Here is a 40,953-nt window from a genome sequence, read left to right as displayed (position 1 = left end):
CGTCAATTACTTGTGCGTCTAAATTTACGTGGCGAGTTGGGCGTCTTCGTATCTCTGGCGAATCTAAGCGCTTGAAACTAATTGAGAATTGAGGTTGGATTTGCGGGTAATTTGGGGAATATTTTATGAAATTTATTATGGTGGATGTTGAAACAGCTAATTCTAATCAAGGTTCAATATGCCAAATTGGCATGGTGAAAGTTGAAAATTGGGAGATTGTTTCGAAGGGTAGCATGCTGATTGACCCCAAGGCCGATTTTGATGCGGTGAATATTGGTGTACACGGTATTCGGCCTGAGCAGGTTGTTGGAAAGCCAACATTTGTTCACGCACATGCGCCAGTCAAAGGCTTCTTTGATGAGCAGGTTGTTTTTTCTCATTCAACATTTGACCAGATCGCTTTTGATAAGGCGTGTGATCAAAATGACTTGCCGCGTTTTGACTGTCATTGGATGGATAGTACGCGTGTGGTGCGCAAAACATGGGCGCAATTCAGCCAGCGTGGCTATGGGTTGAGGTCGCTGGCCGACCACATTGGATTTGAGTTTGGACACCATGACGCATTGGAGGACGCATTGGCTGCAACGGCGGTTTTGCTGGCTGCACTAAAAGACAAGGGGTGGACGCTTGATCAATGGAAAGAGGAAATTGGCCACCCCATCAAAGTGGATGGTTCGGTTAGTGGTGCGCCTGCGTCAAATAGTGTGAAGGGCAAGTTTGAGCCAAATCCAGATGGTTCGTTTTTCAAGCAAGGGATATGCTTCACGGGCGCGGTGCCGGGCATGTCGCGCAACCAAGCGCGTGATGCGGCGGCTAAACTAGGGTTTACCATCGTCACGACTGTCAGCAAGAAATGCAATGTGCTGGTGGCTGGGGAGTTGGACCCTAGTGTTCTGGCCGAAGGTGCCAGTAAGTCTAGCAAATTGTTGAAGGCTGAAGAGCGCCTGGCTAACGGTGAAGATATACGGATTTTGAGTCCAATAGAGTTTGCTGAGCTTTTTGTAGAGGGCGGCTAAACTGTCCAGCCTTACAAAATTACATCCCAAATAGGTCGCCGGTTTGGAGTACTTTGTGGATTTTGATGCCTTCTGAGTTTTTGAATTTTACCGTAGCTGGTGGATTGTATTGCTCTGTTTCAATCCATTCGGCGGTGCGGCGGGTGAGGCGTTTAATAAAAGCCATTGTTTTTTCGTGGCCATTTTGCTCATGCACAACAACAATGTCGCCAATGCGGGGTGGCAAGTGTGGGTGGATAAACACCAAATCACCAGCATCGTATTTAGGCGACATGCTGTCGCCCTCCACGTAAAGCGCATACACACCCTTGGCTGTTTCAAGTGCAGGTGGTCGGCGCACATAGTCGATTGGGTCCGTCATAACCATAAACCCATTGTCTTTTAGCGCAGATCCGGCAGCTGTGCCCAACACGGGAATGTCGCGTTTCATCTGGTCCATAAATGGTGGTTTTACGTTGGCGGGTGAGGCGTTGGATCTTGGCGCATCATCTGTGCCATGCATTAGCCATGTAGATGAACAGCCAAGGACTTGAGCGATTTTTTCAAGCGTATCTAAGCGAGGGCTCTTTGTTCGTCCGTCCAGTATGTGGCGAATTGTACTATCAGCGCCTGTAGCCTTTATGGATGCCGCTCTGGGCGACATACCAATCTCATCTAGGCGTTGTTGAATCCTTGTGGCGACCGTTTCCATTTAGTCCTCGAATTTATTGCTGTTTCATTATAGCGCAATCGGTTCGCGTAATACGCGCTTAGAAAAAGACTTGACTGTGCGTCTAATTGTACGCATATGTTGATTTATGAAAGCACGCGAAGCACTAATTGAGATCACGGGTAGATATTGCGCAGCTAAGAAGCTGAGCCGGTCTCGTGTTTCAACAATCTTGTTTGGAAGTGGCAAACGACTGGACGCAATTGTGTCCGGTGCGGATTTGAACACCAAGACATATGAAGCAGCTTTGACCAAAATGGATGCTGAGTGGCCCAGCGATGCTGTTTGGCCTGAAAACATTATGCGTCCGCCCAATTTCGTTGGCACAGAGGTGTCGGCATGAATGTTTCACTTTTTCCTCCCTGTAGGCGAAAACTGTCCTCCTACAGTAACTCGGGCGCGTTGAGCCGTGGTTTGGCGCGTCTGCTTTTTATTCTGGACCGTTGTGAGCGCGACGATTGTGAGTGCCACGATTGTGAGTGCCACGATTGTGGGCGCCACGATTGTGGGCGGCATTGGCACAAGAGCAAGGCGAGGGGCGTTTACCCTTTCGCGCATTTCAACCCTGCCTTGTTCTTGTTTCATCTTGTTGCGCAGTTTGCGCTTCGCGTGGCGAAATTCGCGGATGGATTGTTCCAGCTTTGGGTTTGTAAGTGTGTTCATGCCACGCAAATTGGCATGGCGATGTTGAATGCGTCACGGTGTGGCGGTTTGGCTTTTTACGCCCGTCGCAAAATGGGGGTATTGTGATGCGGCAATTGCCCGGTGGTTCTTATCGTCATTTGAAAGCGTCTACCCATGCGTTGTTTGACCAATTTGGTGGCCAAGACAGCGCTTCGCTTTTTACCCGTGTGAGCCAGCAAACCCTTTCCAAATATGCCTGTTTTGGCGACGACAATTTAGAGCGGTTTGCGCCGATCGATATTGTTGCGGATATCGAACTTAAGCTAGGCAACCCGATTGTTACCCGTGCCCTTGCTGGGCTGTCTGACCATTTGTTGATTAAGCGGCCAATTGCCGTTTCCACCAAGGGCGACAATGCGCGTGAATTGGGCGTTGTGGCTAAAGAATGCGGCGAGGTGGTGAGCACTTTTGCTGAGGTCGTGGCCGATGATCATATCAGTTTGAACGAAGCAACGCGTGTGCGCAAAGAGGCGATGGAAACCATGGCCGTTATGGCGGCGCTTGTGGAGCATATGGACCAGATTATTCAGGGGGCTGAATGATGGGCAAAATGGGTGAGCTTGCTATGTCGCAAGGCCTACACATTTCGCGCAAGGGGCGGCGGCATAGGCCACAGCCGCTTGAGGTGCCGCGCGGAAATGGCGTGAATGCGCGTGTTCACCTTTTGCCCAACCAAAGCCATTACATGAGTTTTTGCCTTGGTGGAGATAGGCGGGATATCTGCCTTGACCAAAACCAAATGGCGCAAATGCTTGAGCTGATCAATGAAGCGCAGCGCTTTATCAATGTGGATGACAGCCGAACAGACCGGCAATTTCCGACTTCTGAGGCTTTGGGCGCAGGAGGGCGGTTATGAGTGTTGTTGTTCTTACTGGTGATGTTTTGGCCATGTTGGCCACTTTGCCTGATGACCACTTTGATTGCGTCGTGACCAGCCCACCATATTGGGGGCTTCGCGATTATGGGGTTGAGGGCCAATTGGGATTGGAGCCGACGCTTGGTGAGCATCTTGAAGCCATGGTGCGGGTGTTTGCTGAAATCAAACGGGTGCTGAAACCAACAGGCACATGCTGGATGAACTACGGCGACTGTTATGCGACTTCACCGGCAGGGAACAAGGTGCGTGATGATGGGCGGATAAAGTCCGACAATGATGATCGCACATTCACGCAAAAGCCATTTTCGACCATCCAAGGCGTTTTGAAGGCCAAGGATTTGTGCATGGTGCCGAACCGTTTGGCCATCGCGCTGCAAGAGGATGGTTGGTGGATTAGGTCGGAAATTATTTGGGCTAAGCCAAACCCAATGCCGGAAAGCGTGACAGACAGACCTGCGAATTCGCATGAGAAGATTTTCATGCTGACCAAAGCGCCGCGATATGAATATGACGCGCCAGCGGTGCGGCAAAATGCTGCGGAATCTTCTATACAGCGTTGGGCACAAAACATTGATGCACAAGCTGGTAGTACAAGAGCTAACGGCGGTGCAAAAACCAACGGAAATATGAAGGCGGTTGGCGGAAAGAAACGGGGTGCAGCACGTCCGCATGCTGGTTTCAATGACAATTGGGACCAGATGACCAAGGCTGAGCAACAGGCTAATGGACGGAATTTGCGCAATTATGAACCTGCTCCAGTTGATGTTTGGAAGATAGCGACTCGTCCATTCACCGGAGCGCATTTCGCGACGTTCCCACCAGAATTGGTCGCGCGATGCCTTACCGCAGGGTGTCCAAAAGGTGGGCGTGTGTTGGACCCGTTTGGCGGTGCTGGCACAACTGGCTTGGTGGCGGATCGCATGCAGCTCGATTGCACCTTGATCGAACTCAACCCCGAATATGTCGACATCATCCAGGAACGTTTAGCGGCGGACCAAAATCCACTTGAGCAATTCTTGGCCGAGGTGGCGCCATGAACATCAATTGGCATGCCATGTATCTGCGCGAGAAAGCCCTGCGGGAAGAAGCTGACGAACGGCTTGTTCAATTGCGCAAAGCTTTGGCCAAGCCGTTATTGATCCCCGCTGATTGGAATTTGACCGTTGGTGAGGGGCGTGTTTTGCGTGGCTTTATGCGGTCTGAAATGTTGAGCGAAGCGCAATTGCGCGGCCTGTTTGCGGTTGGCTCCAAGGGCGGGTTGGTCAGCGAAGGCGTGGTGAAAACCTACATTCACCGACTGCGCAAAAAGCTTGCTGCAATCGAAAACCAGCCGATCCAAATCAATTGCAAATTTGGCTTTGGCTATTGGATGCCCAGTGCATCCCGAGACTTTATCAAAAAAGCTGTGGGAGCGTATTGAGTGGGGTTTTCACCATTGGATTTTCGGTCGGGCAAACCGGCAATTGCCGCCAAGCGCACCGACATGAACACGGTTGCAACGCGGCGGCGGATGGCCAGCAAAAAAAAGGAAGCGGCAAAGCTCAATTCGCGCGAAGGCGTTCACCTGTTGGCGGCCAAATCCAGTGCCACTGCATTGCGCAACAGCGCAGCGTTTGACCCTAGCCACGCGCCGGATGGTGCGTTGTTTTTGCCGCTGGGTGAGCTCGGTGAATGTGACTGCAGATGGCCGCTCTATCGGGATGGGGAAATTCAATTGTTTTGTGGCCGCTACACGGTTCCCAGCAAGAGCTATTGCGAAGTGCATCACAAGGTTGCTTATCGGCCATATCGGAGGATGGTGCTGTGAAACACTGGACGCTCGATGATCGGATGACAGTTGTTTTGTTTGCAGGCATGGGCGGCGCTTGTGATGGGCTGGAACGGGCTGGCATACCGGTCAACTTGGCGGTCAATCATGAGCCAATTTCTGTCGCGGTACACAAAAAACGCCATCCGCACACCAAGCATTTGCGGTGTGATGTGTTTGAGGTTTGCCCATTAGAGGCCACCAAAGGGCGGCGGGTTCGCATGCTTTGGGCGTCGCCTGATTGCACGCATTTTAGCATTGCTAAGGGCGCGAAACCCGTTTCCAAGCGTCGCCGGTCGCTGGCGTGGGTTGTTTGCCGTTGGGCTGGCCAAGTACGGCCAGATACGATTGGGCTTGAGAACGTAAAAGAGATCCAAGGTTGGGGGCCATTGATCGCGAAGCGCGACAAGGCAACTGGCCGGGTTTTGAAACTGGATGGAACTGTCGCCGCAAAAGGCGAGCGCGTGCCGATCCAGAACCAACAGCTTGTGCCAGACCCGAAACGCAAGGGGAAATACTGGAAGGCTTGGATCAAACATTTGCGCGGTCTTGGCTATAGCTTTGAATGCCACGAATTGATCTGCGCTGATTTTGGCGTGCCGACAATTCGCAAGCGGTTGTTTGGTATTGCTAAGGCTGATGGCTCCAAACCTGTTTGGCCAAAGCGGACGCATGCACCCCGCCATGAACATAAAGCCCTTGGCCTAAAGGCATGGGTGGGCGCACACTCGATTATTGATTGGTCGCTTCCATCACAATCGATTTTTGAGCGCAAGAAACCGCTTGCTGAAGCAACTGAGCGCCGGACCGCAAAGGGGATCATGAAATATGTGGTGAACGATCCGCGACCTTTCTTGGTGCCGATCACCCACACGTCAAATTCCAATGTGCATGATACACTAGAGCCTTTGCGCACCATCACCACGGCCAAGGGCGGTGAGTTGACCGTGGCGGTGCCGAAATTTCAGCCGGCTAATTGCGAAAAGACCGATCGCGTGGCCGCATTCTTGGCGCAACACAATGGCGGACCACGCGCACCAATCGGTTCGCGATCTGCGCAAGATCCGGTTTCAACCGTAACCACCACAGGCGCACAACAGGGATTGGCCGCTGTGTCGCTGACTACCTTGCGTGGCTCGACAAAAGATGGGCGCGACGTGCGTGAGCCGGTTCCGGCCCTTATGGCAGGCGGCAACCATGTGGCGGCTGTGGCGGCGCTTGTTGAAACTTACTATTCGAGTGGCGGCAATGACCACACGGTGAAAGCGCCATTGAGCAGCTTAACCGGTCGCGCCAGACATGGTGTTGTGACCGTTGATATTTCTGGTGTGACCTATCAGATTTCAGACATTCATTTGCGCATGTTGCAGCCTGAAGAAGGCGCGGCGGCGCACGGATTTTTGCCAGGCGACTTGCCAGACACAATTGAGCTGGATGGCAAGCTCAAACGGCTAACGAAAACTCAAAAATATCACCTAGTCGGCAATTCAGTGCCGCCAGATTTGCCAAAGATTTTGGCCGAATTGAACGTTGATATGCCGATGCGAATGGAGGCTGTGTGATGTCGCTTGAGACAGTTATAGCGAAAACAATCAAAGAAAATAGCGAACGGCTTCCCGATGGCCGAACAGTTTGCGATTTAGAGCAGTTATATGCCGATCTTGCTGGCAGCTTTGATCTCTTCAAATGTGAAGTGGAAAGCAAGGTCATTTCTGGAGTTCTTTTGATGTCAGTTTCTCACTGCATCGACGATCCTGCTTGTGATCGCCTTTTAGAAAAAATAGCAAAACGTGCTGATGAGATTAATCAACGACGCAAGGAATTTGCACAATGTGGTCGTTAAAAGTCGCGTCGAAAATCGTAGGTGGCGCGTGTCTTTACATCAGCCGCTGTAACTACTGTGACTTTGCTTGGGCTAAGTTTGAAGGTCTTTCCGCCAATTTCGATTTCTCCACTGCACCCTTTGAACTCAATTTGCCAATCGTCTTTATTAAAGCGTATCGGATCAAACATCACATCAGTGAATGTGCAGTCCTGAAAATAGATCGTTTCTTCAAATATCGCGTTGTAGATTTTCATCCAACTGAATTCAATGCTTATGAAACGACATCTTGCTATGTAGCAAAGTACAAACTGAATTTTGTCAAAGGACAGCTCAAAAGTTGTGTTGTTCAGCACTGCCTTTGGAATGCGGTACTTAGAACCACTGAATTTGTTAGCTCCTGTGATCAGCTCGATGGCAAGTGCCATATGGCGGACAGTATCGGTTTTCTCAAGTTTTTGTTTTGTCAGCAGTTTTTCGGAATGCTCCTCGATATAATTTGCCGCGGCTTCTGTACACACTCCTCTAAGCTTAGGGCGAGTGATAAGGAGGCTACGCAGTTCGTAAAAGCCTACGGCTTGCATCGTCAGGCTTTCATTGCAAACCTTGTCAATTGCCTTTGCCGTGCGATCAAGGTCGAGTTCAACCCTTTTAGTCTTGTTCGCCTCTCGCAATTCGAATGTTCGAGCGTAGGCAAGATATGCGGCAAAAATAGCAGAGAGCCAAAACGCTGCTTGTGCAACCCAACCAGCATACGAAGAACCTTTGGGCCAAAAAGACCAAATCTCATCGGCCGGTATGCCAGCATAGCGTTGGCTAACATAGATATGGAAGCCGAGGGCTGCAATCATAATAATTGCGACCGCGTACACTCCAAAAAGCTTCAAAAATTCTACAGCCGCTTTGTTTTTCATCAAATACCCCAAAAATATCGTGGCACCATTTCAGCGCGCACCCATCAAGGTCAAGTCCAAAGTGGTGTGATGCGGGTGCTGGGTGCGCGGATCAGGCAAGTGGATGAGATTTTGGGGGAGGTGGCATGAAGCATCCGAGAAAAGCGAAACTTCAACTGCGCAACAATTATCAAGTCAAGCTGCGTTGGCAGCGACTTGAAGCGGAATTGTCAAAGTTTTTTGCTGACTGTATGGCGCCAGCAAAGTGCTTTTACTTGCAAGAACATCAGGTTCTTGACACCTATTTTGAGTGGGCCAAAGAAAATGTTGTGCCACCATTTCGCGAACAGGATGTGTTGATCTGGTTGGCCAAACAGGAGGGTGTTCTAACCCTTGTTGTAAACGGCGAATTTCAGTTCATGAACGTTGTGATCAAGCACCATTGGAAACTTGAGGGTGCGGAATGATGTCGTTGGCCGATGTTTCATCTCAATATTCAGCGCCGGAAATTTCCGTTGCCAATTTGGAAACAATTTCGTACTTTGTTGTCAGCGAGGGGGAAAGCTCCCCCAAGCTGTGCTTGATAAAAGCCCTTGAGCAAACCGGCAATTTCTGTCCAGGAAATCGGTTTTCTCAGGGCGTTTTTATTTCCACTTTATTTGTGGAAATTTTTGACAGTGTAATAACATATTACCGCTGTAAGAATGAATGTGCCGAGTATGGCGATTTCATTCAACTTGCATCTCCTTCTTGTTGTGACGATTCTGTTGATCGCCTGTTGATAATGGTGGCTTCATCAAAGAATGAGCCGGTGACAGTTGGCAGGGGTCAACTCGTTTCTGTTTCACAGAACGTTGTGAATTATAAAACAAATCAATCCCTTCATGCCGAATCTACTTTTGTTCTTATTGTGTACGCAAGCAAAAGTGGCATTTGCTTACAATTCTATTTGATTCGAGCAAGCCGTGCTGTGATTAGTGGGGATTATAGTAGGGATTATAACTTCCGTTTGCTTTTCATAAGCATCGCGACTCTGAAAAAATCGTCAACTGGCTTGTTCATCACCTCCCCAGTCAGTGTGTGTTCCCTTCTTGGGTCTACATTGGACGATCCATCACTACGCATCACCCTAATCCACTTAACCTCGACAATTATAGTTATCAAATCGCTTATCGCATTTTTTGGCTTTGTTTGGTTTCGAAAGTGCAAATCGCATTTCCTGAAAATTAACCTTAACAGCTCCGATTTGCGTCGCTGCGTTGAACGTTGTTTCGAAGATCACAAGTTAGTGCCTGATCTTCATAAGCCAATGGTCGAGATGGTGCCGCCGATCATAGCAAATACATCTGGAGGCATCAACAAAAGCATCCGATGTGACAACGATGGGATTGCGCCAAACGAAGTCGTTAAAACCAGCGATAAGGCGTCTTGTGTATTGAGTAATGTTTCTGCAAGTCGGCAAGTTGGGGTGCAAGAATGAGCCACGAGGCGACCAATTGGGCGTTTAAGCAATATCACCTATCAAGCGGCGAATGGCGTTTGCTGGCGATCCTAGCGGACTGTCACAATGATGAGCTTGGTTGCTTCCCTAGCCAAGAGCATTTGATTATGCGGTTTGGTGAAAGCCACACAAAAGGGAAGCCAAATTTGGCACGATCTACACTGAACAATTATCTAAATTCGCTCGAAGAGCAGGGTCTAATAAGGCGCGAAAAACGGTTCGATAAGAGCACGTTTCGACAAAAATCGACCCGCTATATATTGGCGTTTGAAGATGGATGGGCACAAGATGTAGATGTGCCGTGTCCAGAAAATGGACACGGAAACACGCAAAAAGCCGTGTCCAAAAAACCGCAAAAGCCGTGTCCAGAAAATGGCAAAAGCCGTGTCCAGATTTTGGACACTAACCCTGTAATAGAACTAAAAAATAAACCAAAAACGCGCGAGGACACGCACGAGGCGCAAAACCACCCACCGCAACCAGATCCCATTCCCGATGTTCGTGACCAGTTCGAGGAAAGCATTTGGCCGCATCATTGGCGGTCAGGTGATAACTCGGCCAAGGCATTCACCGAATTTGAAGCGCTGAGCGTTGAGGAACGGGCCGAATGCGTCCGGGTGATGGAAGTGGCAAAAGCCGACATCTGCAAGCAACAGTCAAATCCCGAGTATCGGGTTGGGTTGGCGAAGTGGATACAAGAAAAGCGCTTCAAAGGCTTGGTTGATGCTGCATTTGCTCTTGAAAAGAACAAGGCGAAAATGGCTGGGGCGTTGACACTAGATAGGTTTGCAGATGCCGAATTGTTCAAAGCTTGTGAGCAGATCAAGGGCAAGCCGGTGCCTGATGTGATGTCACGCTACATGTTCCCAAAATCCATAATTGACAAAGCGAGGGCCAGTTTGTGAGGGCGAAAACCAAGATTGATATTCATAAGCTGGTGCATTGGGCGTTGGTTCGTGAGCATGCCGAGCATGTGGCGCGGTTGCAGGCGCAAGCGTTTTCGCCGGGGCAATCGCAAGGCTATGCCACCAACAACTCAGTGTTGGAGCTTGGCACCCATGTGGACAGTTCAACCTTTGCTGCCAAGGTTGCTGGTGCGAAGTGTCATGATGATGCTTTGACGGTGTTGGATGCCATCCACCGGCTGCCAAGTGAGGCACAAATGGTGGTGATCAAGTGCGGTCGTGCGGATTGTCATCCGTACTTTGCGCCTGAAGGTGTGGGCAAAATGGTGCCTGTTTTGGACAGAAATGGACATCCGAAAAAAAAGTGGAGAAACCCAGAAACGAAAGCGGGTTTCTTGGGCGTGGAAATGGTGTGGGAAGGGCTTCTGCGTGAGGAAGTAAACTTCTACAGAAATGGTTACAAGATGTGGCGAGAGGCGTTGTGTGAGTTGCATGCTTCACTGCAAAAGGAGCTGATTTCGTACGCATTGACAAAAAAATTGCCGTCGACAACTCCTTGGAAAACAAGGGGAAAATCAATGTCATCCGACGGTGCGCTTAAGAAAGTATCATGAGCCTGTTGACGCCTCCGAAAATTTGGACAAGGCTTTCATGTATCAGAAGTGTGTTCTTGAAAAGCCAAAATCAACGTTTTCACTTTGAGGTTTACCCACATGATCAAGCCTATGCCGCAAATCGCTGGTTGCGATGTCCGTTTTGGTGCGCACAGTGAGGATGAGGACGCTGCGAACTGTATGCGCCATCTTTTGTCAGCAACTGCGGCAACAGGGTTTGTGATTGATGACAAGCTGGCGCTTGCATGGGGCGATCATAGCCACCACAGACGGTTGCGTGATTGTGGGTTGTTTGTTCGTAAGTCGCATCTTGCGGTGATGAATGAGCACTGGTTCTTATCGGAGCACTTTATCGACACAACGTGGTGTTTGAACTGGCAAGCGGCATTGGTGCAATTGCCAGGTGCGTTTCCAGATCAAAAGATCGAACGGTTCAATGTTCGAAAACGAACGGTGGTTATCCCAAGGGCGACCATTGAAGCAATTCAAAGTTAGAAGCGCACCGTCAAGATAGTCTTGGCGGTGTTGTTGTTTGGGGGATTGGATGGGCAAGTTAACAAACCTTCGTTCATCCTTGGCCGTGTTGGCACCGCGTATCAAAGCACCACCTAAGATCGCGGATGGTATCTACACCTCGCCACGTTGGCGCAAGTTCATTGCCGCCATCAAGCGGGAGCGTGGGCGATTCTGCCAGCGGTGTGGTGGAACTAACCGGGTGATCGGTGATCACATAGTCGAAATCAAAGACGGTGGCGCACCGTTTGAGCAGAGCAACATCGAGTTGCTTTGCCAGCCGTGCCACAACAGAAAAACAGCAATCATGAAAGCGCGTCGAGCGCGTGGCGACATAGCGGGGGGCGGGTCAAAAGTTTGAAAACTGGCCCATCCACCGCACCGCCCCCCCTTACACTCAGAGATTTTTTTTACCGATGTCAGAGAATTCACAGCCTTTGGACCTATTGGGCGACCCTATACCGGAGCCAATGGACCGTCGTGGTCGGCCTGGATATGACGTTACTGATGAAAGTCGTATTAAAGTCAAAGGGTTACGGGCGATGGGTCATCCGATTGAGTTTATTGCGATGGCTGTTGGTTGTTGTGAAAAGACACTGCGGAATTATTTTATTCTTGAGCTTGATGAGGGCGCGGCGATGCTCACCGGCGACGTTGTGTTTAAGCTTTATCAGCGCGGTGTTGTTGATGGAAATGTTAGTGCGCTTGGCAAGTTGGCCGGGATGCTGGCACCCAGCAATCCGAGCTTGCCAGATCCAACGCGCCCAGCAAACACGAAGCCAAAGCCTGAGAAATTGGGCAAGAAAGATCAAGCGTTGGTGGACGCTAAAAACGCTCACGAAAACACTGGTTGGTTCGAATTAGTCGAGCCGGAAAGTGATCATGGGCCAAATTAGTGAGCTAAAAGCGGAGTTCCAGTTTAGCTGTCCGGATTGGGTGGAACGTCTAAAGTCTGGCAAATCCCTCATTCCTGATCTGCCATTGAACAAGAAAGAAGCTAACCGTGCCGTTGGCATGTTCAACAAGCTTTGTTTGCCGGACGTGATTGGCACGCCAACAATGGAGGTCGCCGCTGGCGATTGGTTCCGCGATATTGTTGGGGCGGTGTTCGGTTCATGTGACAAAGACAATCGCCGCCACGTTGGTGAGGTATTTGCGCTTGTTCCCAAAAAGAACAGCAAAACCACCGGTGGTGCCGGGATCATGATTGTGGCGCTGTTGATGAACAAACGGCCAAGGGCTGAGTTCTTGTTGATCGGTCCGACACAGAAAATTGCTGACCTGGCATTTCAACAAGCGTCCGGCATGATCGCTGCCGATCCGGCTGGCTATCTGCAAAAGCGTTTTCAAGTACACGCCCACATTAAGGAAATTGTTGATCTAGACAATGGTGCGGTGCTGAAGGTTATGACCTTCGACATGAAAGTTCTTACCGGATCAAAAGCCACCGGCATTCTGATTGACGAAGTTCATATCTTGTCAAAGATCAGCTATGCCACAAACGTCATTGGCCAACTACGTGGCGGACTGTTGCCACGCCCAGATGGGTTTTTGATTTTCATCACGACGCAAAGTGATGACGCACCAGCGGGTGTGTTTTTAGCCGAGCTGAAGTTTGCACGCGCTGTTCGTGACGGGGCTATAACTGGACGCGCTGCGCGTGTCTTGCCAGTGCTTTATGAATTTTCGGAAGCGGTCCAAACAGATCCAAAAAAACCTTGGATGGACCCAGCGATATGGCCTTGGGTGCTGCCAAACCTTGGCCTTTCGATACAGATTGAAGATTTGCTTGCAGATTTTGAGCAATCCAAATTGAAGGGTGAGGAGGAGTTGCGCCGCTGGGCGTCGCAGCATCTGAATATCCAAATTGGTTTGGCGTTACACAACGATCGATGGCGCGGCGCTGACTATTGGTTGAATGCAGCAGACAAGTGTTTGACGCTTGAGGAGCTTATTGAGCGCAGTGAAGTCGCCACAGTCGGCATAGATGGCGGCGGGTTGGATGATCTGCTCGGCCTTTGTGTCATTGGGCGGTGCAAAGAAACCAAGCAATGGTTGTTCTGGTTTCATGCATGGGCGCAGCGCGACGTTCTTAAGCTGCGCAAAGAGATTGCGGAAAAGCTGTGCGACTTTGAGCGGGATGGTGACCTGACTTTCTGCGATGGCGGAACTGAAGACATTATGGGCGTGGCCGATATTGTAGATCAAATTTACGATGCTGGTTTGTTACCCGAAAAACATGCGGTTGGATTTGATCCGCAAGGTGTTGCTGCGATGGTCGATGAATTGGCCAATCGCGGAATTGAAGGCGACATGGTTGTAGGCATTGCGCAAGGGTTTCGCTTATCGAGTGCGGTTTGGGGCATGGAGCGCAAGCTCAAAGATGGCACCATGAAGCATGACGGTTCTGCGATGATGAATTGGTGTGTTGGCAATGCAAAACCAAATCAAGCTGGCAACGGTGTTCTGATTACAAAAGAAACTGCGGGCAAGTCGAAAATTGATCCGCTTTGTGCAGGTTTCGACGCTTTCAAACTGATGGAACGCAATCCGGTTGCTCACGGCAATAGCATTTACCGCGAGCGCGGCGCGCTCGTTCTTTAAAGGGAAATCATGGGCATTTTGAAAAGTTGGATTGGCAAGCTGGTGGGCGAGCCTCGCGCAGATGCGTCGATTGGTAACATGAATGACGTTCTTGAAGCCCTTCGTTCTGCTTTGGCGGGTGGCACTGGCAATGTTTCGCCGAACAAAGCGATGCAAGTCGCTGCTGTTTATGCGTGTGTGCGGCTCATTTCTGGTGCGGTGGCCACGTTGCCGCTGCACATAAAAGAGCGCAAAGGCGACAATGTTCGTGAAGATGCAAGCGACAGTTCACTTTGGAAAGTGCTTCGCCGCAAACCAAACCGTTGGCAGACGCCTTCGCAGTTTCGGCGAATGATGGAAGCCCATTTGCTGTTGCGCGGCAATGCCTATGCTCGAATTGTTCGCTCGATGGATAGAGTTGTTGAACTCATTCCATTGCATCCTGACCGGATGACCGTGAAACAATTGCCAACGGGCGAGTTGGCCTATGTCTATCAACGCAAAGAGGGTGGAAATGTGCCGCTTCGACAAGTTGATGTGATGCACTTAGTGGGCATGACGTTGGACGATGGATTTACAGGCGTTTCGCCAATTACATATGCGCGCCATACTATTGGGCTCTCATTGTCCATGGAGGAACATGGCCGGGACACGTTCAAAAATGGTGCGCGGTTTAGCAGCGTTCTGAAACATCCGCACCAAGTTGGCCCTGAAGCGCAAGCAACACTAAAGGCCGGTTTAGACGCCTACCGCAAGGGCGGCGAAAACGAGGGTAAAACCTTAGTCCTTGAAGAGGGTATGGATATCGCAAGTGTGTCCATGACGGCAGAGGATGTTCAGTGGATTGAAGGGCGTAAGTTCTCGCGTACTGACATCGCCATGTTCTTTGGTGTGCCGCCACACATGATTGGCGACACCGAAAAAAGCACCAGTTGGGGATCTGGCATTGAACAGCAAAGCATCGGTTTTGTTGCTTACACACTCGAAAACTCGCTGACCACTTGGGAAGAAAGCATCAATCGCGATTTGATTGAAGATGGTTCTAATCAGTATGCGCGTTTCAATCGTGCGGCACTTGTTAAAGGTGACATCAAAACCCGTTGGGGTTCTTACAAAGACGGATTGATGTGGGGTGTTTATTCGCCAAATGAAATCCGTGCTTTGGAAGACATGAATCCTCGTGAAGGCGGCGACATCTACTATCCACCACCAAATACGGCTGGCAACAGCGAAAAATCAGGAGAAACCAATGAGCCTGCGTAAACTGCCAGCAATCCAAGCATTTCGCCAAACAGACCAACTTGAATTTGGGCCGGATGTTGTTGCTGAAGAAAAATTTGTACCTACGCTTCGTGCTGCCAACGATGGTGACGAAAACACGATCTCAATATATGGGCAGATCGGATATTCATGGGACGATGGAATTCACAACAACGAAAAGCGGATATCTGCCGCATTGCGCAAAATTGGCAATCGCGACGTTGTTGTGAATATCAATTCGCCTGGTGGGGATTTGATTGCTGGTTTGGCAATCTACAATTTGCTTCGCATTCACCCGGCAAAAGTCACCATGAATGTAGTTGCCCTAGCGGGGTCTGCGGCATCTGTAATTGCAATGGCGGGTGATCAAATCAATGTAGCGGCTGGTTCCTTCATTATGGTGCATCGCGCATCTGTTTTGGCCGCTGGCAATACCTACGAAATGCAAAGTGTTGTTGAGCTATTGGGCGAGATGGATGCCGCAATGGCTTCAATTTATGCGTCTCGGACTGGTGCCAGCGAAGTCGAAGCACTTGCATGGATGGATAAATCGCAAGGGCGAGGTTCCATGTTCAACACGTCAACAGCAATCGAAAAGGGCTTGGCTGATGCTGAGTTGGCAGCGAAGGAAATCAAGGCACTTGCAGATGTGCCCAAACTTATTCCGCCAGAGCGCACGATCGAACAAGCCTTGATGGATCAGGGTAAAACGAGCGCTGAGGCGAAAACGATCATTTCTCAAATGAAATCCGGCACGCGAGATGCTGCCGTCCCTGTCACGCGCGATGCTGGCAAATTTGAAGCTGCAATGAAGCAACTTCAAACTGTTCTCAAATCGTAGGAAACTACAATGACACGACATATGAAAACAGCGCTGCTTGCGAGTGGCGCATTTGCTGTTCAAGCAAACAGTGACTCACAACTAACTGAGCTATTTACACAGCTGTCGACGGGCTTTGAAGAATTCAAAGCGACGATGGATGAAAAATCACTGGGCATTGAAAAGCGCTTTGATGATGTCATCACAGCAGAAAAGTTGGAACGCATAAACGCGGACCTTGGTAAGGCTCAGGAATTGCACGAGCAAGAGCTAGCGAAAATCAATGCTCAGCTCGCATCAATTGACCTAAATGGAACTGGTGGTGGTCAAAGCGAACAAGTCTCTGCTGAGATGCAGGAATTCAATGCTGCATTTGAAAACTTTGCGCGAACTGGCTCAAAAGATGCAGAAACAATTGTGAAGGCTGCAATGCGACCAGGCGGTGTAATGGCGGCAATGTCCGTTGGCTCTGATCCTGATGGTGGTGTAACGGCTCCAATTGAATGGGATCGAGAGATCACAGATCGGCTGGTTGTTGTTTCATCTATGCGCGCCTATGCCCATGTGCAGAGTGTGACGGGACAAGGTTTTAGACATGCATTTAACAAAAAGGGCATGGCTTCCGGCTGGGTTGCCGAAGGTGCTGCGCGACCTTACACAGACACTAGTCAGTTTGCGGAATACACTTTCAAGTTTGGTGAAATTTATGCATTTCCGGGCGTGTCTGATCGGTTGATGGATGACTCTGAAATCAATATTGGTTCCTTTGTTGCAGATGAAATTGAGGAAAGTTTTGCTGAAGCAGAAGGGATTGCGTTCGTAACCGGAAACGGCATCTAAAAACCGAAGGGCGTTATGCAGTTCACGCAAGCGGCAGAAGGTGCATTGGATGTGGAATTGCGCCATCCTCTCGGTGCCGTAACTGAGGTAAACTCAGGGGATGTTGCAAAACTGACAGCAGACGGTTTGATTGACCTAGTTTATGATGTGCCAGACGAACGTGTTTCAAACGAAAGTTCGTTTTACGCGAACAAGAAGACTCACGCAGAAATTCGAAAAATGCGTGATGGTGACGGCAACTTTCTTTGGCAACCACCTTTCCAAGCTGGTCAACCGGCATCAATTTTGGGTTCGGGTGCGCGCACATTGTCAGGAATGCCTGATATTGCCGCCAATTCGATGCCAGTTTTGTATGGCGACCTAAAGCGAGGTTACCGGATTTTCGACCGGAAAGGCATCGTTGTGAAACGCAACCCTTACATTAATCCGGGCTACGTTCATTTCTACACAACCAAGCGCGTTGGCGGCGGTCTTTGGAATCCGGAGTGGCTTCGCTACCACAAGATTGCAGCGTAACCGGCTGACAGCTTGAACTGAAACAAAGGGGTGACCAGTGGTCGCCCCTTTTTCTTTGGAGAATATCATGAAATTTACAAAATCCTTTAAGGGCGCGACGGGTGGCAATCCATATCCGCAAGACTTCGAAATCGGAGATGAATGTCCCGATGATTTGCTTGACGCAGCGGAAGCGCTTGGAGCATTGGACGAGGAAACCCCGGTTGATCCTAAAGACGTGGTCATCCCCGCCGATTGGGACAAACTCAAATCCGATGACATGAAAAAACTGGCCAAGGCACTCGGGGGCGAAGGCATCAAAACCAAAGCTGATGCTGAAGCGCAAATCCAGTTGATGATTGATGAGCGCAACTTTGATCCGTCTAAACAGATTATTGAACGCGAGGGAAAGTGGAGGTTTGCGATGCCAAAGCATCCCACCTTAGTCGGCAAAAGTTTTGAGACTAAAGAAGCCGCTGAAGCTGCGCTTGCCACATTGAACGCTGAGTAAATCACAATGATTAAACCTGCACTAATCCTTGCGCCGGTGGCAGACCCACTCACGCTTGCTGAGGTCAAACAGCACTTGCGCGTTGACTTTGACGACGATGATGCGTTGCTCACCGTTTTGATTGCGGCGGCGACAACTCATCTTGATGGTTATGGCGGTATTTTGGGCAAGTGCCTGATGCGTCAAACGTGGCGGGTTAGTGCAGACCGCTTCAATTGCCAAACCATTCGATTGCCATTTTCAGAGATCGTGTCGGTTGTGGTCAATTATCACAATAGCGCCATGCAGGAGATGCTGTTGGCGGACACTGAGTATGAGGTGCTTGAAGATAGTTTGGGCGCTTACGTTTATCTGTCGCCAGCATTTCCCAATGTAGATCTTGCCAACACGAAAAACCCAGCTTGGGTGGATCTGGTGTGCGGGACTGAGAATGCAAGTGATGTGCCTCAATCCCTCTTACTCGCCATGAAAATGATGATTGCACATTGGTACGAACATCGATCTGGCAACAACCCAAATCGCGGTTTGCCAGCCGGTGTTGAAACTTTGCTCGCACGGCACCGCAAATGGAGGATCTAATGCCTAAAGTAGAATTTGTAGAAGATTTTGATTTTTCGCCAGCGGCGTTGAATGGAACGTCGACGGTTGCTTACCGCAAGGGGCATATCGAGACTGTGACCGCCGAGTGTTGGCAGGCGGCTAAGAAGGTGAAAAAGGCCAAGCTTGCGCCTAAATCCAAGACTGGCTCAGACGATGAACAGTCAAACTAAACGCGCCGGAGCGCTCAATCATCGGGTGGCCTTTGAAAAGAAGTCTGCGCAATCAGATGGAGCTGGCGGCACAACTGGTGAATTTGAAGAACAGTTTAGATGTGCGGCCAACGTCATTCACCAAAGGGGCGGTGAAGCGGTGATGGCTGGTCGACTCGCTGGTCGCGCGACAGTGATAATCACAGTTCGCAAATCAAGTGCTCACAATCCAATTGATGGTGACTGGCGAGCAGTGGACGTGCGCTCCGGCGAACTATTCAACATTCGCTCGATCACGCCAAGCGCAGATCGGATGTGGTTGGATTATTTGTGCGAAAGCGGAGTGGCGGTCAATTGAAAATCAAAGGCCGCGCCAAACTAATGCAAAAGCTCAAGCGCATTCCGATTGAGGTCAAGAAGGATGTCCGCGAGGCGCTTGTTTCGGGCGCTGACGAGATGGTCGATTTGGCCAAGCGCTTTGTTTCAGTTGATCAAGGTGATTTGCGTGACAGCATTGAATGGCGTTTTGGCGATGCCGAACGGGCAGCACACGCTCAGGGCATCGGCGATAGTCACGAATTGGGTGTCGTTATTTATGCTGGTAACTCTGGTGTGCGTTATCCGCATCTTGTTGAGTTTGGCACCACGCCACATGTCAACAAAGGCAAGTTTGGTGGCACATTTCATCCGGGCACCTCAGCCTCTCCGTTTTTCTATCCCGCGTTTCGATTGATCAAACGCAAAGCACGTGGTCGCGCCACACGGGCCATGAACAAAGCCATCAAAAGGATTGCAGCACGATGATTGGTGGAGAACTGCAAACCGCGATTTATGAGAAGCTGATCGCAGCTAATATTTGCGATGGCCGCATTTACGATCGTGTTGAAGGCGACAAGCCATTTCCATATGTGCAGATCGGCGACGAACAAGTTGTTGATATTGGCAATGATTGCGCCAAGGCATGGGAAAGCACTGCCACCATTCATGTGTGGTCGCGTCCAGTGGCTGGCAGCAAAATTGAGCTGAAGCAACTATTGGCGCAATTGCAGCCGTTGCTTTGCACACCGGCATTGAATGTCGCTGGCTTCAATATTTCGATTGCACAGCTTGAAACTGTTCGGGCTTTCACTGATTCGGACGGACAAACACAACATGGCGTTTTGAGCGTCAGTTACTCTCTACATCCAAATTCATAGGAGAATATGATGTCAGATTTTACACCGCCAGCTGGTGGCTTGATCCTCGTTAAAATTGGTGATGGCGCAGATCCGGAAGTGTTTTCTTTCGACTGCCTCATCAACAGCGAACGCGGCATTAATTTTTCATCGAGCGGGAATGATTACACAGTTCCTGATTGCGCCGATCTAACAAAACCGGCATGGCGGCAATTGATTGTTGATGCAATACAGGCGTCGATCAGCGGTGGTGGAAAGCTCTATGCGCCATCGGTCAAGCCATGGTTTAACTGGTTGATTTCGGGCGCAACCAAAAACATCCGCTACGAAATTGTGTTGCCCGGTGTTGAAGGTGGCGGTTATTTCGAAATGAAGGCCAAGCTTACAGCCTTTGATGTCACGGCAACAACCAATCAACCATCTGAAGGCTCGGTTACGATCGAAAGCCATGGCCCAATTGCTTGGGTGGATGCCGCTTAGATGTCCCGTCATGGATTAATCGTTCAGCCTTGGGGTGATCGCTCTTTTGCGTTTCGCTTGGGGCTGGACGAAATTGAGCTTATTGAAAGCCAATTGAATCGTTCAATTTTTGAAGTTGTGCAAGCGATCCATGATCGTGCAGCCAAAACCAGCGATCTTCGCTTGATGTTGCTTGCTGGGTTGATTGGCGGAGGTATGGCTCATTCGGATGCCGCGCAGTTGGTTGACAGCCAACTTGACATTTCGCCGATCGAAGATAGTCGCGATCTTGCCTATGTGATTGGGCTTGCTGGTTTGGCACGCGCCACGCCTGAAGAGCTTGAAGATCAAGAGCCGGGAAAGTCGGTGGGGGCAAGATTGAGCGCATTAATTTTGCCCATATTCGGCTGGTTGCTGCCAGCCGACAGATCCAGAATATTGGCCGATTAAGCCTTGGCCAATGGGCTGCCCTAACTGATGTGATTTCTAAGGGCGAAAGAAAAACCACCGAACCGCCATCTGATGAGCTGTTCGAAACCATCATGAAACAAAGAGCAAATCAAAATGGCAGTGCAGGTTGAAAAACTTGTCGCGCAACTAGAAGCGCGTATCGACAAGTATGAAACGAACCTCGCCAAGGCACGCAAAAAAACCGACAAAGAATTTGGTCGGATCGAAAAACGCGGCAAGAAAATGGAACACAAATTGTCCAAATTGGGCAAGGGTGCTGCACAACTTGGTGTCAATCTGTCTAAGGGATTGTTGGGCGGCTTAGTGGCAGGCGGTATTGCCGGTTCAATCGCTGCGATTGGACAAGTCGCCGATCAAGTTGCGCGGGTTGGTGATGAGGCAAAGCGTGCTGGTGTTGATGTTGAAGCATTCCAAGAACTGAAATATGTTGCTGAGCAAAACCGCGTTGGCGTTGATGCGCTCACCGATGGTTTGAAAGAAATGAACTTGCGTGCTGATGAATTCATATCGACCGGCAAAGGCTCTAGTGCGGAGGCATTTTCGCGGTTGGGTTATTCGGCTGAAGAATTGAATGAAAAGCTGAAATCGCCGTCAAAACTATTCACAGAGATCATCGGCAAACTACAGCAATTCGACCAGGCAGCGCAAATTCGTATTGCGGACGAGATCTTTGGCGGCACTGGTGGTGAGCAGTTTGTGCAGCTTATTGAGCAAGGTGAAGCTGGTTTGAATAAAACCATCGCTGCCGCTCGTGAGCTTGGTGTCGTGATGTCTGAGGAGACAATCAAAAAGGCACAGGAGTTGGATGAGAAGTTCAACATTGTCGCCACAACTGTTGGCACGGGTTTGAAGAAAGCAATTGTTGAAGCGACGAGTGCGTTAGCTGATTTTTTGAGTAAGTTTCAAGAAATTGAGAAGCGGACACAGGGTGCCTTGGAGCAACGTCAATCAGAATTGATGTCTCGGTGGGGGGAAATTGGAGACGAAATAGCGCGTCAACAAGAGCTTGCTGCCAACTTCTCCCATTCCCCGGCGATGGTTGAAAGATCAAAGATATTCATTGCTGGACTTCGTGATGAGATGTCCGCATTGTTAGCTGAAGAAGCCAGAATAACAGCGGAGCTGAACAAGCGTGTTGGTGGGGACGGCTTGGATGCAACCAAACCTAAGCGTAAACCCACGGTCGTTCACAATGGCAATGCTGAAGCAGCAGACCGTGAAGCCAAGGCCGTTCGCAATCTGATTGCGGCACTTGAGTTCGAAAAGTCGATGGTTGGTGTTTCTGCTCGGCAACAAGAAATCATGAACACCTTGCGCAAAGCAGGCGCTACGGCAACCGACGCCCAACGTGAGAAGATATCCGCGCTCATTGGCGAAATTTACGACATGGAAGCTGCTCAAACCCAAGCCAATGAACGCATGGCTGAAGGTGCTGATTTGGGGAAGTCATTCTTTTCCAGCTTTGCCAATGGATTGCGGCAAGGGAAATCTCTCGCTGATAGTTTGCTGGATGCGGTGAACAGGGTTGTTGATCGGCTGCTTGATGCGTCACTTGATGCGGTGTTCTCGCCAAAGGGATTTGGCGGCGGGTCTAATCCGCTGACATCGATATTTAGTTGGTTGATGGGCAACGGCAAGCGCGAAGGTGGGCATACTGGATTTGGTCGCGATAGCGAATTGGCTGGCGTCCATCACAAGAACGAATTCGTGATGAATGCACCGGCAACGCGTCGTTTAGGTGTGGGTAATTTGCAGGCACTGCAAAATGGGTCTCTGAAACCGCGTGACATTGTTGCGCCGGTTGGGGGCGGCAGAGGTGGAGCTATGGGTGGGGGGCTTGACGTGCGCGTGACGTCAATCGTTGAGAATGGCAACTTGGTTCACAAGATGGCGGAAGTCGCGGGGCAAGTTGGCGGACAATTGGTCAAACAATCTGAGCGCGAACTTGGTGGTCGTATGCAGCAAGCACGATTGAACAGAGAAGCAGGGTTTGTGTGATGGCTGAAGTTTTACCAGTAGCCGAATATCAACAGGCCAGCGTTGAGCCGATTGTTAATCGATCAGTCAACCGGTTGCGGTCTGGGGCGGCGCTTAGCGGTGGCCTTGCCCATGATTATTGGCAGGGTGAATTTGTGACTGCGCCAATGATGCGTGATGAGCTGGGCAAGTGGAATGCGTTTTTGCTGCAACATGGCGATGCGAAGTCATCTGTGTTGATCGGACATCCGCATGAATGTCGTCCAATGGCATACACCACACTTTTGGGTGTGAACGTTGCAGGTGGTGGACAGTTCAATGGCGTTGGTACTGTCTTTTCAATTACGGATCTGACGAGCATTACGGTCAACAATTTGCCATCCAACTTCATGTTAAAAATGGGTGACTGGATCGGAATTGAGGAAGGTGGGCGAGCAACGCTTCACCAAGTCATGGCAGATGCGACAGGTGATGCTGGCGGGTCGGTTAGTCTGAGTTTCTTGCCACCAATGCCATTGCAACGAACCACCGCAGCACAGGTCCGTTTTGAAAAACCCGTAGGTGAATTCATCTTGGGCAAAGTCAACCGGCAAAAATTTGGTACCGCAACAGTGTTGAGTTATTCAGCCACATCAAGGGTGACCTAATGGCCCGTTCAATATCGAGTGATTTCAAAGCCAAATTGGCCGATCCATCGCGAAACTTGGTGGCGCTCTATGTTTTTGAGTTTGGCACTGGCACCTATGCGCTGTGGACCGGTTCGGGTCAAACCACATTCAATGGGCTGTTGTTCCAATCCGGTGGGAGTGTGATCGATGTTGATGAACTTGAGGAGTCCAGCGAAGGCACAGTTTCGAGGATGGTTCTGAAGCTAAGTGCATCGCCTGAAAAGGGAATTACTGATGATGTGTTGGTGAGGCTCTATGATGAAGATTGGCATATGAAGCTGGTCACCCTGATGTTGGGGCATCTTGATCGCAAAACAGGTTTAGTTGTTGAGGCAAGCACATTGTTTCGCGGTCGGATTGAAGATGCGCCTTTTGAGGAAAGTCCAAACGGTGCGGTGATCACCGCGAACTGTGTTTCCAAATCCATCGATCTATCTGTGCCCGGTGGTCAATATAGAAATGACGCCACACAAAAGCTGATCGATCCGACCGACACTTCGCTGGTTGGTATTGGGACGTTAAATGGTGCTGTTAAAAAGGATGCACGGTGGGGGCAAGGGTGACATTCAAACGGGGCACTCCCGATTGCGGCCATCACATGGCCAAAGCGGTGCGAGAAAAGCATGGGTCGGATCATCCGATATTGGATTATCTCAACCAATATAACGATAAGCGTAGTGCGCTTCGATTGATCAAACGCGAGGGCGGGATAGCGAATGTGCTGTCCCGTTTTTTTGATGAAAGCTCACCTTTGATGGCGCAGGATGGCGACATTGGGGTGGTGGCACGCAACGGCGTTGAAGCCGGTTGCGTTGTGATCAACGGCATGGCTGTTGGGGTCAATGAAGATGGTCCTTACCACTTACCAATAACGACACTCCATAGGGTCTTTAGGGTCTAATGTTCAAACTTTTATTGTTGTCATTTTGTCTGGTCATTGGATTGACCGGGCCAGTTAGTGCTGCGCCATTGGTGGGCGCTTTGTTTGGCACTGCGTTTGCTGGAACTTTACCGGGCGTGTTGTTGGGTTATGGGTTGACTGCAGGCGCAAGCTTTTTGTTCAACCAGGTATTTTCACCACGCCAAGATGCGGCAAATGAGAACCAAAAAGACCCAACTCAAGTCTCGTTTGGCGAGCGCGTTTCGCGCAATGGGATCATTGGTCGGGTTCTGATTGGTGGGCATCGGACCCACTACAATGAGTTTGATAATGCCAAAAAAGCGCAACATGTGTTCGTTTTTGCCGACCATTGGTGTGATGGGCTTGAGAGCATCTATGTAAATGGCCGACAGCACGACCTTTTGCCGGTTGCGGGTCCATACACCAATAATGAGGCTGCACGCTATCAGGTGGCCGAATATGGGGCGTTGATTGACATTCGTTTCCATGACGGACGTCCGGGGCAATTGGCTGATACGGAACTGGTCGCCCAAACACCGGGTTGGGATGCGAACAGGAAGTTTGCTGGCCAAGCCTATGTCGCGATCACGATCACCAGCGACAAAGAAAAGTTCAACGGCGAGCCGAGCTTTAAGTTTGTGGTGCGTGGCGCAAGGTTCTACAACCCACGAAAAGACGCGACCGTTGGTGGTGTTGGAACGCATCGTTTTGATGATCCGACAACTTGGGAGTATTCCGCAAACTGCGGTGTTGCGGCTAATCATTTTGCACGTGGATTTTATCATAATGGTCGCCGGATGCTGGGTGCGCAGCTTGGTCCGGCTGATCTGGACTTTGACAGCAACATTGCTGCGATGAACATTTGCGATGAGCAAGTGCAGCGTCCTGATGGGTCATGGCGCAATCGATACGAAGCACACATGGTGTGGTTGGACACAGATCAACCTGCAAAAGTGTTGCAAACAATCTGCCAAGCCATGGGCAAAAAATTTGCCGAGAAACAAGGGCGCATTGGGTTTTATGCCGCTAAGGCAAAGACAGTGGTGCAAACCATCACCGATGGCGACCTTGTTGATGATGCAACAGTTTTGTATTCGCCAAAGAAAGCGGGTGCTTTGCTGTTTTCTGGCGTGCAGGGCACATACACCCATTCAACTGATTTTGCGCCAGCACCCTATAAAGCTGTTGAGCCAACAAGCTTTGTAACGGTTGATGGACGATCAGTTGTTCAGCCGTTTGATTTGCCGCAAGTGCAAGACGCGCATCAAGCCTATCTTTTGGTCAAGCAATATCTATTCAGGTCACGCCTTCAGGCAACCGCTAGGATTACGCTCGATATCAAAGATCTGATTTTGGAAATCGGTGATTGGATCGTTTGGGAAAGCTCGCATGCGTTACGTGGCACCAAGACATATGAGATTGTTGCAACCAAATTGGATTTGAATAATTTTCGAATTCAATTGGACTTGGCAGAAATCGACGCCGCTGCATTTGCCGATGATGCCACGCCTGATCAGGTGATTGAACTGCCACGGTCACGGCCATTTTCTGGTTATCAAAAAGAGGTATTTGGCTTTGCGGTCGGTGTTGGGGCAACAAGTGGTGCAAATGGTGAGGTGCTTCCAGTGTTGGAGTTTTCTTACAGCGCGATTACCGATCCGGCCATTCGGGCGTTGAAGTTTGAATATCGGATTGTGGGTGACACTCAGATATTCAAAGCAATCGACAATTCGGTTGGCGACGGGTCTTATTATGTGACTAATGGCGTGATGCCAGGCCAGACATATGAGGCGCGGGCAAGGTTGGACAGTTTGCCGGGGCGGGAAACGGTTTGGACAAACTGGATACCCATCGATGTGCCAACCGGTCCAATGGTGGTGACCATTCAGCCGGAGCAAATTGACTATTCCCATTTGGCTCGCGATTTGGGCAATGCGGTTGGTGTGCTGAATGGTACGGGCGTTGGTTCATTGTCTGCCGCAATTGCTGGTCAAAATGATGAGATTGAACGCTTGGCCAATGCGCAGGCAAATGGTGAGGGTAACGCCTACATCAGCCGCAAGTTGATCTCTAAGCAGACTGCAGATACAGCGGCTGCTGTTTTGGTTGAACAGCAAGTTAGGGCCGACAATGATGCGGCACTTGCGCAATCGATTATTGAGGCGAATGTGGCCATGGGTGATGCATTTGCCAATGGTTTGTTCAAAGTTGATGCGGTGGTCAATGGTGATGGTAGCGAAGCGATCATCACGTTGAAAGCGAGGGCAGGCGATCAGCTTGGGTTTGTTGATACCGGCATTCGGATCATCGCTAAATCAAATGGAACATCGCAGATCGTTATGGTGGCCAATCAAATGTTGATGATGCGGCAAGACGGATCAACTCATGCTTTGTTTGGTGTGGGTCAAAAGTTCGACATTGCGCATATTCCAACCATTACGGCGGACAAAATGCAGGTAACTCAACTTTCGGCCATTACCTCAGATATTGGCGACGCGACGGCTGGAAGCTTAACCCTGAATAACGGCAAATTTCGAATTGAAAACTCGGGTAGATTAGTGATTTCCGACTGATGGTTGATAATTTAATTTTGGGGCTGTTGCCAGGTGGTGGACATGGATTGCGCGTTTCCCGCCCCGGACATGACGTAAACGATGTCAACCTAACTGGTAATCAGCTGGCCTTTGATAGTCGGTATAATCGTGCGGGTGTTTTGATCGCTTATGGCTTTCTTGAAGGTGGGCAAACACTGGACCTAACAGTTTATGCCGAACCGCCTTATTTTATTTGGGTTAGTCGAATGGACGCCAATCGATATCAGTCTTATCGCGGCGCTTCCGATGTGACGACCGGGGTAATTTTACCGGCAGATCATCCTGGCGGGTTTTACATTTTGTGGAGATAATATGGTGGATCGTGTGATTTTGGGGCTGTTGCCCAATGGTGGGCACGGCATCCAAGTGTCGCGACCGGGGGTTGATGTAAATACCGCTGGTGAAGATCAGCTTATGTTGTCGATGGGCGGCCAACCGTTTCAGATTATCACCAGTGGCGTTTTGGCTTATTCACCAGTTGAACAGGCTTTGGTATTGCCCGATGTTGGTTTTAGGCCTTTCGTTATTTTGGTTTGTACGCGGTATCATGTGGAGTTGCGCTATGACTCTGATGTCTTGGCCTATTGTAAGTGGTTTGAAGCTGGATTGGACAACACTTATGACAGCAATCTTTATTACCACGTCACCAACGTGCCATGGGGTTAGATAGTGGACCGTGTTTTAATTGATAAGAACGGGCTGTTTGTTTCTAAAGCCGGAGTTGATGTAAAAGCAGCCACCCCGGATCAACTGTTGTTTAGTTCCGACAATGCCCAATTTTTGGAATATTCGCGGGTAGGCCACCCTTCGCCATCCCAATGGCAACACTTGGATAAAGCTGGCGGCGGCAAGGCTTGGTATATCGATTATGATATACCATTTCCAAAATCATTTTTGGGCGTGCCTCTTTGCATGATTTTTGTGTCATTCGGCCCCCATGGTGACCCTTTTGTGAACAGCAAAACTTATTCCAACAACACATTGGGCACATTGAATTTAACAACGGATAGTATTTCAATTTCAGTACTCGTTCACAATGACATACTTCATGTGCAAGCGGGGCAAGTCGACGCGCCAAGTCCATTTGGCTTCACGGTTAAATATAGACTGCTCGAACAAACAAACTAGGCAATTCAAACATGGTTGAAATTTACAATGCAGGCACCGTGGCAGCGGCGCAGGGCAGCAAACGGCTTGTGCTTACGGGCGGTGGTTGGACTGACAATGTGGTGCGGGTGGGGGATCTGGTTGTTGTTAATGGCGGGGTGCATATCTCGTTTGTTGAGGCGATTATCAACACCACAGAAATTGACCTGAAAACCGCGTTCGGCCCAGCCAGTGCCAGCGGTCTTTCATATGAGATTTTGCACTCATCATCTGAATGGGCCAGCAACGTTACGCTAGCGGAAAAGCTGTCCAAATATATTTTGCTGGCCGAAAACCCGGTGAAGTTTTCCAATGGATCTGGCACACCGGCTGCGGGTGATGGCGAGAACGGGCAGCAATACGTCAACAATGACAATGGCGACCTGTATGCCAAGGCTAACGACGCTTGGACGATCATTGGCAATATCAAGGGACCAAAGGGCGATCAAGGTGATCCGGGACCACAAGGTCCGGCTGGCGATATGTCCGGCGCGAACAATCTGAGTGAATTGACAGATGTGGCGGCGGCACGAACCAAGTTGGCGTTAGCGAGTTCGGACAGTCCAGAATTTGCTGGGGTGTATCTTGGAGGTAGCGGAGCGGCTAACAAACTTGACGATTATGAAGAAGGTACATGGACCCCCATTTTAACATGGGCTGTTCAATCGGCTGCTCCAACATACGCGTTCACAAATGCAAGATATGTGAAAAAAGGAAGCATTGTTCATGTCATGGCGTATGTCACCATTTCCAATGCTGGAGTTGGGTCGAATGGTCTTGATTGTGGTGGGTTGCCGTTCGCAAATGGGCACAATTTCACACTAGTTCCTCTGTGGTCTGCTGATGCAGCTGGCCCGCTTGGGGGATATATTTCAGGGGGTGAATCATCCATCCGAATAGCGAAACTTGTAGGTGCATCCGACAATCTGACGCAAGCCGATCTCGGTGGCGAACTAGGTGTCCAGTTTGCATATTTTGCCGCTTAGCGAAAAAGCCGAAATCCAAAAAACAAGATTGGAATTACTGTGACCAGTTTCATTTACACTGCTGAGGTGGGTAAGCAGCCTTGCAAACCTGTGAGCGTCAAACGGCTAAGTGAAGGTGGCGAGGTTCATAGATATGTGCTCTGGCCTGACGCTGATATTTCAAATGAGGACACCAAAGTTCAGGCCATTTGTGATGCCGCTTGGACTGAAGACATTCTGGCATTGTGGCAAAAAGAGTTGGATCAAAAAGAGGCTGCACTAATTTTGGTGAATGCTCCAACCATTGAAAAATTGAAAGCAGAACGCCAACGTCGCATTTACCAAATCGCAGACCCAGACAAACAAGCCTATTATTCTCGGTTGATGATTTCTTGGCTTGAGTTGGGCAAGGAAACTTGGACGTCGGATCAGATAACGCAGGTTGAAGCGGTCAGGGCTGGCAATACAGCAATCGACGCGATTGTTGCCAAGGCGAGCTTGCTTGAGGCTATGGACCCCATTCCAGCGGACTATCAAAACGACAAATGGTGGACCAATGAGTGACGGTTGCACCCTCTTTTGGTTTGCCGAATTGCTGTTTCCAATTCGCCACTGTTGCGAGGTTCGTGCCAGTGGTGGAACCGACTAGTTATTGACGAGCTGCATTCTTCAAAACACACCGCCACTCGTTTGGCCGTTGGTCCTGATTTGTGTCCTGCTCATGATGTTCTTCAGGCCGCTTTATCATCGCTTCAAACCTCAAGTAACCGCTTTTTATGAGCGGCATATCAAACCCATTACACGCCGCCGCTGAGCGGCTTTTTTGTGTCTAGACACCACCCAAAATTGGAGAAAACCATGAAACTGGACCGTGAGGGCCAAGAGTACACTCTTGGCCATGAAGGCGTTGTGCTGACCTGTTACTTGGACCCTGTAGGCGTGCCCACAATATTTGCTGGGATAACTATGCGCAGCCGTGTGGCGCGAGAATATTTCAAAAATGGCCTGATCCCCGGCAAAACCAAGATCACCTATGAAGAGGGTATGAAACTTTTCAAAGCACTTGCCGAGGAAGTTTACGAGCCACCAACCCGCAAAGGGATGCCAGGTGCAAAACAGCACGAATTTAATGCTGGTTTTGATAATTGCTACAATATGGGGCCTGCTACTTTTGGCTGGAAGTGGGCAAAGCTCTGGCGTGCTGGCAAGAAACGTTTAGCTGCCATATATCTGGAAACCCACTACCACAAGGCCAAGGGCAAAGTGTTGCCGGGTTTGGTGCGGCGCCGTTTTGAAACATCTCAGATCCTCTTGCATGGCAAATATCCAAAGCATCATATGGGTGAAGGCGTGCCACGCACGGCCACGAAAACACGGGTTGTGCCAGACCCTGTGGTCAAAGAAGCTCAAGAGCTGTTGACGACGCGTGGGTTCAATCCCGGTGCCATTGATGGCTGGATGGGACAAAAAACCAAGATGGCTTTGTTGGCCTATCAAGAGGCGCATCCACACTTGGTGAATGACGGCATTCTTGACCCAGCCACATTGGCGCAATTGCGTCGTGATGCGCAGATGGCCGGGCAGGTCGCAAAAGATGCGATGACCAAAGGTGGCGGTGGATCACTTGTCGGCGGTATTGGCGCATTTATGGCCGGGTTGCCTTGGGGCTGGATTGCAGCGGGAGTTGTTGCCGGTGTGATCGTCTGGACGCTTTGGCGACATAGAGATGTTTTGCAGCGCCGTTGGAATGCTATCCGTGGCCATAAGGTGATTGTGTGATGGTTTTCTTTCAATGGATTGGTGGGTTGGTGCTCAACCTACTTGGTGGTGGATTGGGAAAAGACCTAATCAACGGCCTCAACCAAGCACATCGCGACCGGCTGAATGCCAAAACCGAAACTGAAAAGATTGCAGCCAACAAATCCGTTGCCTTTTGGGAACAACAGGTGATCGCTTACCGATCGGCAAATGCTGAAGGCACCACCCGGCAAAAGCTCAAAATGAACCACAAGGTGTTTTGGTTCATTCTTGGCGCGGCTTTGTTACCAGGTCTTTCCACATTCGGCTTGCTAGCGGTCTACAACGTCTTGTGGTGGGAGCATGGCATTTGGCCACAGGGTTGGAGCATCGCCGCATTCCCGCCGCCCTATGACGAGTTTTCGCGCATGGCTATGGACTGGCTTTTTGATCCGGTAAAGGTTGCTCTTTCAACCGGCACTGCCGCCGCTGGCGGGTTTATCACTGGCAAACGAACGTAGCTGCAGGCGCGGCAAATGCTGCGCCTTTTCTCATACCTTAAATTGATAGGGCGAATTGATGAGCGGGGCTGTGACGTGGGAAATTTTGATGCTACTGGGTACTGTTGTTATCTCAACAGCGAGCTTTGCCATTTGGGTTGCGAGGGCCATTGGCAAGATCAAAAGCGATCTCGGGGATGACATCAGCGACTTGGACAAGGCCATTGCCGCACACAAGCTTTATGCTGCTGAGCATTACGCCACGCGTGAAAGCGTCAACAAAGAACTAGATCGAATGTCGGCCAAGCTTGATAAGATTGATGACAAATTGGATCGGGCGTTGGAGAAGCAATGATGTATAGCACGCGATTGTCGCCGTAAGTTGCTGGGTGATTTGGTTCGTTGAGCTCTTTACAACCCACGGACTGTGTTGTTTTGTGCAATTATGGACAATTCAAAAGTATCGCAGCAGCAGAAACAGCAGGTTCTAGATTGGGTGAACAGTAAGTCCACGCTCATCGGAAAGTGCCCGATTTGTGCGAACCGGCAGTGGACTGTTATGGACGATTTTCTTGAAAGTCGTCCATTTCAAGGCGGAGGTCTTGTGGTTGGTGGTCCGACCTACGCCTTTGTTGGAATACTCTGTCGCAATTGTGGGAACACACAATTCATGAACGCGGTTTATATAGGCATTATGAATCCGTCACCAATACCGGAAGGTGCTCAGCAGGATATCCCCGCTGCGAATGGAGGGGATAATGAGTAAACACGAGGACGAACAAAGGAAGCGTGTGCAACAAAATGCCCTCGATATCCACCATGGTTCTGGTTCGCTTATTATTCATCAACACTTAGATCGACAACAAGAGGTAGTGGCCGTGACAAGGGACGATTTGGAAGATGTTCTGAGTTTTGACAGCGTCGGGGCACTGTTTGGTGCGCTTGGTACTTTTCTGCTTTCAGGAGCCGGATGGTTATTAGTTGAAAAGTACTTTGGAGATGGAGATTTTATTATCGATGGTCTCGTTGGATTCTGCTTGGCTGCCGCCATTTTTGGCGTGGTTAGCTTGTTTGCAGGGCTGCTTTTCTTTTTCAAAAAACGCGGACGAATTAAACGGATATTCGCTCAGACGAAGCCGAGATAATCCGCATGAAACTTCATCTTTTTGTATCGCCGGCCAAGGACCTCATGGTTTCTGAAAGGCTCGCGCACTTCTCCGCCCTGTTGGGTCTGGTTTTGGATAAGTAAAGGCGCCATGCAGGCGCCTTCCTATTTTTACTTTTTCGGTGGCTTGATTTCCCACTGCAGTCCGCCCCAAAAAGTTGCGGTGAACCGCACGATATATCCGTGTCGAAGCTTTAAGGCGGTTGCCGCTCCACATGCAAATGCAAGGAAAAGTAATGTGAATTCAAACATGGTGTTGCCTGTGCCACCATTCTGTCGGTTCTCAACTCGATTGTTGAAGTGAACCGCGAGTGGCGGCTTCTCCGACAATTTTCATGTACATAAATACATTCATTTGCTGAGGCTCCTGTTTGTTCGTGAGCTTCCATGCATGCGACAGCACTGATGGACGCCAACTCGGCTCCACATTCAACCCAAATTTTTGCCATCGTTTGGATATGCATAGCTAAAACTTAGGGACGAATTTCAGCAAATTCAAGTATGTCAATTGGATTGGCTGCCTCTACATCTCCAACAGTTTAAGTAATTCGTGCTCGACCAACACACCCAGCATTTGCCTAGATGCGTGTTTGCTCGGCCTATTATCCGCTGTTGATCCCTGAAGGATGCAACGGCGCGGAAATCGCCACAGCCCCGATTTCAGGGTTTTTTGAGGTGGTAGGTAAGAATTGATTTGCTAAATTTTAGTGAATTAGAAGTAGCGGAGTAGGCAGCGCGTCAACGCTGCCTAACCGTCGTGGTTGGAATTACGAAAATTTATGAAGCATTTGAATTTTGCAACACGGTGGAATATATATCCCATGGGACACTCGCGTTGCCTTTTGCGATATTGCTTGTGAATACTACGCGATCACAATTTGCGCCGATGCGATAACCGCCTCGCTGCGCGTTCTGGGCGGCAAATTCTCCATAAGCACCGGAAAGATTGCTGTTAATGACGACATCGTCAACGTCATCCCAAATTGACAATCCGTAATACTGATTGTTATTCGTCATGGAGTTCCATTTAAATTGACAAGATACGAATTGAAAACCCGATCCGCTCTCAACGAATGCACCGTGTTTTTTGTTGTTCAAAAATTGGCTGCCGGTGAAAATGATGCCATCGATTTTTCCCGTACCTTGCGCAACCCACAACCCATGATTACTGTTGCCAGAAAACCAACAGTTTGAAAATTGGCAATCATAGACACTGCCTCCACCAGTCAGCATTTTGAAGCCAGAGTCCGATCCGGTGTCAAAAATGGCGTTTGTCATTTTGACCGACTTCACAATTTGTCCGTTGCCTGGATACGTGGCCACACCTTGGGTGTCATTTAGCGATTCTAGATTGACACAGTCAATTCCGGAGCAATTGACCATTAGCAGTCCTTCGGCGCCAGAGCGAGCTACAATGATATTTCGTAACCACACATCTTGAACCAGGCCGCCTCCCGATTTGCCAATGACGATGGCTTGCTCCCTGCACCCGTTTACTTCGGTGTTCTCAATCCAGTATTTGAATTGTGTTCCATAATTGTTGAGTGCTATGCCAACATTAGGCTGCGAACTTGGTCCAGAATCAAAAATGTTTACTCCGTTGATCACGAAGGAAAAGCCTTGTTTTAAATTGATCTCTGCACCTGATGTTTTATTTATGAGTGGGTGAAAGCCTAAGTTTTTCAATTCAAACCCCGCACCAGACTCAACACGTACAGTGTCACCATTTGCAGCCGACCTAATTTTTGCTGAATTCCAATTATCACCCTTGAGTGAGACGCCTTCCAGACTTGTAAGCGTTAAAGTGGAAGTGGTTTTGTAGTCGCCCTGTGGAAAATAAACCGTGCCGCCACCGTTCGCGATAGCCGCATTGATTGCGTTTTGAATTGAACTGGTGTCATCAGTTGTGCCATTGCCAACCGCACCGTATGTCTTAACGTCAAATGTTGTCATTGCAATATTCCTCAAATAAATTATGGGCAAATAAGACGATTTTAGTCGTCTTGGTCGATTGTGATCGACCATCAAATGCTTAAATTTCTTCTCGGTTATTTTTTGACAGAAAAACGATAAGTTTGCGGCGAGACCATGTCTCTTTTGCGAACACATTCAATGATGAGCAATAGGCTTTGTTCTGCGCTTATTTGGGTGTTGTAAAGACGGGCGTTACAACATTGTAGCAGGAAACGGTGAGGGTATTGTTTCATGTTTTTGCGTAGAAAGTTGGTTAGCCAACATCCTAATAAACCCAATTAAAACAATGGTCAGCTTTTACAGGGTAGCCAACCTAAGTTATTGTTGTGGAAAACTTGTCACATTTCCTCTCCTATCGCCACGATTGGAGCCATTTTGCTGCCCATTGCGCGCTCCGTTGGAAGAGGTTTGGGCACGTTGTGCTTTGCCATTGGAGTATTGGGGCGCGTGATCCAAACCGTTCTCGAGCGAGTTGTCGGGGGGTGTTGGCACAAACAACACTTCGAACGGACTTGGTTTCTCTGGCTTGGGTGCTGGGGGGTCGTTGCGCCGAACGTTGTTCCACAACACCCAGCAAGTTGTGAGATAGATCAGAAAGGGCCACACAAGTTCCAAAACCCCGACAAACAGAGCGATTGGAAAGAAATGCATCAGCCATTTGGTCTCAAGCGTTTCTGCAACGCCGACCTTGCCTGGGAATTTAGGCGAGGCCAGTTTCTTTTGACCTTCATCACCCAGTACCGCTCGGAGATTGTCAGCATATTTGCGTTGCAACCCATTAATGTTGCCCGCACAACGTGCGACCGCAACAATCGGGCAACTGGACCATCGCCAGCAACCGGATGTTCCGAAAGGCAAGATTGTTGAATTTCGCAAGATAAATTTTGTTCTCGGTCTGCAGCGTTCGCCCGAATGATCGGCACGATGCGTCCCGCTTCAAGAGCTTGTTCATGAACTGCACCCATGTGTGAAGTGAGGTCATCACCAAACGCTTGCAATCGCAATTCTGCAACTTGTGGGCGAACCAACCCTGCATAAGTTGAGGCAAACAAAGCTGAACCCACTAATAGGATTGCAGCTGCACCCGCAACAAATGCACTTTTAATCCCAATCGCAGCCAATGGGGCAATGCGATCAATGGCCAATATGTTGACGCCAAACGTAATCGTTCCAACCGCCAACACCAAAACGCCAATTTTGACAAAATCAAACGCTGTTGAACTATCAAGCAATGCGGGAGCTGCTAGCCCGAGTAAAACTGCAGAACAAACCGAAGTGATGGCAATAATTGTTTTGACCAGCGGTTTGGCCTCTGGTTTTTCAATCCCTAGCCGTTGGCGTTTTCTTTGGGTGTATCTGGCCATTATGCTTCCTTTCAAAGAACCTTGATGAGATTTGTGGTGGAACTCTGAGCCGAGCGCATCGGCGTGCTGCAGTCTGTGCATGTCAGCAAAGCCGAGGGCTTGGCCCAAGCCTTGAGCGTGCATTTGGGACAAGTGAACTTGATCCGGTCTTTTTTTGCCGGAGAGACGAGATCTCCGTCCAAGCCGCCCTTTGGGTCGACGCTCGAGAAGACCAAACGATCATGCCAATTGATCCGAAAGCCGCTGTCGAGCAACGCCTGACAGGCAACATCAAACGGGCCACCATCAACAATATAGTGCGTCATGCGATTGCCAGTTTTCTTACCGCCAGGAAGTCCCGTGTTTGATGGCATCAAGCCAATCTCTTCCATGATGCTGGCCCATACCAAATCGTGATAACCATTCGATCCACGTCCGCCGCGACGATTTGGGGGACCAAAGTAGTGACGTGCCACATGGGCAAGTTCATGCACTAGCGTTGAAAGAGAATCTCTTTGCTCGCGCAGGGCCAGATAGGTTGGGTTCAGCGAAAGTTCTGGCCAAAACCCACCATCTGCACGCTCGAACCGATCAGGATAAAAATGACCCAGCACGTTCTTCTTACGCGTATAGGTGATGACGCAATCTGGAAGCTTGCCATCGAACAAAGCATCATTGAAGAAGTCGCACGCGAACAACAATTCGCTTGGCGCTTCCAACGTTGGACGGATTGATTTTTCGTTTTTGCTGTCTGTTTTAATTCGTCGCACGATTGAACTGACGTGTCTGTTAGATCGTACGACCAGATCACTTTCCTCAGCTTGAACTTGCGGTTTCATAACCCTCGCCAATTCTACGGTTTCTCGCCCTAAGGACGGCTTCTTGTGAAAGCGCAGCATTGGTACTAAAAATGGCCCTTGCGCCCATAAGCTGAACTAGCAATTATGGAACCGACAAAGTCAGGTTTGACGCAGCGAATAGCTGGATTTGGGGGTAAGGATTTGAGCAAAGACAGAACGATCCCACAGCTCAGACGTAAATTTGCGCTGCTGATCGAATATGGGCAGTTTTCGGATTTATCCGCGATTGCTGAAGCGCTTGGCTCCAAACGCAAAACTATTGAATCTTGGGCGGATACCGGCGCGGACAAAGCGACGCCCGGGCTCATTCCAACAAAGAGATATCCGGATGTGGTTCAACTATTCGCAGATGCGATTTTTGCAAGCAGCGATAGGCGTATGAATATCTCGGAAGTCGAGCAGGTTCTTAAAGGGGCAGTGCTCAGCGTGGAGCAGTATCTGCAAACAAACACCGACATAAGCCTGCTTGAACTTTTGCAAAGCGAAGGTGATTTCAGTTCTGCAACGCTCTTCGTCCAAAAACACAACGGTCTAGATGCCGTCGCGCGAAAATCTGAAGCCAAGCGAGAAGTGGAGCATCAGGTTTCGACTTCAGACTGGTTTCGGGTGGAGTTCAAAAGTGAGCTAAGAGGTGGCAATGTTATCGGCATTCAGCAATGCAGAACCAATTGGTCGTTCTCACCGCTGCTTTGTGACCAGAAGAACTCGACAGTCTTAATGCCAGGTCGAGACAAAAAAGGTCAGTTGGATTGGGTACAGGAAACAAATTGGATAGGCATCAATCGATTTGTCACAATTCAGACCCAAGCGCCTTGGCCGTCCAATCTATTATCAAACTTTGAAAATCAACTGCCTTTTGACTCTGCGATAGCTGCAGACATCTCTCGGCATATCCTGGCGCAGCCAAAACAGCAACGCAGAATTTACACAATCGAAATTGATGTTAAAGGGTGACCGAGTTCCCTGCCGACCAGTAATTTGTGGGTTGAAGTAAGATCGTAGATGGGCGGGAAGCGGACGTCTGGCTGGCTTAAGAGTTTGACGCCAAGGTTCCTTCAAGCAGACATTGGGGAGCAACAACGCACCAGTTTGGCAATCGGCTGCTTGGAGCCTATTCCGTTGAAAAACCCGCTATATTTTGCAATCCCGGAATGCAGGTAAGGGTTACGTACCACCGATTTACACTGGTTTTCGTGTTGGCATTGGGTTTGTTGCCCATTTTGCTAGCTTTTTGAGGTTCTGAGCGGTTGCGGCGAGGAGGAATTCGTCATTTGCGCCACATGGTCCACGTAATCTGAGCCGACTTAAGCCGTGTATTCGTTTGAGATGGGCAAACGACATCTCCACCTTCTTTCTCAGTTTTCGCGAGATCGCATATTGATGCGTTTGAGCTAAACGGCGTGCTTCATTGCGTGAGTTTTCAAAGATCGTTCTTGTGACTTTGCGCGCTGCTTGTTTGGGGCAGCACTTTGGTTTTAGTGCGCAGGCATCACAATCAAACTTTTGTGCACGATACCGAAGGGTTGCATCTTTGTTTGGACCTGATCTTGGTGTTGTGAAGGCACGATGGTATTGCTTGAGCTCTTTACCGCTTGGGCAGATGTAACGATCACCTTGTTCATCGAAGGTGAAGTCAGCCCGTTCAAACGTTCCATCCTTGCGACCTGACTTGTCAAAGACAGGGATATGTGGCGCAATCCCGCGCTCAACAACCAACCATTCCAACATCGGACCAGTTCCATAGGCCGTGTCAGCGATCAATCGTTCCGGTTTCATATCATGGCTTGCGTTTCAGTCGATCAATCATGATCTGAACAGACCTGACCTCGGCCTGCCGTATGGACCGTGTAGCATCGACGTCCAGGATGATCGCATTGTCTGTATCAAGAAGGTAATTGGCGGAATATGCAAAGTAAGCAGGCCCGCCGCGTGCACCAGTCCATTGCGCTGCAGGGTCAGAATGCGAGGTATATTTGGGTTTAACAGGACTTGCTGCACCAAAGGCGGCATCATCAAGCGTTTCGAGATATTCCCTTACGGCGCGTGGCGCAGATGTAGGATCAATTATCTCAGGTTCCCAATCTTCTTGTCGAGAAGAGTTTTGCCGATTTGCGTCTGCGGCAATTATGCTGGCATCGGCTGCCAAACGTTCACCGCTAGCCAAACCGAACTCTATGCATTGGGAAACAACCCTTTCAAACACTTGCCGCAACAGCTCGCTGTCACGAAAGCGGCCATGTCGGTTCTTCGAAAAGGTAGAATGGTCTGGAACCTCATCGGTCAAATCCAACTTACAAAACCAGCGATAGGCTATGTTCAGATGCACTTCATCACAGAGCCGTCACTCAGAACGAATGCCCATCAAGTAGCCGATCAGCAGGATACGGATCATCAGTTCAGGATCAATCGAAGGGCGTCCGGTGGAACTGTAATGAGGCGCAAGGTGCTGACGTAAACTCGACAAATCAATGACAGCCTCGATGCGGCGTAACAGGTGCTCGTCAGGCACATGATCTTCTAAACAAAACTCATAAAACAGCGCAGATTGTGCTTCTGTACGCGGTCCCATCATCGTTCAAATTCCCCATGATCAACAAGAAAATTGAATTAGTACTACAACCATAATCAACAAGTGTTTTTCAACAGAATAAGCCCTTTGTCGACGTCCATTGATTTGTTGGACGCAATCGGATGTGTGTTAGAATTGATGTGTTCTATTTCGCGACAATACGTCTACACCCATCTGTTTCATCATATGAAGGAAGTCGATAAATATCCAATTTTCTGCTAATTTATCGCCGTCGCGCCGATACATGTCAATGACGCGAAATTCCGCTGGCTTGTCTGAGCTCGGCAGCCCCATAAAGCCGCCAGTATGTGTCGCTGTGAAGTTGGGCCAGCCAAAAAAACCGCCAAATTGCCCTTCGGCCATGCGGCAGACATGTTTGGTTTTTGAGCGGTTGGTAAATGCGGCTCTAAATGGCGCGGAATGTTGTTTGGCATAGCGTTCAATTGTATATGTTGCGCCCACGCCAGCCGGTCCCCACCAAAGCATATCGTCGTGCCACGTTTGGGCCAATTCTTCTTCTAGTGGAAGCTTGTTCTGCCATTGACCGAGGTCACCAACCATGTGATTGATCAGGGCCAGCGTTTCCTCCGCCTCTAACGGCGCCTGCTGTTCAAACATTAAACCGTTATGCGGCGCAGGCCCCGGTTGAACAAGATGTGCGCCGGTTTGTGGCGCAAAGGGGTTTTGGCCCGCTTGCATCATGAAATGGGGAATATCGAAATACATCGCTGTTTCAATGATTTTTCCATTTGAAACCCTAGAAAACTCGCAATAGCGCAACATCGCAAGCTTACCGGTTGGGCGAATGCCAAGCCACTGATTATCAAATAGCCCCATTAAGTGGCCCATCGAGCAAACCCAAACCTCACCATCTGCGAACATGTTGGTCCCAGCCATGAAAATGTCCATGCGGCGCGTAAGATTGCTCATCGCGTTGCTCAAAGGTCGCCAAAATTGATCGCCCACAGTTTGAGCACCCTCAAGTTCATCAAATGGGTGATATCCCCGCCAGACATAATTTTCAGGTGTCAGCTCATCCAACGCATCGCAATATGCATCAATGCCATGATTTTCCATCTTTTTGTAGAGCGATAGTATGGTCGATTTTTCTGACTGATAGCCTGGCATTTCGTTTGTTCTCAAATAGTTAGGGGGGAAGTGTTAATTGATATTTACACCAGTATCTACCAATTTGCATACGAATGCAATTTTTTCGTTGCTAACAGTGTCAGTTTCTGGTTACCTATATTGCATACGAATGCAAAATCTATGCATCGGTGTTTTGGGGAGGTAATTTTGGCGCAAATTGAATTGAAGAATGTCACAAAGAAGTGGGGTTTATTCGTTGGTGTCGACAATTTTAACCTAACAATTGCGGACAAAGAGTTTTTGGTGCTTTTGGGTCCGTCTGGCTGTGGCAAAACGACAACGATGCGCATGATCGCCGGTTTGGCGGATGTGTCTGATGGCGAGATCAAGATCGACGGGCAGGTCGTCAATGATCTGGAGCCCAAGGATCGGGATGTGGCCATGGTTTTCCAATCATATGGCCTTTACCCCAACATGAATGTCTATGAGAACATTCGGTTTCCGCTGAAGGTGAGAAAAATTGATCCCGCAACCCATGATGAACGGGTCATGCGAGCGGCCGAAATGGTTGAATTGACCGAATTTCTACATCGCAAACCTGCCGAGCTTTCTGGGGGGCAGCGCCAACGTGTTGCACTTGCCCGGGCTATTGTGCGCGAGCCAAATGTGTTTTTGATGGACGAACCGCTTTCCAATCTGGATGCAAAACTGCGGGTTTCCACCCGCGCGCAGATCAAAAACCTCACCCATAAACTTGCAGT

50 protein-coding genes and 2 pseudogenes are annotated in these 40,953 nt (G+C 49.5%); 45 read left to right on the top strand and 7 right to left on the bottom strand.

The window, feature by feature from the left end:
• Nucleotides 1-125: 125 nt before the first annotated feature.
• Nucleotides 126-1,016 (top strand): exonuclease domain-containing protein, encoded by an 891-nt coding sequence (locus tag ACSHWX_RS15045; RefSeq protein WP_435669051.1) that lies wholly within the window; start codon nt 126-128, stop codon nt 1,014-1,016.
• Between the two features lie 19 nt (nt 1,017-1,035).
• On the opposite strand, the gene ACSHWX_RS15040 is transcribed toward ACSHWX_RS15045, so the two are convergent.
• Complete coding sequence (locus ACSHWX_RS15040; protein ID WP_435669050.1) at nt 1,036-1,659, bottom strand: XRE family transcriptional regulator; 624 nt, start codon at nt 1,657-1,659, stop codon at nt 1,036-1,038.
• Between the two features lie 154 nt (nt 1,660-1,813).
• Between ACSHWX_RS15040 and ACSHWX_RS15035 the strand changes: the two genes are divergently transcribed.
• From ACSHWX_RS15035 to ACSHWX_RS15000, 8 genes are all read left to right on the top strand, one after another.
• Entirely contained in the window at nt 1,814-2,068 is a 255-nt protein-coding gene (locus tag ACSHWX_RS15035) for a hypothetical protein (RefSeq protein WP_435669049.1), read from the top strand.
• Between the two features lie 406 nt (nt 2,069-2,474).
• Nucleotides 2,475-2,951: a hypothetical protein gene (locus ACSHWX_RS15030; RefSeq protein ID WP_435669048.1), complete on the top strand. Its 477-nt coding sequence runs from the start codon at nt 2,475-2,477 to the stop codon at nt 2,949-2,951.
• A complete protein-coding gene (locus tag ACSHWX_RS15025) occupies nt 2,948-3,265 on the top strand; it encodes a hypothetical protein (RefSeq protein ID WP_435669047.1) in 318 nt (105 codons plus the stop codon). The genes ACSHWX_RS15030 and ACSHWX_RS15025 overlap by 4 nt, the downstream gene beginning before the upstream one ends.
• Entirely contained in the window at nt 3,262-4,323 is a 1,062-nt protein-coding gene (locus ACSHWX_RS15020) for a DNA-methyltransferase (RefSeq protein WP_435669046.1), read from the top strand. Before ACSHWX_RS15025 ends, ACSHWX_RS15020 begins: the two co-directional genes overlap by 4 nt.
• On the top strand, nt 4,320-4,706 hold the full coding sequence (locus ACSHWX_RS15015; protein WP_435669045.1) for a hypothetical protein: 387 nt from the start codon (nt 4,320-4,322) through the stop codon (nt 4,704-4,706). Before ACSHWX_RS15020 ends, ACSHWX_RS15015 begins: the two co-directional genes overlap by 4 nt.
• Nucleotides 4,707-5,093 (top strand): GcrA family cell cycle regulator, encoded by a 387-nt coding sequence (locus tag ACSHWX_RS15010; protein ID WP_435669044.1) that lies wholly within the window; start codon nt 4,707-4,709, stop codon nt 5,091-5,093.
• Entirely contained in the window at nt 5,090-6,655 is a 1,566-nt protein-coding gene (locus ACSHWX_RS15005; protein ID WP_435669043.1) for a DNA cytosine methyltransferase, read from the top strand. Before ACSHWX_RS15010 ends, ACSHWX_RS15005 begins: the two co-directional genes overlap by 4 nt.
• Nucleotides 6,655-6,936, top strand: coding sequence for a hypothetical protein (locus ACSHWX_RS15000; RefSeq protein ID WP_435669042.1), 282 nt, complete (start codon nt 6,655-6,657; stop codon nt 6,934-6,936). The genes ACSHWX_RS15005 and ACSHWX_RS15000 overlap by 1 nt, the downstream gene beginning before the upstream one ends.
• Here the strand turns inward: ACSHWX_RS15000 and ACSHWX_RS14995 are convergent.
• Entirely contained in the window at nt 6,933-7,829 is an 897-nt protein-coding gene (locus ACSHWX_RS14995) for a hypothetical protein (RefSeq protein WP_435669041.1), read from the bottom strand. The genes ACSHWX_RS15000 and ACSHWX_RS14995 overlap by 4 nt on opposite strands.
• A 125-nt stretch (nt 7,830-7,954) precedes the next feature.
• Between ACSHWX_RS14995 and ACSHWX_RS14990 the strand changes: the two genes are divergently transcribed.
• The 34 genes and pseudogenes from ACSHWX_RS14990 to ACSHWX_RS14825 all read left to right on the top strand — a co-directional run bounded on the left by ACSHWX_RS14990 (nt 7,955) and on the right by ACSHWX_RS14825 (nt 32,337).
• Entirely contained in the window at nt 7,955-8,275 is a 321-nt protein-coding gene (locus tag ACSHWX_RS14990; protein WP_435669040.1) for a hypothetical protein, read from the top strand.
• On the top strand, nt 8,275-9,288 hold the full coding sequence (locus tag ACSHWX_RS14985; protein WP_435669039.1) for a hypothetical protein: 1,014 nt from the start codon (nt 8,275-8,277) through the stop codon (nt 9,286-9,288). Before ACSHWX_RS14990 ends, ACSHWX_RS14985 begins: the two co-directional genes overlap by 1 nt.
• Nucleotides 9,285-10,214, top strand: a complete 930-nt coding sequence (locus ACSHWX_RS14980) for a helix-turn-helix domain-containing protein (RefSeq protein ID WP_435669038.1) — start codon at nt 9,285-9,287, stop codon at nt 10,212-10,214. Before ACSHWX_RS14985 ends, ACSHWX_RS14980 begins: the two co-directional genes overlap by 4 nt.
• Nucleotides 10,211-10,828 (top strand): hypothetical protein, encoded by a 618-nt coding sequence (locus tag ACSHWX_RS14975; RefSeq protein ID WP_435669037.1) that lies wholly within the window; start codon nt 10,211-10,213, stop codon nt 10,826-10,828. The genes ACSHWX_RS14980 and ACSHWX_RS14975 overlap by 4 nt, the downstream gene beginning before the upstream one ends.
• A gap of 99 nt (nt 10,829-10,927) precedes the next feature.
• A complete protein-coding gene (locus ACSHWX_RS14970) occupies nt 10,928-11,323 on the top strand; it encodes a hypothetical protein (RefSeq protein ID WP_435669036.1) in 396 nt (131 codons plus the stop codon).
• 49 nt (nt 11,324-11,372) lie between these two features.
• Nucleotides 11,373-11,702, top strand: a complete 330-nt coding sequence (locus tag ACSHWX_RS14965; protein WP_435669035.1) for an HNH endonuclease signature motif containing protein — start codon at nt 11,373-11,375, stop codon at nt 11,700-11,702.
• Between the two features lie 55 nt (nt 11,703-11,757).
• The gene (locus ACSHWX_RS14960) at nt 11,758-12,237 is read left to right on the top strand and encodes a hypothetical protein (RefSeq protein WP_435669034.1); all 480 of its coding nucleotides are present in this window, start codon (nt 11,758-11,760) and stop codon (nt 12,235-12,237) included.
• The gene (locus tag ACSHWX_RS14955) at nt 12,224-13,945 is read left to right on the top strand and encodes a terminase large subunit (protein ID WP_435669033.1); all 1,722 of its coding nucleotides are present in this window, start codon (nt 12,224-12,226) and stop codon (nt 13,943-13,945) included. The genes ACSHWX_RS14960 and ACSHWX_RS14955 overlap by 14 nt, the downstream gene beginning before the upstream one ends.
• Before the next feature lie 9 nt (nt 13,946-13,954).
• Nucleotides 13,955-15,187, top strand: coding sequence for a phage portal protein (locus ACSHWX_RS14950; RefSeq protein ID WP_435669032.1), 1,233 nt, complete (start codon nt 13,955-13,957; stop codon nt 15,185-15,187).
• Entirely contained in the window at nt 15,174-16,025 is an 852-nt protein-coding gene (locus ACSHWX_RS14945) for a head maturation protease, ClpP-related (protein WP_435669031.1), read from the top strand. The genes ACSHWX_RS14950 and ACSHWX_RS14945 overlap by 14 nt, the downstream gene beginning before the upstream one ends.
• Nucleotides 16,026-16,034: 9 nt before the next feature.
• A pseudogene (locus ACSHWX_RS14940) lies at nt 16,035-17,360 on the top strand (phage major capsid protein).
• A gap of 67 nt (nt 17,361-17,427) precedes the next feature.
• On the top strand, nt 17,428-17,850 hold the full coding sequence (locus tag ACSHWX_RS14935) for a hypothetical protein (protein ID WP_435669030.1): 423 nt from the start codon (nt 17,428-17,430) through the stop codon (nt 17,848-17,850).
• A gap of 6 nt (nt 17,851-17,856) precedes the next feature.
• The gene (locus ACSHWX_RS14930; protein WP_435669029.1) at nt 17,857-18,429 is read left to right on the top strand and encodes a head-tail connector protein; all 573 of its coding nucleotides are present in this window, start codon (nt 17,857-17,859) and stop codon (nt 18,427-18,429) included.
• Nucleotides 18,429-18,620 carry a hypothetical protein gene (locus ACSHWX_RS14925; protein ID WP_435669028.1) on the top strand — a complete coding sequence of 64 codons (192 nt, stop codon included), beginning with the start codon at nt 18,429-18,431 and terminating at the stop codon, nt 18,618-18,620. The genes ACSHWX_RS14930 and ACSHWX_RS14925 overlap by 1 nt, the downstream gene beginning before the upstream one ends.
• Nucleotides 18,604-18,957: a phage head closure protein gene (locus tag ACSHWX_RS14920; protein ID WP_435669027.1), complete on the top strand. Its 354-nt coding sequence runs from the start codon at nt 18,604-18,606 to the stop codon at nt 18,955-18,957. The genes ACSHWX_RS14925 and ACSHWX_RS14920 overlap by 17 nt, the downstream gene beginning before the upstream one ends.
• Nucleotides 18,930-19,403, top strand: coding sequence for an HK97-gp10 family putative phage morphogenesis protein (locus tag ACSHWX_RS14915; RefSeq protein WP_435669026.1), 474 nt, complete (start codon nt 18,930-18,932; stop codon nt 19,401-19,403). The genes ACSHWX_RS14920 and ACSHWX_RS14915 overlap by 28 nt, the downstream gene beginning before the upstream one ends.
• Nucleotides 19,400-19,795 (top strand): DUF3168 domain-containing protein, encoded by a 396-nt coding sequence (locus tag ACSHWX_RS14910; RefSeq protein WP_435669025.1) that lies wholly within the window; start codon nt 19,400-19,402, stop codon nt 19,793-19,795. The genes ACSHWX_RS14915 and ACSHWX_RS14910 overlap by 4 nt, the downstream gene beginning before the upstream one ends.
• A gap of 9 nt (nt 19,796-19,804) precedes the next feature.
• A complete protein-coding gene (locus ACSHWX_RS14905; RefSeq protein ID WP_435669024.1) occupies nt 19,805-20,254 on the top strand; it encodes a phage tail tube protein in 450 nt (149 codons plus the stop codon).
• Complete coding sequence (locus ACSHWX_RS14900; protein ID WP_435669023.1) at nt 20,255-20,683, top strand: gene transfer agent family protein; 429 nt, start codon at nt 20,255-20,257, stop codon at nt 20,681-20,683.
• 114 nt (nt 20,684-20,797) lie between these two features.
• The gene (locus tag ACSHWX_RS14895) at nt 20,798-22,702 is read left to right on the top strand and encodes a phage tail tape measure protein (protein WP_435669022.1); all 1,905 of its coding nucleotides are present in this window, start codon (nt 20,798-20,800) and stop codon (nt 22,700-22,702) included.
• Nucleotides 22,702-23,328, top strand: a complete 627-nt coding sequence (locus ACSHWX_RS14890; protein ID WP_435669021.1) for a hypothetical protein — start codon at nt 22,702-22,704, stop codon at nt 23,326-23,328. Before ACSHWX_RS14895 ends, ACSHWX_RS14890 begins: the two co-directional genes overlap by 1 nt.
• The gene (locus ACSHWX_RS14885) at nt 23,328-23,912 is read left to right on the top strand and encodes a hypothetical protein (RefSeq protein WP_435669020.1); all 585 of its coding nucleotides are present in this window, start codon (nt 23,328-23,330) and stop codon (nt 23,910-23,912) included. The genes ACSHWX_RS14890 and ACSHWX_RS14885 overlap by 1 nt, the downstream gene beginning before the upstream one ends.
• On the top strand, nt 23,909-24,250 hold the full coding sequence (locus tag ACSHWX_RS14880; protein ID WP_435669019.1) for a DUF6950 family protein: 342 nt from the start codon (nt 23,909-23,911) through the stop codon (nt 24,248-24,250). Before ACSHWX_RS14885 ends, ACSHWX_RS14880 begins: the two co-directional genes overlap by 4 nt.
• A complete protein-coding gene (locus tag ACSHWX_RS14875; protein WP_435669018.1) occupies nt 24,250-26,823 on the top strand; it encodes a phage tail protein in 2,574 nt (857 codons plus the stop codon). Before ACSHWX_RS14880 ends, ACSHWX_RS14875 begins: the two co-directional genes overlap by 1 nt.
• Nucleotides 26,823-27,155 carry a hypothetical protein gene (locus ACSHWX_RS14870; protein ID WP_435669017.1) on the top strand — a complete coding sequence of 111 codons (333 nt, stop codon included), beginning with the start codon at nt 26,823-26,825 and terminating at the stop codon, nt 27,153-27,155. The genes ACSHWX_RS14875 and ACSHWX_RS14870 overlap by 1 nt, the downstream gene beginning before the upstream one ends.
• Nucleotide 27,156: 1 nt before the next feature.
• Nucleotides 27,157-27,510, top strand: a complete 354-nt coding sequence (locus ACSHWX_RS14865) for a hypothetical protein (protein WP_435669016.1) — start codon at nt 27,157-27,159, stop codon at nt 27,508-27,510.
• A gap of 3 nt (nt 27,511-27,513) precedes the next feature.
• Nucleotides 27,514-27,972 carry a hypothetical protein gene (locus ACSHWX_RS14860; RefSeq protein ID WP_435669015.1) on the top strand — a complete coding sequence of 153 codons (459 nt, stop codon included), beginning with the start codon at nt 27,514-27,516 and terminating at the stop codon, nt 27,970-27,972.
• Nucleotides 27,973-27,983: 11 nt separating this feature from the next.
• Nucleotides 27,984-28,976 (top strand): hypothetical protein, encoded by a 993-nt coding sequence (locus ACSHWX_RS14855; RefSeq protein WP_435669014.1) that lies wholly within the window; start codon nt 27,984-27,986, stop codon nt 28,974-28,976.
• Between the two features lie 39 nt (nt 28,977-29,015).
• Complete coding sequence (locus ACSHWX_RS14850; protein ID WP_435669013.1) at nt 29,016-29,519, top strand: hypothetical protein; 504 nt, start codon at nt 29,016-29,018, stop codon at nt 29,517-29,519.
• 294 nt (nt 29,520-29,813) lie between these two features.
• Nucleotides 29,814-30,734 carry a glycoside hydrolase family protein gene (locus ACSHWX_RS14845; RefSeq protein WP_435669012.1) on the top strand — a complete coding sequence of 307 codons (921 nt, stop codon included), beginning with the start codon at nt 29,814-29,816 and terminating at the stop codon, nt 30,732-30,734.
• Nucleotides 30,734-31,213, top strand: coding sequence for a hypothetical protein (locus ACSHWX_RS14840; RefSeq protein WP_435669011.1), 480 nt, complete (start codon nt 30,734-30,736; stop codon nt 31,211-31,213). Before ACSHWX_RS14845 ends, ACSHWX_RS14840 begins: the two co-directional genes overlap by 1 nt.
• A gap of 58 nt (nt 31,214-31,271) precedes the next feature.
• Nucleotides 31,272-31,547 (top strand): hypothetical protein, encoded by a 276-nt coding sequence (locus ACSHWX_RS14835; RefSeq protein ID WP_435669010.1) that lies wholly within the window; start codon nt 31,272-31,274, stop codon nt 31,545-31,547.
• Nucleotides 31,548-31,637: 90 nt separating this feature from the next.
• Nucleotides 31,638-31,958: a hypothetical protein gene (locus ACSHWX_RS14830; protein WP_435669009.1), complete on the top strand. Its 321-nt coding sequence runs from the start codon at nt 31,638-31,640 to the stop codon at nt 31,956-31,958.
• A complete protein-coding gene (locus tag ACSHWX_RS14825; protein ID WP_435669008.1) occupies nt 31,951-32,337 on the top strand; it encodes a hypothetical protein in 387 nt (128 codons plus the stop codon). The genes ACSHWX_RS14830 and ACSHWX_RS14825 overlap by 8 nt, the downstream gene beginning before the upstream one ends.
• A gap of 797 nt (nt 32,338-33,134) precedes the next feature.
• On the opposite strand, the gene ACSHWX_RS14820 is transcribed toward ACSHWX_RS14825, so the two are convergent.
• The 3 genes from ACSHWX_RS14820 to ACSHWX_RS14810 form a co-directional block, all read right to left on the bottom strand.
• Nucleotides 33,135-34,310 carry a glycosyl hydrolase family 28-related protein gene (locus tag ACSHWX_RS14820; protein ID WP_435669007.1) on the bottom strand — a complete coding sequence of 392 codons (1,176 nt, stop codon included), beginning with the start codon at nt 34,308-34,310 and terminating at the stop codon, nt 33,135-33,137.
• 671 nt (nt 34,311-34,981) lie between these two features.
• Nucleotides 34,982-35,695, bottom strand: a complete 714-nt coding sequence (locus ACSHWX_RS14815; protein WP_435669006.1) for a hypothetical protein — start codon at nt 35,693-35,695, stop codon at nt 34,982-34,984.
• Nucleotides 35,696-35,706: 11 nt separating this feature from the next.
• A complete protein-coding gene (locus ACSHWX_RS14810) occupies nt 35,707-36,513 on the bottom strand; it encodes a SprT-like domain-containing protein (RefSeq protein WP_435669005.1) in 807 nt (268 codons plus the stop codon).
• 162 nt (nt 36,514-36,675) lie between these two features.
• Here ACSHWX_RS14810 and ACSHWX_RS14805 point away from each other — a divergent pair, with 162 nt between their 5' ends.
• Nucleotides 36,676-37,488, top strand: a complete 813-nt coding sequence (locus ACSHWX_RS14805) for a hypothetical protein (protein WP_435669004.1) — start codon at nt 36,676-36,678, stop codon at nt 37,486-37,488.
• Between the two features lie 225 nt (nt 37,489-37,713).
• Here the strand turns inward: ACSHWX_RS14805 and ACSHWX_RS14800 are convergent.
• Both ACSHWX_RS14800 and ACSHWX_RS14795 read right to left on the bottom strand, forming a co-directional pair.
• Nucleotides 37,714-39,106, bottom strand: a pseudogene (locus ACSHWX_RS14800) (transposase).
• A 126-nt stretch (nt 39,107-39,232) separates the two neighbouring features.
• The gene (locus ACSHWX_RS14795) at nt 39,233-40,231 is read right to left on the bottom strand and encodes an ester cyclase (protein WP_435669003.1); all 999 of its coding nucleotides are present in this window, start codon (nt 40,229-40,231) and stop codon (nt 39,233-39,235) included.
• A 168-nt stretch (nt 40,232-40,399) separates the two neighbouring features.
• Between ACSHWX_RS14795 and ACSHWX_RS14790 the strand changes: the two genes are divergently transcribed.
• On the top strand, nt 40,400-40,953 hold a 554-nt coding region (locus tag ACSHWX_RS14790; protein ID WP_435669002.1), incomplete at its 3' end, for an ABC transporter ATP-binding protein.

The sequence above is a fragment of the Maritalea sp. genome (genome assembly GCF_051251695.1).
In the GTDB taxonomy this organism is placed as follows: domain Bacteria; phylum Pseudomonadota; class Alphaproteobacteria; order Rhizobiales; family Devosiaceae; genus Maritalea.
The sequence above is the reverse complement of the archived record's forward strand: the minus strand, read 5'-3'. Positions and strand labels throughout refer to the sequence as shown.

Excerpts from the sequence above, each read along its gene's own strand:
- ACSHWX_RS14835 (WP_435669010.1), top strand. The coding sequence starts at position 31,272 with ATGAGCGGGGCTGTGACGTGGGAAATTTTGATGCTACTGGGTACTGTT.
- ACSHWX_RS14945 (WP_435669031.1), top strand. The coding sequence starts at position 15,174 with ATGAGCCTGCGTAAACTGCCAGCAATCCAAGCATTTCGCCAAACAGAC.
- ACSHWX_RS14815 (WP_435669006.1), bottom strand. The coding sequence starts at position 35,695 with ATGGCCAGATACACCCAAAGAAAACGCCAACGGCTAGGGATTGAAAAA.
- ACSHWX_RS14925 (WP_435669028.1), top strand. The coding sequence starts at position 18,429 with ATGCCTAAAGTAGAATTTGTAGAAGATTTTGATTTTTCGCCAGCGGCG.
- ACSHWX_RS14810 (WP_435669005.1), bottom strand. The coding sequence starts at position 36,513 with ATGAAACCGCAAGTTCAAGCTGAGGAAAGTGATCTGGTCGTACGATCT.
- ACSHWX_RS14920 (WP_435669027.1), top strand. The coding sequence starts at position 18,604 with ATGAACAGTCAAACTAAACGCGCCGGAGCGCTCAATCATCGGGTGGCC.
- ACSHWX_RS15035 (WP_435669049.1), top strand. The coding sequence starts at position 1,814 with ATGAAAGCACGCGAAGCACTAATTGAGATCACGGGTAGATATTGCGCA.
- ACSHWX_RS14935 (WP_435669030.1), top strand. The coding sequence starts at position 17,428 with ATGAAATTTACAAAATCCTTTAAGGGCGCGACGGGTGGCAATCCATAT.
- ACSHWX_RS14965 (WP_435669035.1), top strand. The coding sequence starts at position 11,373 with ATGGGCAAGTTAACAAACCTTCGTTCATCCTTGGCCGTGTTGGCACCG.
- ACSHWX_RS14960 (WP_435669034.1), top strand. The coding sequence starts at position 11,758 with ATGTCAGAGAATTCACAGCCTTTGGACCTATTGGGCGACCCTATACCG.
- ACSHWX_RS14820 (WP_435669007.1), bottom strand. The coding sequence starts at position 34,310 with ATGACAACATTTGACGTTAAGACATACGGTGCGGTTGGCAATGGCACA.
- ACSHWX_RS14905 (WP_435669024.1), top strand. The coding sequence starts at position 19,805 with ATGTCAGATTTTACACCGCCAGCTGGTGGCTTGATCCTCGTTAAAATT.
- ACSHWX_RS14890 (WP_435669021.1), top strand. The coding sequence starts at position 22,702 with ATGGCTGAAGTTTTACCAGTAGCCGAATATCAACAGGCCAGCGTTGAG.
- ACSHWX_RS14955 (WP_435669033.1), top strand. The coding sequence starts at position 12,224 with ATGGGCCAAATTAGTGAGCTAAAAGCGGAGTTCCAGTTTAGCTGTCCG.
- ACSHWX_RS14990 (WP_435669040.1), top strand. The coding sequence starts at position 7,955 with ATGAAGCATCCGAGAAAAGCGAAACTTCAACTGCGCAACAATTATCAA.
- ACSHWX_RS14875 (WP_435669018.1), top strand. The coding sequence starts at position 24,250 with ATGTTCAAACTTTTATTGTTGTCATTTTGTCTGGTCATTGGATTGACC.
- ACSHWX_RS14930 (WP_435669029.1), top strand. The coding sequence starts at position 17,857 with ATGATTAAACCTGCACTAATCCTTGCGCCGGTGGCAGACCCACTCACG.
- ACSHWX_RS14900 (WP_435669023.1), top strand. The coding sequence starts at position 20,255 with ATGTCCCGTCATGGATTAATCGTTCAGCCTTGGGGTGATCGCTCTTTT.
- ACSHWX_RS15040 (WP_435669050.1), bottom strand. The coding sequence starts at position 1,659 with ATGTCGCCCAGAGCGGCATCCATAAAGGCTACAGGCGCTGATAGTACA.
- ACSHWX_RS14885 (WP_435669020.1), top strand. The coding sequence starts at position 23,328 with ATGGCCCGTTCAATATCGAGTGATTTCAAAGCCAAATTGGCCGATCCA.
- ACSHWX_RS15045 (WP_435669051.1), top strand. The coding sequence starts at position 126 with ATGAAATTTATTATGGTGGATGTTGAAACAGCTAATTCTAATCAAGGT.
- ACSHWX_RS14970 (WP_435669036.1), top strand. The coding sequence starts at position 10,928 with ATGATCAAGCCTATGCCGCAAATCGCTGGTTGCGATGTCCGTTTTGGT.
- ACSHWX_RS14910 (WP_435669025.1), top strand. The coding sequence starts at position 19,400 with ATGATTGGTGGAGAACTGCAAACCGCGATTTATGAGAAGCTGATCGCA.
- ACSHWX_RS14795 (WP_435669003.1), bottom strand. The coding sequence starts at position 40,231 with ATGCCAGGCTATCAGTCAGAAAAATCGACCATACTATCGCTCTACAAA.
- ACSHWX_RS15020 (WP_435669046.1), top strand. The coding sequence starts at position 3,262 with ATGAGTGTTGTTGTTCTTACTGGTGATGTTTTGGCCATGTTGGCCACT.
- ACSHWX_RS15000 (WP_435669042.1), top strand. The coding sequence starts at position 6,655 with ATGTCGCTTGAGACAGTTATAGCGAAAACAATCAAAGAAAATAGCGAA.
- ACSHWX_RS14870 (WP_435669017.1), top strand. The coding sequence starts at position 26,823 with ATGGTTGATAATTTAATTTTGGGGCTGTTGCCAGGTGGTGGACATGGA.
- ACSHWX_RS14980 (WP_435669038.1), top strand. The coding sequence starts at position 9,285 with ATGAGCCACGAGGCGACCAATTGGGCGTTTAAGCAATATCACCTATCA.
- ACSHWX_RS14995 (WP_435669041.1), bottom strand. The coding sequence starts at position 7,829 with ATGAAAAACAAAGCGGCTGTAGAATTTTTGAAGCTTTTTGGAGTGTAC.
- ACSHWX_RS14895 (WP_435669022.1), top strand. The coding sequence starts at position 20,798 with ATGGCAGTGCAGGTTGAAAAACTTGTCGCGCAACTAGAAGCGCGTATC.
- ACSHWX_RS14985 (WP_435669039.1), top strand. The coding sequence starts at position 8,275 with ATGTCGTTGGCCGATGTTTCATCTCAATATTCAGCGCCGGAAATTTCC.
- ACSHWX_RS14840 (WP_435669011.1), top strand. The coding sequence starts at position 30,734 with ATGGTTTTCTTTCAATGGATTGGTGGGTTGGTGCTCAACCTACTTGGT.
- ACSHWX_RS14830 (WP_435669009.1), top strand. The coding sequence starts at position 31,638 with ATGGACAATTCAAAAGTATCGCAGCAGCAGAAACAGCAGGTTCTAGAT.
- ACSHWX_RS14825 (WP_435669008.1), top strand. The coding sequence starts at position 31,951 with ATGAGTAAACACGAGGACGAACAAAGGAAGCGTGTGCAACAAAATGCC.
- ACSHWX_RS15025 (WP_435669047.1), top strand. The coding sequence starts at position 2,948 with ATGATGGGCAAAATGGGTGAGCTTGCTATGTCGCAAGGCCTACACATT.
- ACSHWX_RS15015 (WP_435669045.1), top strand. The coding sequence starts at position 4,320 with ATGAACATCAATTGGCATGCCATGTATCTGCGCGAGAAAGCCCTGCGG.
- ACSHWX_RS14845 (WP_435669012.1), top strand. The coding sequence starts at position 29,814 with ATGAAACTGGACCGTGAGGGCCAAGAGTACACTCTTGGCCATGAAGGC.
- ACSHWX_RS14950 (WP_435669032.1), top strand. The coding sequence starts at position 13,955 with ATGGGCATTTTGAAAAGTTGGATTGGCAAGCTGGTGGGCGAGCCTCGC.
- ACSHWX_RS14855 (WP_435669014.1), top strand. The coding sequence starts at position 27,984 with ATGGTTGAAATTTACAATGCAGGCACCGTGGCAGCGGCGCAGGGCAGC.
- ACSHWX_RS14865 (WP_435669016.1), top strand. The coding sequence starts at position 27,157 with ATGGTGGATCGTGTGATTTTGGGGCTGTTGCCCAATGGTGGGCACGGC.
- ACSHWX_RS15030 (WP_435669048.1), top strand. The coding sequence starts at position 2,475 with ATGCGGCAATTGCCCGGTGGTTCTTATCGTCATTTGAAAGCGTCTACC.